This is a genomic window from Pantoea sp. RCC30.1 (genome assembly GCF_058148845.1).
The window spans coordinates 17,256-72,430 of sequence record NZ_JBXUHX010000013.1 but is presented as its reverse complement, the minus strand read 5'-3'; the positions used below and the strand labels follow the sequence as shown (position 1 = coordinate 72,430).

Annotated in this window: 58 protein-coding genes and 5 tRNA genes (1 of these 63 only partly in view); 19 read left to right on the top strand and 44 right to left on the bottom strand. The window is 56.5% G+C overall.

What is annotated here, in order from left to right; all coding sequences use genetic code 11:
- Both mdoH and AC2LB6_RS13295 read right to left on the bottom strand, forming a co-directional pair.
- Positions 1-1,624, bottom strand: partial view of a glucans biosynthesis glucosyltransferase MdoH gene (gene mdoH, locus AC2LB6_RS13300; RefSeq protein ID WP_490093874.1) — the 5' portion only. The gene continues 929 nt to the left of window position 1, outside the view; only the first 1,624 of its 2,553 coding nucleotides appear in the window; the start codon lies at positions 1,622-1,624; its stop codon lies off the left edge, out of view.
- Positions 1,617-3,152, bottom strand: coding sequence for a glucan biosynthesis protein G (locus AC2LB6_RS13295; RefSeq protein ID WP_175501468.1), 1,536 nt, complete (start codon positions 3,150-3,152; stop codon positions 1,617-1,619). Before AC2LB6_RS13295 ends, mdoH begins: the two co-directional genes overlap by 8 nt.
- Positions 3,153-3,420: 268 nt before the next feature.
- On the opposite strand from AC2LB6_RS13295, the gene mdoC reads away from it, so the two are divergent.
- Positions 3,421-4,551 (top strand): glucans biosynthesis protein MdoC, encoded by a 1,131-nt coding sequence (mdoC, locus tag AC2LB6_RS13290; protein WP_490093873.1) that lies wholly within the window; start codon positions 3,421-3,423, stop codon positions 4,549-4,551.
- A 236-nt stretch (positions 4,552-4,787) separates the two neighbouring features.
- On the opposite strand, the gene AC2LB6_RS13285 is transcribed toward mdoC, so the two are convergent.
- Positions 4,788-6,248 (bottom strand): phospholipase D family protein, encoded by a 1,461-nt coding sequence (locus AC2LB6_RS13285; protein ID WP_490093872.1) that lies wholly within the window; start codon positions 6,246-6,248, stop codon positions 4,788-4,790.
- Positions 6,249-6,403: 155 nt separating this feature from the next.
- Between AC2LB6_RS13285 and AC2LB6_RS13280 the strand changes: the two genes are divergently transcribed.
- Positions 6,404-7,561 (top strand): glycoside hydrolase family 1 protein, encoded by a 1,158-nt coding sequence (locus AC2LB6_RS13280; protein ID WP_490093871.1) that lies wholly within the window; start codon positions 6,404-6,406, stop codon positions 7,559-7,561.
- Here the strand turns inward: AC2LB6_RS13280 and AC2LB6_RS13275 are convergent, their stop codons facing one another.
- From AC2LB6_RS13275 to AC2LB6_RS13165, 23 genes are all read right to left on the bottom strand, one after another.
- Positions 7,562-7,735 carry a hypothetical protein gene (locus AC2LB6_RS13275; protein ID WP_490093870.1) on the bottom strand — a complete coding sequence of 58 codons (174 nt, stop codon included), beginning with the start codon at positions 7,733-7,735 and terminating at the stop codon, positions 7,562-7,564.
- A 38-nt stretch (positions 7,736-7,773) separates the two neighbouring features.
- The gene (locus AC2LB6_RS13270) at positions 7,774-7,917 is read right to left on the bottom strand and encodes a hypothetical protein (RefSeq protein ID WP_490093869.1); all 144 of its coding nucleotides are present in this window, start codon (positions 7,915-7,917) and stop codon (positions 7,774-7,776) included.
- 132 nt (positions 7,918-8,049) lie between these two features.
- The gene (locus AC2LB6_RS13265; protein WP_175501416.1) at positions 8,050-9,285 is read right to left on the bottom strand and encodes a beta-ketoacyl-ACP synthase; all 1,236 of its coding nucleotides are present in this window, start codon (positions 9,283-9,285) and stop codon (positions 8,050-8,052) included.
- Positions 9,282-10,013, bottom strand: coding sequence for a 3-ketoacyl-ACP reductase FabG2 (locus AC2LB6_RS13260; RefSeq protein WP_490093868.1), 732 nt, complete (start codon positions 10,011-10,013; stop codon positions 9,282-9,284). Before AC2LB6_RS13260 ends, AC2LB6_RS13265 begins: the two co-directional genes overlap by 4 nt.
- Positions 10,010-10,486: a hotdog family protein gene (locus tag AC2LB6_RS13255; protein WP_490093867.1), complete on the bottom strand. Its 477-nt coding sequence runs from the start codon at positions 10,484-10,486 to the stop codon at positions 10,010-10,012. The genes AC2LB6_RS13260 and AC2LB6_RS13255 overlap by 4 nt, the downstream gene beginning before the upstream one ends.
- Positions 10,476-11,636, bottom strand: coding sequence for a beta-ketoacyl-[acyl-carrier-protein] synthase family protein (locus AC2LB6_RS13250; protein ID WP_490093866.1), 1,161 nt, complete (start codon positions 11,634-11,636; stop codon positions 10,476-10,478). The genes AC2LB6_RS13255 and AC2LB6_RS13250 overlap by 11 nt, the downstream gene beginning before the upstream one ends.
- Positions 11,633-12,205 carry a DUF3261 domain-containing protein gene (locus AC2LB6_RS13245; RefSeq protein WP_490093865.1) on the bottom strand — a complete coding sequence of 191 codons (573 nt, stop codon included), beginning with the start codon at positions 12,203-12,205 and terminating at the stop codon, positions 11,633-11,635. The genes AC2LB6_RS13250 and AC2LB6_RS13245 overlap by 4 nt, the downstream gene beginning before the upstream one ends.
- The gene (locus AC2LB6_RS13240; protein ID WP_490093864.1) at positions 12,202-14,508 is read right to left on the bottom strand and encodes an MMPL family transporter; all 2,307 of its coding nucleotides are present in this window, start codon (positions 14,506-14,508) and stop codon (positions 12,202-12,204) included. The genes AC2LB6_RS13245 and AC2LB6_RS13240 overlap by 4 nt, the downstream gene beginning before the upstream one ends.
- Entirely contained in the window at positions 14,495-15,103 is a 609-nt protein-coding gene (locus AC2LB6_RS13235) for an outer membrane lipoprotein carrier protein LolA (protein WP_490093863.1), read from the bottom strand. The genes AC2LB6_RS13240 and AC2LB6_RS13235 overlap by 14 nt, the downstream gene beginning before the upstream one ends.
- Positions 15,097-15,510 carry an acyl-CoA thioesterase gene (locus AC2LB6_RS13230; RefSeq protein WP_031594668.1) on the bottom strand — a complete coding sequence of 138 codons (414 nt, stop codon included), beginning with the start codon at positions 15,508-15,510 and terminating at the stop codon, positions 15,097-15,099. The genes AC2LB6_RS13235 and AC2LB6_RS13230 overlap by 7 nt, the downstream gene beginning before the upstream one ends.
- The gene (locus tag AC2LB6_RS13225; protein WP_490093862.1) at positions 15,503-17,212 is read right to left on the bottom strand and encodes a glycosyltransferase family 2 protein; all 1,710 of its coding nucleotides are present in this window, start codon (positions 17,210-17,212) and stop codon (positions 15,503-15,505) included. Before AC2LB6_RS13225 ends, AC2LB6_RS13230 begins: the two co-directional genes overlap by 8 nt.
- Positions 17,206-17,553: an ApeI family dehydratase gene (locus tag AC2LB6_RS13220; RefSeq protein WP_490093861.1), complete on the bottom strand. Its 348-nt coding sequence runs from the start codon at positions 17,551-17,553 to the stop codon at positions 17,206-17,208. The genes AC2LB6_RS13225 and AC2LB6_RS13220 overlap by 7 nt, the downstream gene beginning before the upstream one ends.
- Positions 17,540-18,859, bottom strand: coding sequence for an AMP-binding protein (locus tag AC2LB6_RS13215; protein WP_490093916.1), 1,320 nt, complete (start codon positions 18,857-18,859; stop codon positions 17,540-17,542). Before AC2LB6_RS13215 ends, AC2LB6_RS13220 begins: the two co-directional genes overlap by 14 nt.
- Positions 18,856-19,419 (bottom strand): COG4648 family protein, encoded by a 564-nt coding sequence (locus AC2LB6_RS13210; protein ID WP_490093860.1) that lies wholly within the window; start codon positions 19,417-19,419, stop codon positions 18,856-18,858. Before AC2LB6_RS13210 ends, AC2LB6_RS13215 begins: the two co-directional genes overlap by 4 nt.
- Positions 19,420-19,425: 6 nt before the next feature.
- Positions 19,426-19,680, bottom strand: coding sequence for an acyl carrier protein (locus AC2LB6_RS13205; RefSeq protein WP_136198985.1), 255 nt, complete (start codon positions 19,678-19,680; stop codon positions 19,426-19,428).
- Positions 19,681-19,696: 16 nt separating this feature from the next.
- On the bottom strand, positions 19,697-19,954 hold the full coding sequence (locus tag AC2LB6_RS13200; RefSeq protein ID WP_179896116.1) for a phosphopantetheine-binding protein: 258 nt from the start codon (positions 19,952-19,954) through the stop codon (positions 19,697-19,699).
- Positions 19,955-19,967: 13 nt separating this feature from the next.
- Positions 19,968-20,768, bottom strand: a complete 801-nt coding sequence (locus tag AC2LB6_RS13195; RefSeq protein WP_490093859.1) for a lysophospholipid acyltransferase family protein — start codon at positions 20,766-20,768, stop codon at positions 19,968-19,970.
- Positions 20,761-21,492 (bottom strand): beta-ketoacyl synthase chain length factor, encoded by a 732-nt coding sequence (locus AC2LB6_RS13190; protein ID WP_490093858.1) that lies wholly within the window; start codon positions 21,490-21,492, stop codon positions 20,761-20,763. Before AC2LB6_RS13190 ends, AC2LB6_RS13195 begins: the two co-directional genes overlap by 8 nt.
- A 230-nt stretch (positions 21,493-21,722) precedes the next feature.
- The gene (locus tag AC2LB6_RS13185) at positions 21,723-22,109 is read right to left on the bottom strand and encodes a hypothetical protein (protein WP_490093857.1); all 387 of its coding nucleotides are present in this window, start codon (positions 22,107-22,109) and stop codon (positions 21,723-21,725) included.
- 269 nt (positions 22,110-22,378) lie between these two features.
- Complete coding sequence (locus AC2LB6_RS13180; RefSeq protein WP_490093915.1) at positions 22,379-23,761, bottom strand: efflux transporter outer membrane subunit; 1,383 nt, start codon at positions 23,759-23,761, stop codon at positions 22,379-22,381.
- Positions 23,761-24,855, bottom strand: a complete 1,095-nt coding sequence (locus tag AC2LB6_RS13175) for an HlyD family secretion protein (RefSeq protein WP_490093856.1) — start codon at positions 24,853-24,855, stop codon at positions 23,761-23,763. The genes AC2LB6_RS13180 and AC2LB6_RS13175 overlap by 1 nt, the downstream gene beginning before the upstream one ends.
- Positions 24,852-26,537: an MFS transporter gene (locus AC2LB6_RS13170; RefSeq protein ID WP_490093855.1), complete on the bottom strand. Its 1,686-nt coding sequence runs from the start codon at positions 26,535-26,537 to the stop codon at positions 24,852-24,854. The genes AC2LB6_RS13175 and AC2LB6_RS13170 overlap by 4 nt, the downstream gene beginning before the upstream one ends.
- Positions 26,538-26,539: 2 nt before the next feature.
- On the bottom strand, positions 26,540-26,971 hold the full coding sequence (locus AC2LB6_RS13165) for a MarR family winged helix-turn-helix transcriptional regulator (RefSeq protein ID WP_090962378.1): 432 nt from the start codon (positions 26,969-26,971) through the stop codon (positions 26,540-26,542).
- Positions 26,972-27,116: 145 nt separating this feature from the next.
- Between AC2LB6_RS13165 and AC2LB6_RS13160 the strand changes: the two genes are divergently transcribed.
- The 4 genes from AC2LB6_RS13160 to AC2LB6_RS13145 all read left to right on the top strand — a co-directional run bounded on the left by AC2LB6_RS13160 (position 27,117) and on the right by AC2LB6_RS13145 (position 30,711).
- Positions 27,117-27,965: an AraC family transcriptional regulator gene (locus AC2LB6_RS13160; protein WP_490093854.1), complete on the top strand. Its 849-nt coding sequence runs from the start codon at positions 27,117-27,119 to the stop codon at positions 27,963-27,965.
- A 41-nt stretch (positions 27,966-28,006) separates the two neighbouring features.
- The gene (locus tag AC2LB6_RS13155) at positions 28,007-28,414 is read left to right on the top strand and encodes a DUF2000 family protein (RefSeq protein ID WP_490093853.1); all 408 of its coding nucleotides are present in this window, start codon (positions 28,007-28,009) and stop codon (positions 28,412-28,414) included.
- 392 nt (positions 28,415-28,806) lie between these two features.
- Complete coding sequence (locus AC2LB6_RS13150) at positions 28,807-29,067, top strand: biofilm/acid-resistance regulator YmgB/AriR (protein WP_090962383.1); 261 nt, start codon at positions 28,807-28,809, stop codon at positions 29,065-29,067.
- Positions 29,068-29,205: 138 nt separating this feature from the next.
- The gene (locus AC2LB6_RS13145) at positions 29,206-30,711 is read left to right on the top strand and encodes a SulP family inorganic anion transporter (protein ID WP_490093852.1); all 1,506 of its coding nucleotides are present in this window, start codon (positions 29,206-29,208) and stop codon (positions 30,709-30,711) included.
- A gap of 35 nt (positions 30,712-30,746) precedes the next feature.
- Here the strand turns inward: AC2LB6_RS13145 and AC2LB6_RS13140 are convergent, their stop codons facing one another.
- Complete coding sequence (locus tag AC2LB6_RS13140; protein ID WP_003849972.1) at positions 30,747-30,947, bottom strand: DUF6404 family protein; 201 nt, start codon at positions 30,945-30,947, stop codon at positions 30,747-30,749.
- A gap of 193 nt (positions 30,948-31,140) precedes the next feature.
- Between AC2LB6_RS13140 and AC2LB6_RS13135 the strand changes: the two genes are divergently transcribed.
- Entirely contained in the window at positions 31,141-31,332 is a 192-nt protein-coding gene (locus AC2LB6_RS13135) for a hypothetical protein (protein ID WP_490093851.1), read from the top strand.
- A 31-nt stretch (positions 31,333-31,363) separates the two neighbouring features.
- Here the strand turns inward: AC2LB6_RS13135 and AC2LB6_RS13130 are convergent, their stop codons facing one another.
- Together AC2LB6_RS13130 and AC2LB6_RS13125 are read right to left on the bottom strand one after the other, a co-directional pair.
- Positions 31,364-32,209, bottom strand: coding sequence for a substrate-binding domain-containing protein (locus AC2LB6_RS13130; RefSeq protein ID WP_490093850.1), 846 nt, complete (start codon positions 32,207-32,209; stop codon positions 31,364-31,366).
- Positions 32,210-32,376: 167 nt separating this feature from the next.
- Positions 32,377-32,452: transfer RNA gene (locus AC2LB6_RS13125), tRNA-OTHER, on the bottom strand.
- A gap of 50 nt (positions 32,453-32,502) precedes the next feature.
- Here AC2LB6_RS13125 and AC2LB6_RS13120 point away from each other — a divergent pair.
- On the top strand, positions 32,503-32,943 hold the full coding sequence (locus AC2LB6_RS13120; protein WP_490093849.1) for a hypothetical protein: 441 nt from the start codon (positions 32,503-32,505) through the stop codon (positions 32,941-32,943).
- Positions 32,944-33,055: 112 nt separating this feature from the next.
- Here AC2LB6_RS13120 and AC2LB6_RS13115 read toward each other — a convergent pair.
- From AC2LB6_RS13115 to uvrY, 6 genes are all read right to left on the bottom strand, one after another.
- Positions 33,056-33,142: transfer RNA gene (locus AC2LB6_RS13115), tRNA-Leu, on the bottom strand.
- A 10-nt stretch (positions 33,143-33,152) separates the two neighbouring features.
- Positions 33,153-33,226, bottom strand: a tRNA-Cys gene (locus AC2LB6_RS13110).
- A gap of 40 nt (positions 33,227-33,266) precedes the next feature.
- Positions 33,267-33,342 (bottom strand) — tRNA-Gly (locus AC2LB6_RS13105).
- A 152-nt stretch (positions 33,343-33,494) separates the two neighbouring features.
- On the bottom strand, positions 33,495-34,043 hold the full coding sequence (pgsA, locus tag AC2LB6_RS13100; protein ID WP_490093848.1) for a CDP-diacylglycerol--glycerol-3-phosphate 3-phosphatidyltransferase: 549 nt from the start codon (positions 34,041-34,043) through the stop codon (positions 33,495-33,497).
- A 69-nt stretch (positions 34,044-34,112) separates the two neighbouring features.
- Positions 34,113-35,945 carry an excinuclease ABC subunit UvrC gene (uvrC, locus tag AC2LB6_RS13095; protein WP_490093847.1) on the bottom strand — a complete coding sequence of 611 codons (1,833 nt, stop codon included), beginning with the start codon at positions 35,943-35,945 and terminating at the stop codon, positions 34,113-34,115.
- A complete protein-coding gene (uvrY, locus tag AC2LB6_RS13090) occupies positions 35,938-36,597 on the bottom strand; it encodes a UvrY/SirA/GacA family response regulator transcription factor (RefSeq protein WP_010246608.1) in 660 nt (219 codons plus the stop codon). Before uvrY ends, uvrC begins: the two co-directional genes overlap by 8 nt.
- 432 nt (positions 36,598-37,029) lie before the next feature.
- On the opposite strand from uvrY, the gene AC2LB6_RS13085 reads away from it, so the two are divergent.
- Positions 37,030-37,254, top strand: coding sequence for a DUF2594 family protein (locus tag AC2LB6_RS13085; protein ID WP_003849983.1), 225 nt, complete (start codon positions 37,030-37,032; stop codon positions 37,252-37,254).
- A gap of 32 nt (positions 37,255-37,286) precedes the next feature.
- Here the strand turns inward: AC2LB6_RS13085 and AC2LB6_RS13080 are convergent, their stop codons facing one another.
- The 3 genes from AC2LB6_RS13080 to AC2LB6_RS13070 all read right to left on the bottom strand — a co-directional run bounded on the left by AC2LB6_RS13080 (position 37,287) and on the right by AC2LB6_RS13070 (position 40,612).
- Positions 37,287-37,898, bottom strand: a complete 612-nt coding sequence (locus AC2LB6_RS13080; RefSeq protein ID WP_490093914.1) for an autoinducer synthase — start codon at positions 37,896-37,898, stop codon at positions 37,287-37,289.
- Positions 37,899-38,019: 121 nt separating this feature from the next.
- Positions 38,020-38,742, bottom strand: coding sequence for an autoinducer binding domain-containing protein (locus AC2LB6_RS13075; protein ID WP_490093846.1), 723 nt, complete (start codon positions 38,740-38,742; stop codon positions 38,020-38,022).
- A 1,174-nt stretch (positions 38,743-39,916) separates the two neighbouring features.
- The gene (locus tag AC2LB6_RS13070) at positions 39,917-40,612 is read right to left on the bottom strand and encodes an extensin-like domain-containing protein (RefSeq protein ID WP_490093845.1); all 696 of its coding nucleotides are present in this window, start codon (positions 40,610-40,612) and stop codon (positions 39,917-39,919) included.
- Positions 40,613-40,897: 285 nt separating this feature from the next.
- Here AC2LB6_RS13070 and cycA point away from each other — a divergent pair, with 285 nt between their 5' ends.
- A complete protein-coding gene (cycA, locus tag AC2LB6_RS13065; RefSeq protein WP_490093844.1) occupies positions 40,898-42,292 on the top strand; it encodes a D-serine/D-alanine/glycine transporter in 1,395 nt (464 codons plus the stop codon).
- Positions 42,293-42,337: 45 nt separating this feature from the next.
- On the opposite strand, the gene AC2LB6_RS13060 is transcribed toward cycA, so the two are convergent.
- Positions 42,338-43,312 (bottom strand): metal-dependent hydrolase, encoded by a 975-nt coding sequence (locus tag AC2LB6_RS13060; protein ID WP_490093843.1) that lies wholly within the window; start codon positions 43,310-43,312, stop codon positions 42,338-42,340.
- Positions 43,313-43,350: 38 nt separating this feature from the next.
- The gene (gene rutR, locus AC2LB6_RS13055; RefSeq protein WP_003849991.1) at positions 43,351-43,986 is read right to left on the bottom strand and encodes an HTH-type transcriptional regulator RutR; all 636 of its coding nucleotides are present in this window, start codon (positions 43,984-43,986) and stop codon (positions 43,351-43,353) included.
- 306 nt (positions 43,987-44,292) lie between these two features.
- Here rutR and rutA point away from each other — a divergent pair, with 306 nt between their 5' ends.
- Genes rutA through rutG form a run of 6 tightly spaced genes read left to right on the top strand, consistent with a single transcriptional unit; the run spans position 44,293 to position 49,232 of the window.
- On the top strand, positions 44,293-45,384 hold the full coding sequence (gene rutA / locus AC2LB6_RS13050; protein ID WP_490093842.1) for a pyrimidine utilization protein A: 1,092 nt from the start codon (positions 44,293-44,295) through the stop codon (positions 45,382-45,384).
- Positions 45,384-46,097, top strand: coding sequence for a pyrimidine utilization protein B (rutB, locus tag AC2LB6_RS13045; protein WP_490093841.1), 714 nt, complete (start codon positions 45,384-45,386; stop codon positions 46,095-46,097). Before rutA ends, rutB begins: the two co-directional genes overlap by 1 nt.
- Before the next feature lie 20 nt (positions 46,098-46,117).
- Positions 46,118-46,513 carry a pyrimidine utilization protein C gene (gene rutC, locus AC2LB6_RS13040; protein WP_490093840.1) on the top strand — a complete coding sequence of 132 codons (396 nt, stop codon included), beginning with the start codon at positions 46,118-46,120 and terminating at the stop codon, positions 46,511-46,513.
- Complete coding sequence (gene rutD / locus AC2LB6_RS13035; protein WP_490093839.1) at positions 46,513-47,322, top strand: pyrimidine utilization protein D; 810 nt, start codon at positions 46,513-46,515, stop codon at positions 47,320-47,322. Before rutC ends, rutD begins: the two co-directional genes overlap by 1 nt.
- Positions 47,323-47,341: 19 nt before the next feature.
- Positions 47,342-47,857, top strand: coding sequence for an NADH-dependent FMN reductase RutF (gene rutF / locus AC2LB6_RS13030; protein WP_490093838.1), 516 nt, complete (start codon positions 47,342-47,344; stop codon positions 47,855-47,857).
- 46 nt (positions 47,858-47,903) lie between these two features.
- Entirely contained in the window at positions 47,904-49,232 is a 1,329-nt protein-coding gene (rutG, locus tag AC2LB6_RS13025; protein ID WP_090962416.1) for a pyrimidine utilization transport protein G, read from the top strand.
- Here rutG and AC2LB6_RS13020 read toward each other — a convergent pair whose 3' ends face one another.
- Together AC2LB6_RS13020 and AC2LB6_RS13015 are read right to left on the bottom strand one after the other, a co-directional pair.
- The gene (locus AC2LB6_RS13020) at positions 49,233-50,147 is read right to left on the bottom strand and encodes a DMT family transporter (RefSeq protein WP_490093837.1); all 915 of its coding nucleotides are present in this window, start codon (positions 50,145-50,147) and stop codon (positions 49,233-49,235) included.
- A 96-nt stretch (positions 50,148-50,243) separates the two neighbouring features.
- Positions 50,244-50,417 (bottom strand): con-10 family general stress protein, encoded by a 174-nt coding sequence (locus tag AC2LB6_RS13015; protein ID WP_013357370.1) that lies wholly within the window; start codon positions 50,415-50,417, stop codon positions 50,244-50,246.
- 301 nt (positions 50,418-50,718) lie between these two features.
- On the opposite strand from AC2LB6_RS13015, the gene wrbA reads away from it, so the two are divergent.
- The 3 genes from wrbA to AC2LB6_RS13000 are packed head-to-tail and all read left to right on the top strand — an operon-like array spanning position 50,719 to position 52,997.
- Positions 50,719-51,318, top strand: coding sequence for an NAD(P)H:quinone oxidoreductase (gene wrbA / locus AC2LB6_RS13010; RefSeq protein ID WP_022625914.1), 600 nt, complete (start codon positions 50,719-50,721; stop codon positions 51,316-51,318).
- A gap of 20 nt (positions 51,319-51,338) precedes the next feature.
- A complete protein-coding gene (locus AC2LB6_RS13005) occupies positions 51,339-51,569 on the top strand; it encodes a YccJ family protein (protein ID WP_010669794.1) in 231 nt (76 codons plus the stop codon).
- A 54-nt stretch (positions 51,570-51,623) separates the two neighbouring features.
- Complete coding sequence (locus AC2LB6_RS13000; RefSeq protein ID WP_490093836.1) at positions 51,624-52,997, top strand: NAD-dependent succinate-semialdehyde dehydrogenase; 1,374 nt, start codon at positions 51,624-51,626, stop codon at positions 52,995-52,997.
- A 64-nt stretch (positions 52,998-53,061) separates the two neighbouring features.
- On the opposite strand, the gene agp is transcribed toward AC2LB6_RS13000, so the two are convergent.
- Together agp and AC2LB6_RS12990 are read right to left on the bottom strand one after the other, a co-directional pair.
- A complete protein-coding gene (agp, locus tag AC2LB6_RS12995; RefSeq protein ID WP_490093835.1) occupies positions 53,062-54,672 on the bottom strand; it encodes a bifunctional glucose-1-phosphatase/inositol phosphatase in 1,611 nt (536 codons plus the stop codon).
- A gap of 271 nt (positions 54,673-54,943) precedes the next feature.
- Positions 54,944-55,031: transfer RNA gene (locus AC2LB6_RS12990), tRNA-Ser, on the bottom strand.
- Positions 55,032-55,175 lie beyond the last annotated feature (144 nt).

The window sequence follows — 55,175 nt, the reverse complement described above, 5'->3', positions numbered from 1 at the left end:
TAGAGAGCGCCAGGAACATAAACCACAGCGGAGCCGACAGGTAGGACATGACACCGGTCAGGAACACCGCACGGTGAACCGGGTGCATCCCTTTTACCAGGAACAGGCGGAAGTTCATCAGGTTACCGTGACACCAGCGACGGTCACGCTTCAGCTCATCCAGCAGGTTCGGTGGCAGCTCTTCATAGGAACCCGGCAGGTCATAGGCAATCCAGACCCCCCAGCCAGCACGACGCATCAGCGCAGCTTCTACAAAGTCATGCGACATGATCGAACCGGCAAAGGAGCCCTCGCCCGGTAACGGAGCCAGCGCACAGTGCTCAATAAAGGGTTTCACGCGGATAATGGCGTTGTGACCCCAGTAGTGAGACTCGCCCAGCTGCCAGAAGTGCAGACCTGCCGTAAACAGCGGACCGTAGACGCGGGTCGCGAACTGCTGACAGCGCGCATACAGCGTATCCATACCCGATGCTTTCGGCGACGACTGGATGATCCCGGCATTCGGGTTAGCATCCATCATGCGCACCAGACCGGTGAGACACTCACCGCTCATGACACTATCGGCATCCAGCACGACCATGTAGCTGTAGTTGCTACCCCAGCGACGGCAGAAGTCATCGATGTTGCCGCTTTTACGCTTCACACGACGACGACGACGACGATAGAAGATCTTGCCTGCCCCGCCGACATCCCGCACCAGTTCCATCCAGGCTTTCTGTTCGGCAATGGCGATATCCGCATCGTAGCTGTCGCTGAGGATGTAGACATCGAAGTGTTCAGCGTTACCGGTGCGAACCACAGATTCCCATGTTGCACGTAAACCGGCATAGACACGCTCAACGTCTTCATTACAGATCGGCATAATCAGTGCGGTACGATGTGCCGGATTGAGCGGTTCATCTCCAACCGTTGAATACGAGATACTGTATTTGTCACGTCCAATCAGCAGCTGCAGGAAGCCCATCAGGGCCGTCCAGAAGCCGGCAGAGACCCAGCAGAAGAGTATGGCGAACAGGAACAGGATCCCGGTCTGCAATAGATAAGGAAGAATCTGCATCACTGACTGCTGCCAGTTCTGATTGATCATCTCCATCGGGTCCAGAAGCGTCCAGCCCTGATAAGGCAGAATACTCTTCATGTACCAGGTGGCGACCACGGTCTGGAAAATGGTCAGGATCAAGAGAATGTAGCGGCGAATTGAACCGACATGACGCCACTTCTCCTCGGCACGCCGCTCTTCCGCATTGGTATAACGCGGAATCGTTTTGTGTCCACGCAGTGAGTCCCAGGCACGGGCGACCGGGTTGGTACGCCACGCTTCCGGGAACATCAGTGAGCGTTTGACCTTCGGCATCGCTTTCAGCGTGGTGCGGTCGAGGTAATCTTTACCCAACTGCTGACCGTCGGCCAGCGAATCGGGCCAGGCCATTTCAACCCGCGATGAGACCGATTTTAACGGCGCATCATCCGGACGATCACTAGCTGCGACATCCCTTCCCAGCGCATCATGGATGAAGTGGAACTCGCCGGCATTCTGCAATGAGACGCTCAGGCGAGCCTTCTCTGCCGCATCCAGCGGCAGAGATTCCACATAACGTTGAGGTGTAAAAGTCGATTTATTCATTGGCAGGTAACTGATAGCTCCAGGTTTCCGTCAATGTCTTGTCGCCGCTAACCAAGGCCGCACGCATTTCTGTGGACTGCTTGGCATCTTTCACACGCAGACGCAACACCAGACGCCAGCCTTTGGTGACCGGGTTATAACGTACGCTCTGCTCAACCACATCAGCATTTTTACCGACGCTGACCTGAGGTGCCACCTGACTGTTTTCCGCCATCTTGCTCATGTCTTTACCCACGAAATCGATGGTGAAAGCCACGGTGCCATCCGGCTGACGTACCAGATTAGACTGCTTCACGTCACCCGCTGAACGCAGGGTATTTTTGACCCAGGCGGTATCATCGGAATGCAGCTGGTTTTCGTCGCGCGAGAAGTGCAGACGATACTTGAAGTTCATCTCTTTGCCAGGCTCAGGCAGCGTCTCTGGCGTCCAGAAAGCAACGATGTTGTCGTTGGTTTCATCTGCCGTCGGGATTTCAACCAGTTCAACCCGGCCTTTACCCCAGTCGCCGATTGGCTCAACCCAGCCGCTTGGACGCAGGTCGTAGCGGTCATCGAGATCCTGATAGTTGTCAAAGTCACGCCCACGCTGCAGCAGACCAAAACCTTTCGGATTCTCGATGGTGAAAGTGCTCACCGCCAGATGACGCGGGTTATTCAGCGGACGCCAAATCCACTCTCCGTTGCCATTATGGATAGAGAGTCCATCTGAGTCATGCAGTGCCGGACGGAAGTTGTTCACCGTCGAAGGCTGATTCTGACCAAACAGGAACATACTGGTCAGCGGTGCGATACCCAGTTTGCCGACGTTATCACGCAGGTAAACTTTAGACTGCACATCAACCGTTGACGCTTCCCCCGGATGCAGCACAAAGCGATACGCACCCGCCGCACGCGGCGAATCGAGCAGTGCGTAGATCACCAGCTGCTTGTCCTGTGGTTTAGGACGCTGGATCCAGAACTCTTTGAAACGCGGGAACTCTTCACCGGACGGCAAGGCCGTATCGATGGCAAGGCCACGCGCCGACAGGCCATACACCTGACCGGCACCAATTACACGGAAATAGCTCGCGCCCAGGAAGCTGGCGATCTCATCGTTTTTACCCTTGTTGTTAAGTGGGTAAAGCACTTTGAAACCCGCAAATCCGAGGTTTTTCACCGCTTCCGCGTCATGTTTTACATTACCGAAATTAAAATAATCGGGGTTGTATTTAATCTCGCGCACCGCGCTGCCGGTCACTTCGTTGATCTGCACCGGGGTATCGAAATACATCCCCTGATGATAGAACTCCAGCTTGAATGGCGTGCGCAGTTTGCCCCAATACGCTTTATCGTGGTTAAACTGGATCTGCTGGTAATCAGCAAATTTCATTTCACGAAATTGAGAGGGTAAATTGCTTTTAGGCGCTTCGAAGCTTTTCCCTGCCAACGCTTTGGCTTGTTTGGCTACATCATCGATGTTAAACGCCCAACTGTTATTGGCGTACAACGCCAGCAGAACTGCAGTACCAATCCAGCGTACCTTCATCAGTCCGGCTTTATTTTTTTCTTTAGTCAGCACATCCCCCCCTTTCGTGTGCTTAAATCAAACCCGTTTATCTTAAAGGATTATTCGGTTTTCCGACAGCTTATGCGCAACATTGTTCCCGCATTTCGTCTGGCATTACGCTACTTTTAGGACAATTAGACACTACGGATTCCACTGATAGTATACCTGGTTTATCCCAGGTAGAATTTTCACAGAGCATAATCCGGTTTCAGGGTGAAACCGGCCAAACGTACTAACGAACTGGAACTTTATGAGTACTGTAAAACCTGAACGTGAATACTTCCTCGACTCCATCCGTGCGTATCTGATGTTACTGGGGGTGCCGTTTCACGTTTCCCTCATCTACTCCGCGCAGAAATGGGCAGTAAACAGTCACGAAGCGTCTTTATGGCTGACGCTGCTGAATGATTTTATTCATGCGTTTCGTATGCAGGTGTTTTTTGTCATCTCGGGATACTTCTCCTACATGCTGTATCTGCGCTATCAGCCACGCCGCTTCCTGAAGGTGCGTCTTGAACGCGTGGGGATCCCGCTACTCACCGCCGTTCCGCTGCTCACGCTGCCGCAATTTTTCATGCTGAAAGAGTGGACAGATAAGCTGGCTGACTGGCCGCGTTTCACGCCCTATCAGAAGTTTAATAACCTGATGTGGGAGTTGATTTCGCACCTGTGGTTCCTGGTGGTGCTGGTGATGCTGACCACGCTGGGCATGGTGACGTTCCGCTGGCTTCGCGATCAGCATCGCACCATTGATTACACGCGGGTTGGCTGGGGCGCACTAGCCGCTGGCGTGCTGGCGTGGGCGTTGGTGTGGTGTGTATTCCGCCGTCTGGTGTTTATTTTCCAGCCCGACTGGCTGATGGATGGCCTGTTTAACATTATTGTGATGCAGACGCTCTTCTATCTGCCGTTCTTTATGCTGGGCGCGCTGGCGTGGAAGCATCCGCCGCTGAAGCAGCTGTTTGTGCGGTTTAATCCGGTGATGTGGATCGGCGCGGTACTGATGTTTGTCGCCTACTGTGCTAATCAGCGTCTGAGCAGCGGTGAGGGCTGGTTGTATGAGCTGGATGCGATTATCACGACGCTGATGGGCCTCTGCATGCTGAACGTCTGCTTCTGCTTTGGTCATAAGCTGCTGAATTCGCATTCGCCGCGCATCATGTATCTGGTGAATGCTTCGCTGTTTATCTATCTGGTGCACCATCCGCTGACGCTGCTGTATGGCATTTACGTGACGCCGCGGATTGAAAACAACACGCTGGGCTTCTTCGTCGGCCTGCTGATGGTGTTTGGCATCGCGTTTCTGCTGTATGAAATTCACCTGCGAATCCCGCTGCTGCGGTTCCTGTTTTCGGGGAAGTTTGAGCGTAAAGAGGTCTGACAGGGTATGTAGAGGTGCGGCGCAGGGACTTTTAACGCCGGGCGCTTGCTGAGCAGGCTCAGGGAGGTTGTGCCTTACGCAAAGACGCAAAACCGCCATCCCTGGCAGGCTCAGCGCGGGCGGTTACGCTCCACATCCCTGAGGTGCGCCCGTAGCCGGGCCAACGCGTTGCGTTGTTCAAAAACGCTCCCGGCGTTTTTGTCCCTGGCCCGCGATGCTTTGCTACAGGCGCAGACTTACAGCAGCCACTCAATCGGCAGTCGCCACACCAGCCTTACCTGCAGGCGCTGCCACCAGGAACAACCCGGCTCGTGTTTATGCACAATCTGCTGCGGCTCATCCGGATACTCCAGCCAGTTAACCCTTCCCCACTTATCCAGCCTTAGCGTCCATGCCCGATCACGCATGGAGTGGCTGAAGCGCTGATGCGTCTCTGCGGCCAGCGCCGCACTCTCGATGACCAGACCCATCTCGGTATTCAGCACAGCAGAACGGGGATCGAAGTTAAATGAGCCGATAAACAGCGTCTGTTGATCCACCGAGAAGGTTTTAGCATGCAGGCTCGAGCCAGAATTACCGGTTAACCCCCGGTCGTGCGGTGCATCGGGCACGCCCGCCTGCGGTTTCAGCTCATAGAGCGCGATGCCATGTCGCAGCAGTTTCTTGCGCCACTTGGCGTAACCAGCATGCACAATCGACACATCGTTGGCCGCCAGCGAGTTAGTCAGAATGGCAATTTTTACCCCTTTTCGCCTCAGGGTCAGCAGCTGCGCGACGCCTGCGCGGGTCGGCACAAAGTAGGCAGAGATAATATCGAACTGCTCCTGCGGGGTACCAATAACCTCCAGCATCCGCTGCGGCAGCAGGCTTTTGGCGCGCGCTTTGCCCAGTCCTTTACGCGGATCATCGCTCAGCAGCCGCGCTTTTGCCCAGGTCAGGTCCAGCATGCCCTCTTCCAGCTCCTGCAGCAGCGACGAATTTTCCAGTCGCTGGAGGTAACGCTGCACCGGTTCACTGTGACGCCATTCTGGTGGCAGACTCACACTGTCCTCTTCCGGTTCATCTTCATCCAGCACCTGCTGCAGTGGCGACACCGGCTTGCTCCTCCAGTAGCGTTCGAAATCCTCTGCGACCTCTTTTACCACCGGACCAATCGCCATCACGTCGAGATCGGCAAACAGAGGTTCATTGCCGGTTCCGAAATATTCGTCGCCAATATTGCGTCCGCCCACCACGGTCGTGACACCATCCACCGTAAAGCTCTTGTTGTGCATGCGGCGGTTCAGACGGGCAAAATCAGTGAGATAACCCAGCGCACGCAGAGTGCGAAACGAGAACGGATTAAACAGTCGCACTTCGATGTTGGGATGGCGGTTGAGCTGAGCCAGCGTATCATCCAGGCCCGGCGTATTGTTGTCATCCAGCAGCAACCGCACCTTCACGCCGCGACGAGCCGCCTCCAGCACGGCGCTGAAGAGCAACCGGCCAGAGAGATCGTTTTGCCAGATGTAGTATTGAATATCGAGTGAACGCTCCGCTTTTTGTATCAGCAGATAGCGGGCAGCAAAGGCATCCAGCCCGTCGCTCAGCTGATGAACACCGCTCAGCCCTGGATGGCGCTGACATTCTGGCTCCAGCTGTGTTTCCAGCCAGCTGCTACGTTCCGATGGCTGGAAGAGCTCAAACGCTTCGGTCATGACAATTCCCTGTAAAATGCAGTTATTTTTATTATTCCCCGGCCCGACCTCTGGCGCTATACCTCTGTTCCGAACAAGTGAGCGGTCACGGGCGTTTTTTAGTCTAGACTTAACCGGACGATCTGTGACCGGCATTAGCCCGGCAGGAGAGGAATATGTCTCATCAACCCCTTACAGATACCCGCCAGCGCTACCATCCCAGCCTGTTTCGCAGCTTTTTCCAGGGAAGTTTTCCGTGCTCTACCGCCTGCCGTACGCCGGGCAAACGGCTGGATATGGTTTTCAGCAGCGGCCACGATATGCTGCTCGAAAAAGATTATGCCGCGCTGGCTGAGCAGCACCTGCTTACTGCCCGCGACGGTGCGCGCTGGCATCTGATTGAAAAGGTCCCCGGCCAGTATGACTGGCAGAGTTTTCTGCCGATGGTAGAAGCGGCGCGACGTCAGCAGATGGAGATTATCTGGGAGCTGGCGCACTTTGGCTATCCCGATCATCTTAATATCTGGAAAGCCGAATTTGTTGACCATTTTAGTCGTTTCGCCCGCGCGATGGCACAACTGATGCGCGACGAGGGCATCGAACGCCCCTTCTTTACACCGGTGAATCAAATCTCATTCTGGTCATGGGCCGGAGCGGATGTGGCCTGGTTCAATCCTCATGCTGCGAATCGCGGTAAAGAGCTGAAGCGTCAGCTAGTCCGCGCCTCGCTGGCGGCAATTCATGCCATTCGCGAAGTCTATCCGGAGGCACGTTTTGTCCTGACCGACCCGCTGGTACAGATTGCCCATCATCCCGATAATCCGGACAGCAAACCCTACGCCGATGCACAGCATCAGGCGCAGTTCGAAGCCTGGGATATGCTGGCCGGTCGCGTCGATAAAGAGTTAGGCGGCAGTGAAGATTGCCTGGATATTCTCGGGCTGAACTACTATCCCGACAACCACTGGTTTTTCCCCAATCAGCCGATGTCGCTGGATGAGCCGGCGCGTGTTCCGCTGCATATTTTGCTGGCGCAGTGCTGGCAGCGCTACCAGCGCCCTATGCTGATTGCCGAAACCGGCGCAGAGGGTGACGCACGCGCGCCCTGGCTGCAGGAGATCAGTGAAAACGTGGCGGTAGCGCTGGATCAGGGCATTGCGGTGGAGGGCATTTCGCTCTATCCGGTGGTGGAGTATCCCGCCTGGGCGGATGACCGGCGTTCTCCTGGTCCGCTGCTGGGATTAGCCGATCCGAATGGCAACCGTAACCTGCATGAGTCACTGGCGCTGGTGTTACGCAGTCAGCAGATTAAATTCGCCACGCGTAATGCGTAATCAGACATGCTGAGAGGGGAGCTTTTTGGGGTAGCAAGAGCGAACGTCGAGAGAGGGATCGGCAGGATGACGTACGTCGGTCAGCCACACCATGGTAAACAGGAAGGTGACCCCGATAAGGCAGGCTGCCAGCAAACCGATAATTGCGATTAATTTGTCATCTCCGGAGTCCATCGCCTTCTCCTTATTCAATCCGTTGAATCCTGTGCGTGTCAGCTCATCCAGAGCGTAATCATCAGGACAAAGATTATAAGCGTTACCGAGGTCACCGCAAGCACCACTATTGCAAAGTGCGCATCGTCAAGTGACTGGCGAATTGGCTCATCGTGCTCGTCGGGTGGCGAGGGCAAAGACATAACTATCCTGTGAAAAATAGGGGCCGCCGGGGGTGAAGCGGTAAATGACAGTGTAGATGAAAGGCTGTTTATCGTCCGGTTCTTTCGTTCGGGAAATAAACTGGCCCGTGCCAGCGCGGCACGGGCCTGAGATCAGACGCCGCGCCAGCGTTTGAAGATCAGTGAGGTGTTTATCCCACCAAAGGCAAAGTTGTTGCTCTGGATATAGTCGGTCTCCAGCTCTCGCGGCTCGCCCATGATGTAATCCATCTGACCGCCGTCGGCGGCCGGTTGCGTCAGGTTAAGGGTTGGGGCAAACCACCCTTCCCGCATCATCTCAATGCTCATCCAGGCTTCCAGCGCCCCGCAGGCACCCAGCGTATGGCCAAAATAGGACTTCAGTGAGGAGATCGGCGTTGATTCGCCAAACACCGCTGCCGTCGCCAGACTTTCGGCCATGTCACCCCGTTCAGTGGCGGTACCATGCGCATTGACATAACCGACCTCTGCAGCCGTAATACCGGCGCTTTGCAACGCCCGCTCGATGCAAATCTGCATGGTTTCCCGCTGCGGCTGCGTGATATGCGCGGCATCGCAGTTGGTGTGGAAACCGGTGAGCTCCGCGTAAATCGTGGCGCCGCGCGCCTGGGCATGTTCCAGCGACTCCAGGATCAGGGTGCCGGCGCCTTCGCCAATTACCAGACCATCACGCTGCTGATCAAAAGGTGCAGGCGTAGTGTGCGGTGCATCATTACGCTGGCTTGTGGCAAACAGGGTGTCGAACACCGCCGCTTCCGACGGACAGAGTTCTTCCGCACCACCGGCAACCATCACCGTCTGATAACCGTGACGAATCGCTTCCCAGGCATAGCCAATCGCCTGACTGCCAGAGGTACAGGCGCTGGAGGTCGGGATCACCCGGCCACGCAGGCCGAAAAACAGCCCGGCATTGACGGCCGTGGTGTGCGGCATCATCTGCACATAGGTGGTGCCGGTAATATTGTTGGTGTGCTTTTCCGTCAGCATGGTGGCGAACTCGCTGACCGGCCCGGTGCTGCCGGTCGAAGATCCGTAGGCGATACCTGTTTCTCCGCTTGTCAGCACCGGATGGTCAATCAGGCCCGCCTGGGTCAGCGCCAGCTCAGTCGCGCGCGTTGCCAGCAGCGAAACGCGACCCATAGCGCGGATACGCTTGCGGGTGTAATGCGCAGGCAGTTCAAAGTTATCCACGGGCGCGCCGAGCAGGGTATGCAGCCCGTCGTAGATCTGCCACTCCGGCATAAAGCGCACCGCATTGCGGCCAGCACGAATACGCGCCGACACTTCAGCCCAGGACTCACCAAAGGCGGTCACGCCACCCATACCGGTTACGACTACTCGCTGGATCACAGCATGCCTCCATTAATCGAAATTACCTGACGCGTCACGTAACCGGCGATATCGGACATCAGATAGCTCGCCAGTCCGGCGACCTCTTCAGCCGCGCCCATGCGCTTCATCGGCACGATCTTCATCGCTTCTTCAATCACCTGGGGTTCCAGCCCTTCCATGCCGGTGTCGATCAGACCCGGCGCGATGCAGTTAACCGTGATTTTGCGTTTAGCCAGCTCAATCGCCAGCGCTTTAGTCGCCCCGATAATGCCCGCTTTCGCTGCGCTGTAATTGACCTGACCGCGATTACCCATCATCCCGGAGACCGATGAGAGCGTAATAATGCGGCCACCGCGCCGCAGGCCGATCATCGGCATCACGCAGGGCTGGATCACGTTGTAAAAACTGTCGAGATTGGTGTGGATCACGCTGTCCCACTCCTCATCCGTCAGGGCAGGAAACGCCGCATCACGGGTGATACCGGCATTACTCACCACGCCATAATAGGCCCCGTGTTGCTCAATGTCCGCTTCCAGCGCGGCGCGGGTTGCAACCCGGTCAGCCACATCAAATCCCAGTACACGGCCGCTGCCGCCTGCGGCTTCGATCTGCTGCAGGCACTGCTCAGCACCTGCGCGATCGCGGTTGAAATGCACAATAACCTGATAGCCATCCTGGGCGAGACGCAGCGCAATCGCGCGGCCAATGCCTTTACTGGCACCCGTGACCAATACTGAATCTGTCATGGCTGATTTCCTTGTGACAATAATTGCTGTAACTCTGCTTCATTGGGTTGATAAGTGTTCAGACGACCACTGGCAAGCCGTTGCGTGCCATAACGAATGTCGCCCTCAAAGCTGCCCATGCGGTCATCGCGCATCAGCAGCGTCATTCGGATATCCAGCGTGACATTAGCGGGAAAGCGCGGCTGCTCAGCCCGCCAGCCGCGTCCGCCCAGCAGCATACCGGGCGGGATCAGGGTTGCGCCGCCCTGCTTTGCATGCCAGCCCGACCAGACGCCCACGGTCTGCGCCATCATCTCGACGCCAAACCAGGCGGGCAGTTCACCCTGAGACGTCAGAAACGGTGTCAGTACGCCTCCGGCGCAGGTCGAAACCTGACAGTGGACCTGCTCATCATCAACGGCGATCAGCTGATCAAGCAGCAGCATCGGCGCAGCGTGCGGCAGCCAGAGTGCCGCGTGCGAATTAATAACCATCAAGGCGTCCCAGAATCAGACAGGTGTTATTGCCGCCAAAGGCGAAAGAGTTAGAGGCGATGACAGGCCGTTGCAGCGCCTGCGGCTGTAATAACAATCCGCAATCCGGCAGCGTCTCATCCTGCGCCGCCCTGGTGAAATCCTGCGCGGGCAGCGGCAAATTCTGTAGCAGGATTAGCGCGCTGAGTGCGGCTTCACACACGCCGGCCGCACCGAGCGTATGGCCGGTCAGATGTTTGGTCGAGCTACATGGCACGGCATTGCCAAACAGACGCGTTATCACGGCCGCTTCCATCTGATCGTTCAGCGGCGTCGCTGTGCCGTGCAGATTGATATATCCGACCTGCTGCGGCAACAGATTCGCCTGCTGCAGCGCCATGCGCATCGCCCGTTCAGCGCCCTCACCTTGCGGATGGGGCGCGGACATGTGCCAGGCGTCAGAAGATTCGCCTGCGCCCAGTAACGCCAGCGGCTGTGGTTGCCGCGTCAGCAGCATCAGCGCGGCCCCTTCGCCAATCGAAATGCCGTCACGGTCGCGGCTGAACGGCGCGCAGCGACGCTCAGAGAGCGACTCCAGGCTGTCGAAGCCGTTAATCGGCATCCGGCTCAGCGAGTCCGCACCGCCCACCAGCGCGACATCCGCCAGCCCCGCCGCAATCAGCCGCTCGCCACTGATAATGGCGCGGGCGCTGGAGGAGCAGGCGGTGGAAATGGTATAGGCCGGGCCATCCAGTTGCAGATAGTGAGCCAGGAAACGTGACGGATCGCCCAGTTCCTGCATCTGATAGTGATAATCGGACTGGTTGCCGCGAATCTGCTGATCGCCCTCATCCACGCCTGAGGTGCTGGTGCCCAGCACAATCGCCACTCTGCTGGCACCATAGCGGGCGATCGCCGCATCGAGTGCCGGACGGATTTGCGCCAGCGCGGCCAGCAGCAGCTGGTTATTGCGGGTGTTGTGCGCGCTCAGGGCCGCAGGAATGGGTGGCAGCTCGCCTTCAACCCGGCCGAGCCAGCAGGCGCGGTCACCGCTCAGCCAGCCATGGCGCAGTTGCATGCCGGGTGCCTCACCCTTTTTCAGGCTGTCTGCAATCTGCTGACTGTCATTACCCAGGGCATTCAGCATGCCGATGGCAGAGATGTAAATCATGAGGCGTCCAGATGTTGAATGCGGATCTGATAGCCAAAGGCATGCTGCTGAATGCTGATCGGCTGGCGCTGATTACCACGTTGCAGATAATCAATTTCGGTCACCAGCTGGTTATCGGCATCAATCAGCCGTCGCTTTAACCCCTGATCCTGCAGCGTCCAGCCTGCCGGCAGCTGTTTTTGCCAAACATCCAGCGGCCAGTAACTCAGCATGATGTCCGCCAGCACCTGACTGGCAGGTGGCATCTGCGGCAGCGGCATCAGCTGCTGAGTGTGAATACCGCTGGCATCGTAGCGCAGGCTGAACAGGCGAATACCCACCGAGGAGAGCCCGGCCAGATCGATCTGCTGTTCATCGGCGCTGAGCAGTACCAGCAGTGACTGACTCTGACCTTTAACCTGCCCGGTCAGCAACTGCTGCTGCTGGAAGGCGGGACGGATGCCCGGTGGCGGCAGCGTCACTTTCACGCCCGGCTTAAGCCAGGCGGTGGGACGGCTGCTATCGGGTGCAGGTCCGGCACAGGCGCTGAGCAGCAGAGCCGTCAGTAGAATAAAGGCGGCGCGAATCATCGTTTACTCCTTGTTCGGGTAGGTCGCATCGCCAGCGGCGACAGCAGGAAAGCGCTGAAGATGCCGCTGCATAATACGGTGCCAAAACTGGCAATCGCGCTGGTGCTGCTGAATACCAGCATTCCCAGCGTCAGTAAGGTGGTGATCATCGCCAGCGATACCGCCAGCAACGAGGTCAGCGGCGTACCCTGCGGGTTGCTGAAAAATAGCGTGTAGTTAATGCCGATGCCCAGCACCAGAATCAGCGCCAGCAGCGCAAACAGGTTGAGCGATGCGCCGATCCAGCCCAGCGTTGCCAGCGCCATCGACAGCGACAGAACCGACGGCAGCACGCTGCGTAAGCCCGCCTTTAAGCCCAGCCGCAGCACAAAACTTAGGGTAATCAGCAGCAGCGCCAGCGCCAGTAATCCGCCGAGGAGGGTTCGCCAGAAGCTGAACAGCGAATCGTAACTGGATTTGCGGTCAATCCAGCTGACACCCGGATGCTGCTTCGCCAGCTCTGCGAGTGCGGCGCTGTTTTTGACGCCGCTGGTGGGGATCAGAACGCCGCTCTGCCCGTCCGGCAGCGTCAGCCACAGCAGACGCCAGCCTTCACTCAGCGGACTCGCCAGCCAGTCATCCGGCGTCACCGGCATCGGGGTCAGATCCGGCGCGGCAAGCGCAATCCCCGCCTGCTGCAGGCGGGCTGTAATTGTCGGCGCAGCCTGCTTCAGCAACTGCAGATCCTGCTGTTGCTGCGCCAGCGACTGCAGAGGCAGCAGACGATAGCGCTGCAACCAGCCCTGCTGCTGCGCCTGGTGCAGGTCCGGTGCCAGTTTTTCCAGTCTTTCCAGCGTCTGCTGAGCGTCATCGCCCCAGACCACAAACCAGGTCTGATCAGCACGCTGACCGGTCAGGGTAGCGAGCTGGCGATCCTGCTCCATCAGTTGGGCCGGCGCACTTTGCAGATGCGCGATGTCATCATCCACTTTCAGCTGGGCGATCCCGGCCAGGGCGAAGATCGCCATCGCCACGGGTAATCCGACACGCAGCCCGCGCTGACGACGCCAGGCAGCAAGCCAGCGTGCCAGGGGTACCATCAGCGGCACCGGGCGCACCGGTAATCCGCGTACCAGCCACGGATAGATCAGAATTACCGTCAGGCAGGAGGCGGTTAAGCCGCTGGCGGCAAAAACCGCCAGCTGACGCAGCCCCGGAAATGGTGCCAGCAGCATCAGCAGCCAGGCGATGGCGGTGGTTGCGAGCGCCAGCAGCAGCGTGCCACGGACTTTACGCAGGCTCTGCCACGGCGTCTGCTGATCGCCATGAACCATCCGCTCGGTAAGGTAATAAAGCGTGTAATCTGCCGAGATGCCGACAATACTCAGGCTCATCACCAGCGTCATCAGATGCAGCTCGCCAAAGCAAAACAGCGTCATCACCGTGCCCGCCATCGCGCCGATCGCCACAGAGGTGACGGTCAGCAACAGCGGACGCAGTGAGCGGAATACCAGCAGCACCAGCAAGACGACGCCACCCAGTGTCACACTGCCCAGTGTTTTGACATCATGCTGCGCACGCTGGCTGGCGTTGTCGCTGAACAGTACCGTGCCCCGCGTTAGCAGTTTCGCCTGCGGCCAGCGGTTTTTAAGCTGCTGTTCCAGTGCGCTGAGCCGGTTCACCAGCGCATGACTTTGCTGCATACTGAAAGCGTTGTTCGCCAGTTCGCCATGCAGAAAATACCACTGCTGGCCCTGTTCATCTTTTACGGTCAGCCAGCCATCATGCAGCGTCATGCGCCCGGCGTTCTGGGCCAGCGCCAGCTGTGAACCGCGCACCAGCATCAAAGGATCGCCCTGCAACTCTTTGCTGCTTACGCCCGAGAAGGCTGAAAAGAGCTGCGCCAGCAGCCAGTCCGCCTGCGCCTCGCCACCGTTCTGCAAGCGGCTGCGCGTTGCCTCATCAATCAGGCCGTTACGATGTTGCCAGGCAAAGCGGCCCCACTGCTGCTGCTGCTGCGCATCAAGATCGCCCTCCACCTGTTTCAGGTCTGGCAGCGCACGCAGCTGAGCCAGCCACCAGGCCGCGACCTGGGGATCGTCCTGCTCACCAGGTGAAACCAGCCACACCATCTGGCGATCCAGCCGCTGCATAAAGCCCTGCTGCAGCGCAGGTGGTGCCGCGCCCAGATTCTGCTGCGGCAGCATTGCCAGCACGCTGCTGTTAAGCTGGCTGCGCGGAAGCAGAAAGGCGAGCGCTGCCGCCAGCAACAGACAGAGGGCCAGCCACAGAATGGCCAGCAGCCGATCGTTACGGCCCGGCAAAACGCGCCTGCTCCTCATCGCTTAACTGCGGCGGTTCAATACGGGTGTTGCTGAGCTGAATCTGGGTTTTATCACCCTGCTTATCGTCCAGGTTAATGCTATCCAGAAAGGCGCTGCCTGCCAGCGAGATACGGTTGAAAATTTTGTTGAGCGGCGCGGCTTTGGGCGTCAGATCCAGCGTCCAGGATCCGTTGCCGCGATCGCTGAAGGCCACGCTGAAGTTTTCGTTCAGTACCTTCTGATCGGCCTGGAACAGCGCCCGCAACAAGTGATTGAACTGGAACATCTGCGGATTGCTGTCGGCGGTGATCACCTGTGGCTTCTGGCCGCTGAGGCTCTGTACCATGCGCTTGTCATCCAGCAATAGCGTCATCACAAACGGCGTCTGCTGATGCCACCATAACCCCTGCTCGCGGGCGATTAGCATCTGCCCATGCGACACCAGCGGCTGACGCATACCTGAAATGGTGCGCGTTTGGGTAAAGTCTGCCCGGATCACCGGCTGGCTGGCAAAACGCTGCTGCAGCTGATCCAGGGTGACCGCGCTGGCGGCACTGGCCCACAGCAGCAGGCCGGTAAGCACTATTTTTAGCATCCTTTCACTCCTAAACGTTCCAGTAAAATGTCGGGCGAAACAAAGCACAGTGCCTGACTTTCCTGCTCCACGGCCACCTGCAGCGTATGCGCTTTAGTAGTGATCTGACCGGCAGCGTTTCGCACTTCATAGTCGATGCGCAGGCGGTTCTCATATTCGGTAATCCTGGCGCTGACGCGGATCGTCTCTTCGCAGCGCAGTGGCTGGCGGTATTTGACCCGCGTATCGACCACTGGCCAGACGTAGCCGCTGGCGGCCATCTCGGCATAACTGTAGTTAATGCTGCGCAGCAGGGCTTCACGCGCCACTTCGAAAAAGCGGAAATAGTTACCGTGCCAGACCACGCCCATCGGGTCGCAGTCGTGGAATGAGACGGTCAGCACGACTTCAGCATGATGTTCAGTCATGGTCAGACTCCTTGTGGTGCGCCTGTTGATCAGGCAGCGTCCAGAAATCGAAAAAGTTGAACCAGTCGAGCGGAGCCAGCAGCGCGTAATGGGCCAGCCGTTCCGCGTAGCGATCGACCGCCTGTTGCAGCGCCTGCTGACGTTGCGCCCGTGGCAGCAACAGCGGATCGGCAAACGGCTCACAGTGGATATGCAGTTTACCCTGTTGCTGCAGCGCAAACATCAGCAGCACTGGACAGCGTAATGCAGCCGCCAGCACAAACGGCCCCTGCGGAAACGGTGCGGCCCGGCCCAGAAAATCGCTCCAGATTACCCGACGCTCACCGCCGCGCTGCGGATTCACCGCGGTGCGATCCCCGACAATCGCCACCCATTCGCCCGCATCCAGCTTCTGTTGCAGCAGGATCGCCGTCTCCGGCCCGATATCACTAACCGGCATCAGATTCACCCCCGCCTGCGGAGCGATGGTTTCCAGTACCGCCCGAAAACGTTGGGCGTTGTCGGTAAATACCAGCGCATTAATCACCAGTCCGCTGACCTGCTGCGCCATCGCGCGACAGGCTTCGATGTCGCCAAGATGGGAAGCAAGGATCAGCTTGCCCTGGGTTGCAGGTGCGCGGATCACCGCTTCCGCGCCTGGCGCAAAATCGATATCCCGCCCCCAGCGCAGATCGCCGCGCCAGCTGGCGACTTTATCCAGCATCGCCCCGGCGAAGCGCAGGAAATGGCGATAACTGTTAAGCCGGGGCGGTAACGCAACCTGCCGCTGCTGTGCGGCGGCGGTGACCTGCGCCAGCCATTGCCGGGAAGCGCTTCGCGCGCGCTGACCGCTCAGCCAGTAGACAGCCACCACAGGCCAGAGCAGCAGCGTAAAGGGCAGCCGTCCGCCGTAGCGATAGACCGCCAGCATAAAGCGTAATCCCCACTGTCCGCGCCGCTCTGTTTCCACCGACCAGTGCGCTGGCGCTTTGCGCATCGCCAGCAGACGAGGAATGCGCGGCAGCATGCCGAAAAACAGCCGGGTATGCATCCAGGAGATACGCAGGTTGTCGTAGAGCGCATCGAAGTGTGACAGCCCGCTGGCCGGATAGGTGACGCGGGTCGGGATAAAGCGACTGCGGGTTCCCTGCCAGTAGAGCCTCACCATGATCTCGGTGTCAAAATCCATGCGCTGACCGATGGCCCGGCGATCGCACAGCGCCAGCGTCGCAGCCAGCGGATAGACGCGGAAGCCGCACATGCTGTCGCGGATCGACAGCGACAGCGTTTCAATCCAGACCCAGAAGTGGGTGATGTAGCGACCGTAAAGGCGGGATTTGGGGATCGAGTCGTCATAAAGCGGCTGACCGGAGATCAGCGCGTCGGGATAACGCTCAGCTTCCGCCAGCATCAGCGGCAGATCTTCCGCCTGATGCTGGCCGTCCGCGTCGAGCTGCACCGCATGAGTGAAGCCACGTGCCGCAGCGGCCCGCAAACCGTGGATCACCGCAGCACCTTTGCCCTGATTGCTGTCGAGCCGCAGCAGGCTGAGCTGCGGCGCGTGCAGCGTCGCCAGCTGAAGCTGAGTGGCCGCATCGCTACCGTCATCCACTACGATCACCGGCAGGTTAAAGGGTGCCAGCCGCGCCAGCACCGACGCCATCATCGCGCCGTGGTTGTAGCAGGGGATCACCACGCAGGGTGAAAACGCGGCGCTTAACACAGCGCGATCTTCCCGCTGCTGGCACTCTGCTCACCATCATCATTCAGCAGGCTGTAACGGAAACTCAGGCGCGATTTTTCAGCGTCCCAGTCAAGACGCAATTGTAATAGCGAGTCGGGTAACACCGGCTGCTGAAATTTGATGTTTTCAATGGCGGCAAACTGTTTGCCGGGCGCAAGCAGTGATATCCCGTAGTGCATCACCCAGTCGAGCTGCGCCACACCGGGCAGAATCGGCAGCGCCGGGAAGTGGCCCTGGAACCAAAACAGGCCGGCCTCAACCTCCAGGGTCAGCGTCACGCTGTCAGCCTGCCGTACCCGGCTGCGTTCAATCGGCAACATGAAAAAGTTCCTCTATTTGCGGCCAGGCGCGTTTACTTTGGGGAGTGACCGGAATGGTGGCGACAATCCGCCAGTAGCGCGGCATCGCCAGCGGTTCGAGCCAGCACTGCAGCTGACGTTTCCACTGCTGCCTGCGCTGATGCAGAGCCGCCTCATCCAGCGTGCTGTTCAGCGACAGCACGACGCCAATCGCCTGACGCTCATGACGCGTAATCACCAGCGCCGCGGCATCCTCGATTTCCGGCAGATCGGTCAGACGGCGCTCGATCTCGCTTAATGAGATACGCTTATCACCGATCTTCACGATGCGGTCGTGACGTCCTGCCAGCTGAAATCCGCCGTCCGGCTGCATATTCAGCCGGTCATCAAGTGGCAGACCGTTGTCACCGGCAATCAGCGGCGACCAGACCTGCCAGCGTTCGGGCGTCACCTGCTCCAGCCTGACCTGCGGGAAGCTGCACCACGACGCCTCGGCCCGATCGCACTGACGCCAGGCCAGAATGCCGGTTTCGGTGCTGCCATAGATTTCACTGACCTGACAGCCAAAGCGCTGCAAGACCTGTTCCGCATCCGACCCGCGCAGCGCACCACCGGCAGAGACAATCAGTTCACAGGGGGGCGCGACAAGCGTGCTGTCCAGCCGCGATAAAAAGGCCGGGCTGCTGATAAAAGCATAGCGACAGTCGCGGGGAAGCTGGGCCAGCTGTTCGCCGTAAAACAGCGGCAGGGCGGAGAACGGCAGCCTGAGCATCATCGGCAGGAAAAGTCGGAATGATAAACCGTAGAGATGCTGATGGCTGACCGAGGCGATGACCCGGCAGCCCCGTAACTGTTCGCCCCATAGGGCGCTGAGCCAGCGGCTCTCCTGCTCCATCACCGCCAGCGACTTCATCACCTGACGCGGCGCACCGGTCGATCCCGAAGTGAAGAGCACCAGTTCTGCACTCTCCGGCAGCGGCGGCAGCTGCCCCGGCGCTTCTGCGTCGTCGCACATCAGCAGCGGCAGGCTGACCACCAGCTGGATGTCACACAGCACGCCATCCAGCTGCTCCTGCATCTCATCCAGCAGGGCAGCACGGCAGTGACCCGGCATCACCGGCGTTTTACCGGCATACCAGCATGCCAGCAGCGCCACACAGAAACGATAGCTGTCATCAAAACAGAGCGCCCAGCGAGTGCCCGGCTGTGCCGCTAAGCGCTGACTGAGCGCCAGTACCTGACGATGCATCGCGCTGAGCATCAGCGGTTGAGCGCCTCGCCAGGCGACCTCGCGGTCGTCTCCCTTAAGCCAGTCGGCCACCTTCATGCTTTTCGCCTCACGCGCTGCCGCACCAGCCATTCAGCGCCCATCAGCGCGCCGATTAACAGGTAGCTGATGCCGCCGTTCCACAGCGTCCAGAGCCGCAGATCGCCATGCAGACAGGTATAAAGCGCCATGCTGCCGTTGCCGATAAAAAACAGGCACCAGATTTGAGTAACTCGGCGGGTGTAAGGCACTGCTGCGGCAGGGAGTTCCGGCTCACGCAGCCGGGCAATACGCTCCACCAGCGGCATCGCGCTCCAGAGAGAAGCACCAAACACCAGCAGCATCGCCAGATTGACTGCCACCGGATACCACAGCAGCAGATGCTGAGCGCGTAACAGCTGGCTGCTGATACAGAGCAGCGCGCCAGCCAGCGCCAGCCAGCCCATGACTGCACCCATCGCGTTTTGCTGACGACGCAGTTGCAGCCAGCGCAGGCCAAACAGTAGCGCCAGCAACCAGAAGAGTCCCTGCCAGCGCGGCTGAGTCAGTGCCAGCCAGACCAGCAGGGGCCAGGCCAGCAGCGTAAGCAAATTGAGCAGGCGAAGAGTAGCAGCAGGCACGACGGCTCAGGCGTCTTCGCGCATCAGTTGTTCTACGGCATCCACCACATCCTGCACAGTACGCACCGCGCGGAAGGTTTCCGGCTTGATTTTACGGCCGGTACGCTTTTGCAGGTGAACCACCATGTCGACGGCATCAATGCTGTCGAGTTCGAGATCTTCGTACAGACGTGCCTCGGGATGGATATCCTCAGGTGCAATTTCAAACAGGCTGGTGAGCAGCGAAGCCACTTCCTGATAAATCTCTTCTTTGTTCATCATAAGATTGTCTCCGCTTTCAGCTGCGCTGTTGGTTGACGAACGCTGCCAGCGTCGCAACAGAGAAGAAATGGGCACGCAGGGTTTCACTCTCCGCAGAGAGTGCCACGCCGTAACGATTTTTCACTGCCAGACCCAGCTCCAGTGCATCAATTGAGTCCAGCCCCAGTCCATCGCCAAACAGCGCAGCGTCGGTCTCTATATCATCAGGGCTGAGATCTTCAAGGTTCAGCGTGTCGATAATCATCTGTTTGATATCGTTAATTAATGAATCCATACCGGTTTTCGTCTTACCTGTTCTGGGGGACCAGCGCCTGCTCTAGATGGCGGGTCAGGCGACGCGCGGCCAGCGGCTGCGCATCGGGATTGCTTTCACAAAACAACTGACTGTCGATTCGTGACTGTACTCGCACGGTAAACAGCGGCTTAACCGGCGGAATCTGATACCAGCGGCTCTGTTTATCGAGCATACGCTGGGTGCAGGTGATGTGAACCACGCGCAGATCGCATCCGGCACGCACCGCAATATTCGCAGCTCCGCGCTGCAGGGTCAGCGGCTGACCGTAGCGGGTGCGGGTGCCTTCCGGAAAGATCAGGATATTGTCGCCGCGCGCCAGTCGCTGCTGGCTGTCCGGCAACAGCGTCTCCGCTTCACTGTTAATCAGATAGTCAGCGGCGCGGATCACCCCGCGCATAAAAGGGTTCTTCTGCAGATCGGCTTTCACCAGGCAATCCATCTCCGGCAGTACCGAGGCGATCATCACATAGTCGATAAGAGACGGATGATTGGCGACAATCAGGCATCCGCGATCCTGTTGCAGCAGCTCGGCACCTTCAATGCGGTAGTCGTAGACGCCAAACGTCCGGCAGAAACGCAGGAAGCAGCGGAAACTAAAGGCGATAGCGCGTCGGGCCAGCAGGCGGCGGCGCAGCGAATCGCGCTGTACCAGTAGCAGCAGATTGAAACCAACCAGCGACAGCAGCAGGCCACCCAGGCCAAACAGCGTAAAACTCACCGCCGTCATCACCAGCCGCCAGTAATAGTTAACGCGGCTGCCCGCGAACTGCGCCGGTTGTGAACAATCAGCCATGATTTTTCTCCCAGTGCCATATCAGGCGTTCGCCTGCCAGGCTGAAGGTGGGTGACTCCGCCAGCCACTGCTGCAGAAAACGCAGGCTCTGAGGCAACCGTGTTTCTGCCCTCTCCTCTCCGACGGCGCGGCCCGTGCAGTGCAGCTGTTCGCCCGCACGCAGCAGCAGCGCTACCGCATAGGGAAAGTTCACGCTCTGTTCCGCCAGCCACGGCAGATAATAGTCAGGCACGACGCCGTCAAAATCGACCAGCAGCACCTGCTGATAGCCCGCCTGATGCAGGGCGCTGACTTCAATCAATCCCTGCTGAAAAGAGTCGATACCGGCTGCAATAGAGGTGGAGACCAGCGGCGCTTTGGCCGCAATGGTCAGGCTACCAACCGCCGAGTTATGAACAGACATGGCAAAATCTGTGGGTGACATCGACTGCTGATCTGCCAGCGTATGGAGAATTCGCAGATTACGCTCCAGCTCACCGTGACGACTGGTAAAGACGATAGCATCTACCTGTTGCCGCGCCAGCAGGGCCAGCCCGCACTCTACCGCCGCACGACTGCCGCCGCTCAGACGACGTGCCGTCATCATCGGTAAAAGTTGCGGTTTCGCCATCGCCTCTGAGGGGTCAATAACGTTGCCCTGTTGCGCCCAGTCATGCCAGGCATCGCGCCCGTGTAATCCCGGAGCCAGAGCCTGCCAGTCGACCAGTGAGTAAGCGAGTTTCATCTAAACACTCTTTTCGTCATACGTGTGGAGTCGGCGTTCATCGGATCGTCACCCCTGCCCTGTGCAAAAAAAGTGCGTACCGCTAAACCTCTGCCGATCCCGTATCGGACCTTCACGGTAGAGGGTTATTCAGTGATTCAGCAATAGCAGCTCATCTGATTTGTCGGCCGGCTACCGCAGAACTTTATGCTTAGATCGTCTGTCGACAAATCATTGCGACAGCACAGACATTACTGAGCGGCCAGGGCCGACAGTCGTAACTGAATATCCTGGTCGAGATTGGTGATCCAGCGGTTGTAGTTATTGTGGATCTCACCCTCTCCCGCTTTCAGGTTTTCACTGCTGACATAATCGATGCGGTAGTTCTGGCTGGTGTAAGTGATACGGATGTTCGCCACGAAATCACGCTGCGCCAGACGGCCAGTGATCACGCCAGGAGAAACAGGAGTCATTACCCATTTCCGGTTAATACCTGCCTCAATGATCGCCAGTTTCATCTGGTTGTCGGTATAGCGCTGAGTGAGGGTCTGATTCACATTGTGAATCGGTGCAGTGCGCGCGCAGCCGGTTAATAACGCAGCAACAAAGGCCAGCGTGAAAATGGTTTTTTTATTCATGATGAATCCCTTCTTTTATGATTTATATCAGTTAATTAAACGGATAACTCGCCTGGCACTGTTTTAACTTTACGTGCGTTTTTCCGTCTGGCTGGTTTAAAACCCGCGCATGATACCATCGAATGTAAAGACAGGTAAGCAGAAGTATGCGCAGGTTTTTAGTGGATATTTGAAGGATTAAGACGGGGCAAAGTGCGCAGTCGCCGCGACAGCGCAGAAGCCGATCCCGGCCGCAGAAACTCTGGCTGCGGCTGGATCGGCCGCGGCAATTAGGGTGTGGAAGCCGGTGTCCAGCCACCGCCGAGTGCACGGTAGAGATCAATCTGCGCCAGCAACAGGTTATTTTTGACGGTCACCCGATTCAGCTGGGTTGAAAACAGGGTTCGCTGCGCATCCAGTTCATCCAGATAAGAGGCGTAGCCGTTCTGATAACGATTGCGGGCAATGCGCAGCGCCTCTGTCACATAGGCTTCCTGCTTTTGCAGCTCCTGAAGCTGTAACTCACGCTGCCGGATGGCGTCGATTGCATCGTTAACTTCCGAGAAGGCGTTGCGCACGACTTTTTCATAGCCATACAGCGCCTGATTGCGCGTCGCCATTGAGACATCAACCTGCGCTGTCAGCGCTTCACGGTTCAGCAGCGGCGCCAGGATGCTACCACCCACGCTCCAGAGCCGGAACGGATCGTCCGCTAACTGGTGCAGCACCGAACTCTGAAGGGTACCGGTGGCGGTGAGGTTCAGCCCCGGCAGCAGCTTAGCCCGCGACGAGGCCAGGCTGGCATCTGCGGCCAGCAACTGACGCTGTGCCTGCACAATATCCGGGCGGCGATTAAGCAGCTCGGAGGGCAACAGCGATGGCATCTGCTGCGGTAAGATCTGGTCGAACTGCTGACGACGAGCAATGTTACGCGGGTTCATGCCCACCAGGATGCTCAGCGCATTCTCCTGCTGAGTAATCTGATGCTGCAACTGTGGCATCTGCGCTTTGGCCGACTGATATTCCGAGGCGGCCTGCATCCACTCCAGTCTTGAGGTGTAGCCGGTTTCAAACTGGCGCTGTGCCAGCTTCAGCGAATTGTTGCGGGTCGCCAGCGTCGCCTCCGTGACCCGCAGTTGCTCATCCAGCGCGCACAGGTTGAGATAACCCGACGCCACCGAACTGGCGATCGTCAGCTCGGCGGCAGATGCGGCGGCCTGCTGCGCCGCAAGGCTCGCCTGCGATGCTGTGATGCTGCTGCTGCGCGCCCCCCAGAGATCGACCTCGTAGTTCGCCTGTAGTAAGCCCTGGAAAACATCGGTTTCATACGGCTGGCCAGTGACTGACGAGAGCGTGCGCTCACGGGTCGCGGCCACCCCCGCGCTCAGGGTCGGAAAGTTATCGCCCTGCGTGGCGCGCAGCTGGGCGCGATACTGATCAACGCGGGAACGCGCCGTGAGGATATCGGGATTATTGCGCAGCGCCTGCGTTACCAGCCGGTTGAGATACTCATCATGAAACGCGCGCCACCACTCCGCTTCCGGCGCAGCCGTTGGCCCGACACTATTGCGCCAGGCCTCAGGGATCGGCAGAGAGGCCGGGGCCTTTTCAACCTGCGTGGCGCAGCCGGATAGGAGAAGTGCCAGCGCGCTTACCAGTAAGCCGCGCCGCATCATCGCGCAGCCTCACCGGCGGGCTGGGCGGCGGTGTCAATATTGACTTCAACCGACATACCAGGGCGCAGCTGATGCATATCCTGATCGTTGATGCGGATGCGAACCGGAATGCGCTGCGCAATTTTAACGAAGTTACCGGTGGCGTTGTCGGGAGAGATGGCGCTGAACTCCGAGCCTGCGGCCGGAGAGATAAATTCCACCTGACCGTTAAAGCGTTTGCCATCCAGCGCATCAACCCGAATCGTCACCGGCAGGCCAGGACGAATGTTAGCCAGCTGGGTCTCTTTCAGGTTCGCGATGATCCATTTGTTATTCGGCACCACCGAGGTCAGGCGCGTACCCGCCGTGACATAGGCGCCGGTACGCACCGACAGCTGACCGAGCTGACCATCGTCGGGCGCGGTAATTCGGGTATTCGCCAGATCGATCTCCGCCAGCTCCAGCGCGGCGCGGGCGCTCTCGACATCGCCCTCCAGCGCGTCGCGGTTGACGATGACGGTCTGCAGATTCTGCTCGGCGACAGCGATCTGGGCGGCAGCCTGACGCACCTGCGCCTGCGCCTGCGCGTTGGCGGCACGAGCGGCATCACGCTCACGCACCGACAGCGATCCATCCGCCGTGAGATTTTCAACGCGCTTCAGATCGAAGCCACCTTTCAGCGCCTGGGCTTTGGCATTCTCCAGCGCGGCTTTATTGCTCTCAATAGTTGCCTGCGCGCTGCGCCGCTGCTGCAGGTTATTGTTCAGGGCCGCCTGCTTCATCGCCAGCTGCGCCTGCGCCTGATGGACCCGCTGGCGATAGATACGATCGTCAATGGTCATCAGCAGCTGCCCTTTTTTCACCGGCTGCAGATCGATCACCTCAACCGAGGTGAGATAGCCGTTAACCTGCGGACTGATGAAGGTCACCTGGCCGCGCACGTAGGCATTCTCGGTGCTTTGTATTGCGCTGGTGAAGGGCCAGAGTTGCCAGGCATAAAGAATAACCAGTACGCCAATCACCACAATGCCGCTGCCCGCGGCGATTGAAAGAATACGGCGGCGATTCGCGCGTTCGCGTTCCGCCGCCTGTAGCTCATCCTGCTGACTCATTGTTTCTCCGTTGATTCCTGTAATGCGGCCAGCTGTTGCTGCTCACGCAGGTTAAATTGTGCCTGACGCCAGTCAAGGTACCGACGCCGCGTTAAACGCCACATCACCCACATCAGGGTGACCAGTGCCAGCGCGGCAGTTAACAGGTAGGTATCGTTATAGGCGAGCACGTTGGCCTGCAGCGTGGCGACCGTCTGTAACTGGCTGGTGCTCTGCGCGCCGCGCAGAACGTCGTCACCCACCAGCGAATTAAACAGCGCATTGTACTGGCTGAGCCGTTCGGTGACGTTGGGATCGAGCAGGGAGAGTTGATCGCCCAGCAAGCTGGAGTGATATTTTTCACGCCAGACCTGAAACGTGCCCAGAATAGCCGAGCCGATCAGCCCGCCAAGATTCTGGCTCATGCCAAACAGCACCACAAAACTCACCAGGTTTTTCGGCTGGGTCACCACGCTGCCAATGCCCATCAGCATCGCAGGCGCCATGAAAAAGGCGCTGCTGAAGCCGAGCAAAAACTGACTGAAATACATCTCGGAGCCACGGGTCAACGGACTGGATTGGGCATCCATCAGCGAGGCGATAATCATCACCACCAGCGAGGCGACAATGGGCCAGTTTAGATGATTGGGCTTGATGGTCAGCGCACTGGCGGCGATGCCCGCGATTACCCCGGCCATAATCGCCAGCGCCAGACCGCGCATCTGATCGTTCTGCAGGCCAATCTGCTGTAGAAAGCCGATTGCGCCGGTGTTCTGTTCCGCCAGTACGATACGGATCATGATCATCACAATGCCAAGCCGCAACATCATGCCGCTGCTGAGCCAGCGAGTATTGATCAGCGGATTACGCCGGTTATGTTCTATGACAATCGCCGCGACAATCAGTGTCAGGGCGATCGCAGTGCAGATACCGAGCCACGGCGTGGTGAACCACCACTCAATACGGCCCAGCGTCAGTACGCCGCACAGCAGCGCCATGCCGGGTGCCAGCAGGATGAAGGTAAGGAAATCCATCTTTTCAAAGGTTTTGATGCGATCGCCCGGAGGCAGTTTGACCAGCAACACCCCGCCGAGCGCAATCAGCGCCAGACCGAGTTCAAACAGATAGAGACCGCGCCATTCGTTGAGCTGCAGCAATTCAGACGAGAATAAGCGCGCCAGCGGAATAGCCAGTTGCGATACCGTCAGGCCAATCACCAGTGCTTTAAGTCGATGTTTCGCGGGCCAGGCCTGAACCTGATAGAAGATCCCCAGTGAGCTGAGTGCCGCTGCCACCATGCCATGAGCGGTGCGCACAATGATCGCCGAACTGAGGTCGTTGGCGAATAAGTGGAAAAACGCTACCAGCACATAGAGCACCAGAAACGCCTCGGTGAAGACACGCAGACCAAACTGCTGCCGGAACTTGACCAGCAGCAGATTAATAGAGATGTTGCCCATTACGTAGACCGCAGGCAGCCACGCAATTTCATTCGACCAGGCGCCAAAGGTACCCTGCAGGTTAACCAGGTTCGCCGTGACCAGCGCGTTACTTAGTGCACCCGTGAGTGAGATCAATAAACCGATCAGACCAAACGCGACGCGCTTTGGCATCGAATGCAGTGGCGTCGAAGGCGAGCCCGGCATCATCGGTTTTTCGTGCGGCAACCACTCGCGTGCAGCGTAGGGATTTCGTTTTGCCACTGCTACATACTTCCCATACGGCTCAGCAGTTGTTGCAGTACGCGTTCGGTCACGGCCAGATCATCGGGATCGATATCGGCCAGCATTTCAGTACGGAGTGCATCAGCCTCGGTTTTCACTTTGGCGAACGCTTCGTTGCCCTTGTCAGTGAGCACCAGGTGGCGTTTACGTCGATCTTCTGGCGGCTGTACCCGCGTCAGCAGCGACTGTTTAACCAGCCGATCCACCAGCGGCACCATGCTGGCATCTTCCAGCCCCAGCATCTGTGCCAGTTCGGTCTGCGTCATGCGCTGTGGTTCACTGGCAATCAGGCCGATCGCCATCCAGCTGCTCATGCTTAAGCCGCTATCTTTAAGGTGACGATCCACCGCCAGGCGCCAGGCATGTGCGGTCAGATGCAGTAAGTGGGTAAAGGTACGCGTGTTCTGTGACAAATGTTAGCAGCCTAATAGTAAGAGATCTAATTGAGAGTTAACGTTATTATACGCAAAGCTAATCGCGAATGAAAAGCGCACGGTCTGTTAAAAATTAGTGGATCGCGGCAGAATGTCCAGAGGCCGCAATCAGGAGCCGGAGAACATGAAACAGGCATCAGGAAACTGGGTTGATCTGCGCCGTGACGCCGTCAGCGGTATCGAGGCTCTGCGCGCCCATTTTACCGGTCACGCCTATGATCCTCACTGGCACGACAGTTATCTGATTGGCGTGACCGAGCAAGGTGTACAGCAGTTTCATTCGCGGCGCAAACAGCATCAGAGCCGTCCCGGCACTGTTTTTATGCTGGAGCCAGAGGAGCTGCATGATGGTGATGCCATCAACGACAGCGGTTTCACCTACCGGATGCTCTATCTTTCACCGCAGCAGATTGCGCAGCACCTCACACCCGAGCAGAGCGATGGCCCCTCGCCGCGCGAGCTACGGTTTGCCACCACGCTGCGCGACGATCGCCCGCTAGCCTATGCCGTCTGGCACGCGTTTGATGCACTGTGGCACAACCATCCCGCCATCATCAAAGAGGCGGCGATGGATCGGATGTTCGGTCAGCTTACTCCGCATCGGCAGTGGTCACTCCCCGCGCAGTCCGTGGATAAAGATGTCCGGCAGGCGCTGCAGGCGCGTGACTGGCTGATTGCCCATCATGCAGACAATCCCGGCCTTTTGCAGATGGCGCAGCAGCTGCAGATCGATCGCTTTCGGTTGTCGCGCCTGTTCCAGACGCACTGGGGTTTGCCGCCCCACGCCTGGCTGGTGCAATGGCGGCTGAGCCAGGCGCGTCGTCAGCTGGCACAGGGCCAGCCCGTCGCCGATGTCGCTGCCGCGCTGGGCTTCGCCGATCAGAGTCACCTTGGCCGCTGGTTTAAACGCGCCTGCCAGCTCTCCCCTGCGCGTTATCAGCACGCCTGCACAAATCTTCCAGACCCAGGTTAAGCCTCTTGCCACAATGCGTTTTTTTAGTCAGGAGAAGCGCAATGCAAGACCCACGATGTGTGATGATACTCAATGCCACGCTGCCGCCAGGCAAAGCCACCAATGCCGCCGCCGTGATGGCCTTAACCCTGGGTCAGCGGCATCCCGCGCTGGTTGGCGTCAGCCTGCAGGATGCGGAGAGCCGCCCTTCTCCCGGTTTGATCACTACCGGGATTCCGGTGCTGTCCGCCAGTGACGAACAGCTCAGTGTATTGCGGGAACAGTGTGAACAGGCTGAGTTGGATCTGGTGCTGTTTCCCGAAGAGGGACAATCCACCACCGATTATCAGGCGCTGTGCGCGGTGCTGCGACAACAACCGCGTCAGCAATGGCGTCTGCTGGGAATCGCCATCGTTGGCGATAAAAAAGCCCTGCGTAAGCTGACGGCAAAACTGGCGTTATTCAGCTGATTTTTTTGCGGGAAGCGGGCCACCGTTTCCCGTTTTACCCCACTCTGCTCGTCCACCCGCGACTTGTACAGGTTACTTGTACAATTTTTGCTTCGGAATAATCATTATAACTTACTGATAAATATCAAATAGCACAATTTGCCAATGTTCCGATTGTACAGATCGGCCTTCATTGTATAAGTTTACTGCCACGAGTTGCCATGCGACTCTGTAACGAATGATGCACTTGCGTCACCTCTGAAGGTGTCAGTGGATTTCCACCTTCAGAGGTTATTTTTTTGTTTGCTCAATTTGTGACACTGGTACCATCGCATCTGTCCATGCGGTGGTTTTTTTGATCGCTTTTGTCCTGACATCCGAACCGGAATCGGGCTGTTCTGAAGGGCTTACATATGCAATATATTCTTCCCCGGACCAATCAGGAAATCGCTGATTATTTTAACCCTGCGGCCAACAAGCCAGCCAGTGAGATGGAAATGCTGGGTATCCTTGTTGCAGAAATTTTGCAGTCAGGTATGCCTGTCAACAATAAAGCCATTATTTCCAAACTCATTCATCGGCTGGAACTGGAAAGTGACAGGGAGATGCTGGATATCTACCGACAGCTGCTCGAACTGGTAGTCCATAAAACCCCGGACGATTTTTCACTGTAAGACTGACTCCACGGAAGGAGTCGCCCCCCTTTTTCTGGCATCTTCGCCAGTCGCCCGGTACTATCTGCCCCTCACCATTATCAAAATCTTCCCGCCCTTCGCGCGGGAGCAAAACAACTTAAGAGCCTGCAAACCTTTATGACTCATTCCAATGATGTTGCCGCAACCGACGTTGTGGCGGGTGATATCAGCGTGGGCCGCGTTCTGCGTTCGCCTGCACTGCTGACCCGCGAATGCCTGGCCGGGGTGATTACCGCGCTGGCATTAATCCCTGAAGTGATCTCCTTTTCCGTTATTGCCGGTGTAGACCCTAAAGTCAGCCTGGTTGCCTCCGTCGTGCTCTGCCTCACCCTGTCGATACTGGGCGGACGCCCGGCGATGGTTACGGCAGCTGCCGGCTCTGTAGCGCTGGTCATCGGGCCGATGGTCCATCTGCATGGCGTGGAATATATTCTGCCTGCGGTGGTGATGGGTGGCGTGATCCAGATTCTGTTTGGCCTGGCCGGTCTGGCGCGAATGATGCGCTATATCCCCCGCTCAGTGATGCTGGGATTTGTGAATGCGCTGGGCGTGCTGATTTTCTTTGCTCAGGTACCGCACGTCTGGGGCCAGTCATCGCTGGTGTGGATCTTCTTTGCGGTGACCCTGGCTATCGTACTGCTGCTGCCACGCCTGTTAAAGAGTGTTCCTTCGCCGCTGATTGCCATTGTGGTGGTGACGGGTGTTGCACTGCTGATGGGCTATCGCATGCCGAACGTGGGCGATGAGGGGCCGATGAGTCCAGGCCTGCCCGGTTTTAATAGCCTGCTGGTGCCGCTTAACCTGCAGACCCTGCAGATTATCTGGCCTACCGCACTGAGCATCGCCTTTGTCGGACTGATGGAGTCACTGCTCACCGCCAAACTGGTCGATGATCTGACCGATACCCCCTCCAGTAAACGTCGTGAATCCTGGGGTCTGGGTGTGGCGAATATTCTGGCGGGATTTTATGGCGGTATCGCCGGATGTGCGATGATCGGTCAGACCATCGTCAATGTTGAACTGGGCCGGGCGCGCAGTCGCGTTTCTACCGTGGCCGCCGGTCTGGTGCTGCTGTTACTGGTGACCGGACTAAGCCGGATTATGGCGCAAATTCCGATGGTGGTGCTGGCCGGGATCATGATGGTGGTAGCGGTGAAAACCGTTAACTGGCATAGCCTGCAGCCCGCAACCCTGAAACGTATGCCGTGGTCAGAGACGCTGATTATGGTGCTGACGGTGGCGGTGACAGTCTGGACAGGTAATCTGGCACTGGGCGTACTGGCTGGGGTGATCCTGGCGATGCTGCTGTTTGCCCGCCGTATTGCGCACGTGATTCATGCGGAACGCCAGCTGAGCGAAGATGGCGAGTCGGTATGCTATGAGGTACGCGGTCCGCTGTTCTTTGCCAGCAGCAACGATCTGTTTGAGCATTTTGATTATGCACATGACCCGAAAAAGGTCATCATCGACTTAACGCACGCGCAGATCTGGGATGCATCCAGCGTCGCGGCGCTGGATGGTATTGAATATCGCTATCAGCGTTATGGTAAAGAAGTGATGATTGAGGGGCTGGATCCACGCAGCACTGACTTCCATCAACGCCTGACCGGTAATTTCGGCTAAAAGACTTCGTTCTGCTGCCTTTCCGGCAGCAGAATTTACTCGGCCTGTTGTCGCCGCGCCCGGTAGCGGCCAACCATGGTGATCAGCGCCTGATAGATTAAACCGGCGTAAAGACTTGTCAGAATCGCCAGACCTGGCTCTTTGCCCTGCTGATGCCATGACATAAACCACATGAACACGCCCCACAGTACAGAAAACACCAGCCATCCGCGGACGAATTTCATAATGCCATTCATAACGACTCCTCTTAAATGAAGCGCTACCTTAGCGTGCTCCTGCCCGAAACGCATTGCCATCATGCGCGAGTTGCGAGGCGTCTCATATAATCGCCACTCATTCTCCCTGCGGTTAGGATGTTTAGCCCTGTCCGGGCGATTTTGTGGTGATTCTCTATACTCAACGTTCCGCTTAACTGATCAGGGAATTACGATGAAACGTACTGCTTACCTGCTATCGACACTGGCTATCTTTGCCACTCTCACCGCCTGTGCACCACCACCACCAGGAAGAGACGCCCCACCACCACCAATGCCAGGCAAAGCAGCACCGCCTCCACCGAGCGGTCAGCAGCCGGTTGGCGCACCGGGCGGTGTCGGCCCGGCAGGACAACCGCAGGCGTAACATTATTCAGCCAGTCTGCGTTACAGGCTGGCTAATGCCGAAATGCGCAGCCACAGGCTGACATCTCACCAGGCACGATTTTGCCGAAATGGGAGTGACGCTGCTTTAATTGTCCCTGTCCAATGCTGTTTTCTGCCTGCTGGCCAAGCCAGCGATCTATTGCGTTGCCCGTGATTTGCCTGATATCAGGTGACCAGCTGGTAAGATGCCAGGTAGAGCTACGGGCTTCCTCACTATCTCCAAATCCTGCCACCGCAAGATGGGTACCCTGACCAAAATCACGAATCGCCTGCATCGCACCAAAGGCCAGTAAATCGCTTTCACAGAAGAGTGCCTGAATACGCTCAGAGGCACGGGTCTTTTTCAGATAGTGCATCATCGCCTGATAACCGCCGTCACGATCAGCATCCTCCGTAGTAAGTTCTACGTTCAATGCCCTGCCCGCCGCCTGCAACGTGGTGCTGTAGCCCTGCTTTTGGGCGCTTTCACCGGGCTGACTCTGCATAAAGCCAAACCTCTGATGCTCCTGTGCGAGCAGTAACTCTGCTGTCATTTTCCCCGCCCGCAGCGCATCCGACTGCAATGCAGGCTCAGCGTCAATCTCAAGTACCGGCAGATTGCAGGCATCCGTCACCCTGCTGCCGGGTAATACCAGCAACCCCCGCAGCGCAAGGAGTGCGGCCTGCCGGATGAGTGCGGTCAGCGCCACTTCCGTTTCCGCACTCAGCAGCACGGAGATAACACCGCGCGCATTCAGCTGGCGTGTTACTTCATTCAGCATTTTCTGTTGATATGGGTTGAGCAACTGGCTTGTAACAATACCGATAACCGGGGGTAAAGCCGATCCCGTTAAGTCAGGCGTAGAAGATGTGATCATGGGTTTCTCTGCGACGGCAAACGATACCCACCACTTTACGGTAAACCAACCTGTTTCAACAGGTTATGGCATTCGATGCAGGCCGCAAAAATGAGTGAAATCAGATGTAATTGAGTTTGCAGTGGCAGAGCAGCAGGAATGAAACAGACGTCACGAGATGCAGAAGATGGACCGGGCAGCAGGAGTTGAACCCGCATCGTCAACCCATGAAGAGTTGCAGTAATACCTTTATACCATGCCCGAATGGCGTGCCTGGAAAAGCCGCGCTGTGTGAACAAGGGTAGTGCCACTCTGTGATCAGGCAAGCGCAAGCGGCAGCTATTTTTAGCAACCGTCGTCTGAAACTAAAAAAGTGGTGCCTTCGCCTGTCGGCATTGATTATTCAGCTAACCTTAAGTTTCAGGCAGCCTGTTCCGGTCGGGACGTATGGCCATCATCAAGCAGAGGTCAAGACTATGCCTTCAGGACAATTTTACGTGGTTGATCAACCCGAACTGAATTTTACGGCCAATTATCATATTGATACGGTCAGTGACAAACCTTACTCATCTAGGATGGTACTGGAGATCCGGAAGCAGTCACAGCCCACCGACGCCTTTGAGGCTATCAGCATCGGACATGAAGTGACCTTTGTTTCATCCAGTGGTGAGGCGCAGAAAATGGTGCTGGTGAGTGACACTGATGATGAGCTGGTGTTCAGCTCCCGGGGCTCTGATGCCAGCTTATACCGCTAAACGAAGGTTGCAGTGGCCGTATCCGCCAGATTACAGACACAAAAAAACCGCCCCTGGGCGGTTACGACATTACTGCATATTACTTTTTATTCTTTTGTCTGCGGCAGAAATATGGTGCCCGGGGCGGGACTTGAACCCGCACAGCCTTACAGCCGAGGGATTTTAAATCCCTTGTGTCTACCGATTTCACCACCCGGGCAGGGTGTAACTGGAGGCGCGTCCCGGAGTCGAACCGAGGTACACGGATTTGCAATCCGCTGCATAGCCACTCTGCCAACGCGCCTTAAACTGATGTGCCGTCAGGATAACCTGACCTGCGAATCTGGAGCGGGAAACGAGACTCGAACTCGCGACCCCGACCTTGGCAAGGTCGTGCTCTACCAACTGAGCTATTCCCGCAATTTTCAGTAATATCATCGAACCTGCTGATTTTACTTATCTTCTGGCAGACTGGCTGCCGTTCGATGCGATGCATTCTACTTAGATGGCGCAATGAGTCAATAAAATTATCCTCACAGCGCGTCCGTTTGCTGCTTTTTAAATCGTATCGATCACGGTTCGAGCAGATCGCCGCGTGCGGCGCTTAAATACTGAAACATCGACCAGAAAGTCAGCACGGCCGCAATGTATAACGCCACCACGCCAATCGCCACAACGGTAGCATCCGGACGCCATAACAGTGCAAAAAGAGACAACATTTGTGCCGTCGTTTTCACTTTACCAATCCAGGAAACCGACACGCTGCTGCGCTTGCCAATTTCCGCCATCCATTCACGTAGCGCAGAAATAATGATCTCACGGGCAATCATGGTCGCTGCAGGCAGGGTAATCCACCAGGCGTGGAAATTTTCTGCCACCAGTACCAGCGCGATTGCGACCAGCACTTTATCGGCAACCGGATCGAGAAATGCCCCAAAGCGCGTCGTCTGCTTCCAGCGGCGCGCCAGAAAACCATCAAACCAGTCAGTAACAGCAGCAAAGATGAAAATCAGTGCGGTAGCCAGCGGCGCCCAGGTGAACGGCAGATAGAAAGCCAGCACAAAGAACGGGATGAGCACGACTCGAAACAGGGTGAGACACGTCGGAATGTTTAATTGCATATGCCGGTAACTGTCTGGATATAGGTAGAATTTAGCCTATGTTCCTACATTGCCCCCCCCGTTTCAATGCTAGTGTTTCAACGAGTAGTATATTTTTTCTGCCAGAGCGTGTGAGATACCGGGTACATTGGCGATCTCCTCCACTGATGCATTCATCAGCGGTTGCAGGCCCCCCATGTACTTAAGCAGTTGCTGACGCCGTTTCGGCCCCACGCCTTCGATGCTTTCCAGGGCACTGGTGTTCTTCACTTTGGCCCGTTTTTTACGGTGACCCGAAATAGCATGATTGTGAGCGTCATCACGAATGTGCTGGATCACATGCAGCGCTGGTGCATCTGGTGGCAGTGAAACGCCCTCGCCTTCCGCCTCGAAGAACAGCGTTTCCAGTCCAGCTTTACGGTCGCTGCCTTTAGCGACGCCGAGTAAGATGGGTTTATTTTTATCCCATGGTACATCCAGCTCCGCGAAGACCTGTATCGCCTGAGACAGCTGGCCTTTGCCGCCATCGATTAGAATCACATCCGGAATCTTATCTTCTTCAATCGCTTTACCATACCGGCGACGCAACACCTGGTTCATGGCGGCGTAGTCATCACCCGGTGTAATACCAGTGATGTTGTAGCGACGATAGTCGGCACGTAGCGGACCATTCTGGTCAAACACCACGCAGGAGGCGATGGTCTGCTCTCCCATAGTGTGGCTGATATCGAAACACTCCATGCGTTTGATCTTGTCGAGATCAAGAAACTCCGCCAGCGCCATCAGTCGCTGATGAATCGTGGAGTGTTGTGCCAGACGCGTGGTTAACGCCGTGGCGGCGTTAGTGCGCGCCAGCTTGAGATAACGGGCACGATCGCCACGCGGCTTACTCTGAATGTTAACCCGACGTCCCGCCAGCTCGCTGAGCGACTCCGCCAGCAGTTCGCGCTCCGGCAGGGTAAAGTCCAGCAGGATGTCACCAGGCAGCGTACGTGCCTCACTGCCCTGCAGGTAGAACTGCCCGACGAAGGTCTGTACCACCTCGGCCAGATCGGTATCCACTGGCACTTTAGGGAAGTAACTGCGGCTGCCCAGCACTTTGCCCTGACGGATAAACAGCACGTGGAGACAGGCCATACCCGATTCATAAGCCACACCCATCACATCCAGGTCATCGCCCTGATTCGAGACAAACTGTTTTTCGGTGATGCGTCGCACGGCCTGAATCTGATCGCGCAGGCGTGCCGCCTCTTCGAAGCGCAGGCCAATGCTCGCCTCTTCCATGCGTTTGACCAGCTGATTGAGGACCTGATCGTCTTTACCGGCCAGGAACAGGCGCACGTAGTCGGTCTGCTCGGCATACTCCTCCTCACTGACCAGTCCCGCGACACAGGGACCAAGACAGCGGCCAATCTGATATTGCAGACAGGGACGTGAGCGATTGCGGTAAACGCTGTTTTCGCACTGGCGGATAGGAAAGACTTTTTGCAGCAGACCCAGCGTTTCCCGCACCGCATAGCCGTTCGGGAACGGGCCAAAGTATTCGCCTTTGGCATGCTTTGCACCCCGGTGCATCGCCAGTCGCGGATGGGTATCGCTGCTGAGAAAGATGTAGGGGTAAGATTTATCGTCACGCAGCAGTACATTGTAGCGCGGCTGATAGAGCTTGATGTAGTTATGCTCAAGCAGCAGCGCTTCGGTTTCGGTGTGGGTAACGGTGACATCGATGTGCTGGATATTGCTGACCAGCGCTTCGGTTTTGCGGCTGCCGACCTGAGCGCGGAAGTAGCTGGTCAGACGCTTCTTCAGGTCTTTGGCTTTGCCCACATAGATGACGGTGCCTGAGGCGTCATACATGCGGTAAACACCGGGTTTGCTGGTTACCGTACTCAGAAAGGCTTTGGAATCAAAAACGTCATTCACTACTGATTAACGGCTCCGCATTATAGAGGCCATGTCGTATGGCCAGATGCGTTAACTCTACGTCACCACTGATATTCAGCTTGCTGAACATCCGGTAGCGGTAGCTGTTAACGGTTTTAGGACTGAGATTTAACTGCTCGGAAATTTCCGTCACCTTTTGTCCTCGGGTGATCATCAGCATAATCTGCAATTCCCTTTCCGACAAACAGCTAAAGGGGGATTCCGCCTTTTGCGGCTCAATCTGACTCAATGCCATCTGTTGGGCGATGTCTGATGCGATGTAGCGCTGACCGGCATTCACCGAGCGAATCGCATTGATCACTTCCTGCGGCGCTGCCCCTTTACTGAGGTAGCCGGCTGCACCCGCCTGCATCACTTTAGCAGGCAACGGATTTTCCGTGTGAATGGTCAGCATGATGATTTTGATATCAGGGTTGTAACGCACGATTTTGCGCGTCGCCTCCAGTCCGCCGATTCCAGGCATGTTCATATCCATAAGGATCACATCAACCTGGTTGGCACGGCACCACTTAGCCGCATCTTCGCCACAGTTGACTTCTCCGACCACGGCCAGACCTTTGACATCCTCCAGGATGCGACGGATACCGGCACGGACAAGTTCATGGTCATCAACAAGAAGCACACTGATCAACGGGGAAACTCCAGAGGCTAAAAAAACAGGAAGCAATTAACGATTGCAAGCGGTAATCATACCCGTTTTTACCTCAAAAGCACATCAACAAAGCAAAACTGTCCCGCCTTAACATCATTACTTTTACCCTGGTCCAGCCAGCGATAACAGACATTTCTTACAACAGACAGCGCCGCTGCATAATCCTTAAACTCTCACCATTTCATGATATTAACAGCTTGTACTGCAGGTGCTCGCCGCCGCAGACGCGAGTTATCTCAGGCCCGGTAACGGCTATGATTACTTTCAGCGATTGATTAGTTGTACTGGACAAACCAGCTAATCCTGGCGAAGCGAACCGGCTGCCTCAGCAACTTACTGACCCTGTGATATACTCACGCACTGCTGTTCGGACAGATTGCCGACACGTTGTCATTCACCAAGGAGAAACGCATGAGCGATGAAGATTTTGCCACTTCGCAGGAAGCCCGGAAATTAGCGGATGAAATCGCGGGTCTGAAGATGATGATCACCCTGATCCTGAAAGGTATGGGCCAGGCGGATGCCGGCAAAGTGATTATTAACATGGAACGCTATGTACAGACGCTGGGCGATAAACCTCAGGCGGAAGTGTTTAGCAATACCATTAAGCAGATTAAAACAGCCTACCGTCAGTAAGCTTTTTGCCCCCAGCGGCGGGGGCAAATATTCTAACTGTGCGCCTGCCAGTTAACCGAAACGCCCAGCGTTGGCAGTACCTCTTCCGGACTAAAGCGCCGTGTTCCCCGATACTTCTCAGCCAGCGCTGGCTGAACCACCGGAATACGGATCGCAAACAGATTATCTTCTGACAGAATGAGTCCCGGCGTCAGCGGCTCGTACACCACTCCATGCTCTTCAAACATCTTCTCCAGCATCGGCGTTGCCGAACTGATGATGTACGCCATGCCGTTCAGTTCTGCCAGCTGCACCGCGTGCCAGAGAATGTTCAGCGGCAGTTCAGCATCGACGTCCAGCCGGGCCGAGAAGCGCGACATCTCCCACACTTTCTCATGGCTGAACGGCAGCACGATGCCTTCGCTCTGCTCAGGTTCGAACCAGGGCATCAGACGCGCACAGCCACTGATGCCCTCGCGCGCATTCCATGCGATAAGCCAGGTAACATCTGAACGATCGTAGCGATCATATTCCTGTCCTGGCGTGCTCAGGCGTGGCGGTATTGACCACCCTTCGCCGCGCGCAAAGACGCTGTAACGGTAGCTGCCGAGTTCGGCAAGCAAAGAGGATGGCATATCCTTTAATTGCGTTTGCACTATTTTCATCATGCGCCTCTGACATCCCCATGTTTGCAATGATTTCTTTGCGCCAGCCTGGCAAAGTCCCGGCGCAGGGTAGACAACAGACCTGTACAAAGGAACTGCCATATGTAGCAGTTGCTTATGTTCAAATCAGTCCGATTGCGGCTGCGTAGCAGGCAATCTGCGTTTTATTGGAAACATTGAAACGCTTTTGCATATTTTTTTGGTGAAAGTTAACGGTATGTTCAGAGATAGATAAAATAAGTGAAATTTCGACGGCCGTTTTTCCCTCGGCTGTCCATTTCAGAATTTCCAGCTCACGCTGACTAAACTCTTTTTTTAGTACCATCATTGCATCATCGCTAAAGCGTTCCAGCGTATCCAGGCTTAGTTCCGCTAAAAGATGTAGTTTCACCTCCAGCTCAGCATGACAGAGCGGGACAGAAATGGGCTGTTGCGACGATATAGATAATATACCAAGGACGCGATTTGGTGCCATTGCAGAGCAAGAAAATCCGCTCTGCAGCCCATATTCTCTCGCCTCACGCCAAAAATTGCCGGCGTCACCGAACAGCTCCTGCGTCCACGCCAGCCCCTTGCCCGGTCGCTGGCACAACCTGAGTACCGGATCGACAGCGTGATAATTCTGCTTTTCATAACGTTTAACCCATAATTTAGGATAAGTGCTATGTAAATGAATACGCGGTCGGCTAAAAGGCACCGGATGCTGAATCAAAAAGGCAAAATAATCGAAGCCAAATGATTCAGTAAATTGTTGCAATAACGGCTTCAATTCAGAAGAAGCCGTTAATGCCTGAAATTGTTCTTTCACCTCACTTCGCCAGGCGAAATAGTTTTCAGTACTCATATTGCCTCAGCGTTAATTTCACTCGCTCTTCCGGTATTATTCATTCGGATTCATCGGATAAAATAAACTAGCAAACGAAACTTAATTTATCTCAGCGGATGAATTTTTCATAAATGTACAGCCTATTTAACCTGTTGCCGTTGGAGCGAAGTGAAAAAGTGTCTCCGCCCTTACAATGTGAGGCCGATCACAGCAATTTCAATCACCCCAGGAGAATAAGATTTTTCTGATAGGATTTCAATCCCTGAGCTTCAATGCAATTTTATCTTATGCCCGAAAGTTCTGCTGAAAATATTGAATAGCGCTACTTATTGTTGAGTAAATAATGCGTAAACAAGGCGTTAATTAGCGCTCTAAAGCGAAGCGGCAGGTGCGATCTGTTGACATATTTTTTGTCAGGAAATAAGCGGGCTTCTGTCATTTTTACCTTAAGTCCAGGCGACGCCCTCCAGCACTGCGGCTGAAGAGAAATTCTGACTACAGGTAACCGACTCGCAGCCCATGCCCTGCGCTTTCGGGCAACAGCCCTGCCTTAATTTTTAACCTCAGTATTTTAAGCGAACCGATAGGCTGATAAACAAGGATATTCTGCACCCCCCGCTTTGGCGATACTCTCTGCTAAATCACTTGCCTCCTGCCAGGCTTTATCCACTTATCAGACTGCGGCAAACCAGCCCTCAGTAAAGCCTATTCGGGAAAGTCAGATTTACTTATCTCCTCTGTCTGAACATAAGCCCTGGCAAAGGTCACTATTTGTAGCAACAGCACGCAAACAGTGATTCTATTTTAATCACTTAATGACCTTACCGATAGTCACGCAACTGAATTATCCGAAAATAAATGACGCGATAAGTTCCGTTCATTTTCTTAAGGATACCTTCGTTATTTATACGATTAATCTGGCTTATTTTTTCCAGAGAGATCGTGAAGAGATTTCATTATGCGATCTGGCGTAATGGCGCCAGCAATGCTGATACTTTGCACAAGTGGTTTATTCTGCAGGCATCGTTTTATTACAACAAATGGTACTAAAAAAAGGCCTTTTATCAGCGTGCTGCTCTGCTGACAGACTATTTCAGCAGTGGATCAGGTTCAGCGATGATCGCTGGAATGAATTTGCTGTCACCATCAGAACATTTCTTAACCAAACACGGCCTTAATCCTGCCTGATGATTTATCGGCAATAGCCTGCACCTCGCATACCCAGATGAAAATGTGAGGCGTGCGCGGCGTTGTAGTCCGGGCCCAGCGCATTGCCAAATACGTCACAGCCGCCACGCCACAGTGCATGGAGCATCGCCGCTTTTTCTTCCGGCTGTTGCCAGTGACGACTGACCTCAAGCCGCTGTCCATCTGCCAGCTGAAAGCCTGTGACATCCCAGGCATCGGCGGTGGCATGTTCACTAAGACGCCCCTGTGTGCGGTGATAAATGTTACGACAGGCATAGCTGCCAACATGGGTAATTCGTACCAGTGGGCTGTGCATATCCCTGGAGGTCTGTTCACGACTGCGCAGCGCATACATGGTGCTGGCCACGGCCATCGGACAGCTGGCGAGGAAGCTGCTGCTGAGGCTGACCGGCCCAAATTTCTGAATTCGCAGCGGATGGCTGAGCGGGCAATTCCCTGTTACGGCCGGACGCTCGCTGAAGCTGACCCAGCCCGCCTGTTGAGCACCGCGCATCACCGTCAGACACGCCTCGGGATCGCTGGCCAGTCTTTTCATTTTAATCTGCGTCATCCAGCCCGGCGGATCAGTCACAGAGAGCGGCGTAAAAGGATTGAACTGCGGCGGCAGATGCTGCTTCAGCCAGGGCAAGCTGACCCATCCCAGCGCGATTAACAGCAAAAACAGGATAAGCGTGCGCATAGTCCCCTTTGCAGCATGATGATTAGCAAACGAAAAGTGTAGAAGCACATTGCCCTTCACGCCGTCGGCCTGACACAACGTGATGAATCATTACTCAGACTGACGCAGGATTAACCAGAATCGCCTGTAGCGATCGCATCTGAGTATGGCCGGTGTCACATCAGGTAAAAAACTGTTACCGGCTTTGGGGTGACTTCCTCTATCTTATCCGACTTGCCCTTGGGCAGACGCCTTAACTAACAGCCAGCAGAGCTGAAACAACATCAAGACAGGAAAGACAATTATATGGTTGATCAATATAAAGAAACCGCAGGCGCCCACGACGCGCCCGATAAGCTTCAGCGCAATCTGCACAACCGCCACATTCAGCTCATCGCCATTGGTGGCGCTATCGGCACCGGCCTGTTTATGGGTTCCGGTAAAACCATCAGTCTGGCCGGCCCCTCGATCATTTTCGTCTACATGATCATCGGCTTTATGCTGTTCTTTGTGATGCGCGCCATGGGGGAGTTGCTACTCTCCAATCTTGAGTACAAATCCTTCAGCGATTTTGCCGCCGATTTGCTTGGTCCGTGGGCAGGCTATTTTACCGGCTGGACTTACTGGTTCTGCTGGGTGGTGACCGGCATTGCCGACGTGGTAGCCATCAGCGCCTATTTCCAGCTCTGGTTCCCGGGCTTCTCGATCTGGATGAGCGCCCTGCTCTGCGTGGTAGTTTTTCTGGCGCTTAACATTGCCACCGTTAAGCTGTTTGGCGAGATGGAATTCTGGTTCGCGATTATTAAAATCGTCGCCATTGTGGCGCTGATCGTGACCGGCATCGTACTGGTGTCTATTCACTATCCTTCACCGGGTGGCGGCACGGCAGCACTGAGCAACATCTGGGATCACGGCGGGATGTTCCCGAAAGGACTCAGCGGCTTCTTTGCCGGGTTCCAGATTGCGGTGTTTGCCTTTGTCGGCATTGAACTGGTGGGCACGGCAGCCGCTGAAACCCACGATCCGCATAAAGTCTTACCGCGCGCGATCAATGCGATTCCTCTACGGGTGATTATGTTCTACGTGCTGGCGCTGATGGTGATTATGGCGGTAACGCCGTGGACCCAGGTAATGGCCGATCGCAGTCCGTTTGTTGAGATGTTCGTACTGATTGGTCTGCCTGCTGCCGCAAGTATCGTCAACTTTGTGGTGCTGACCTCCGCCGCCTCCTCCGCCAATAGCGGCATCTTCTCCACCAGCCGTATGTTGTATGGCCTGTCACAGCAGGGTGTGGCCAGTCGCGCTTTTGGCCGACTCTCTGCCCGCGCAGTACCAACCACCGGCCTGTTTTTCTCCTGCTTCTGCCTGCTGATTGGCGTGGCGTTGATCTACCTGATCCCGGATGTGATGAAGGTCTTTACGCTGGTGACCACCGTTTCGGCCATTCTGTTTATGTTCGTCTGGACCATCATACTGTGCAGCTATCTGGCTTACCGTAAAAAGCATCCGCAGCGCCACGCGGAATCGGCATTTAAAATGCCGCTGGGCAAGTTCATGTGCTGGGTTTGCATGGCCTTCTTTGCCTTTGTGCTGGTACTGCTGACGCTGCAGGAAGATACGCGCCAGGCATTGATGGTCACGCCACTCTGGTTTGCTCTGCTGGGTGTGGGCTGGATGCTGCGTACTCGCCGCCGCAGCTAATCGGTAACAGCATGAATAAAGCCCGGTCATCTGACCGGGCTTTTTTTACAGACGTTCACCCAGCGCAGAGAAAATGGCGGACAACGAGGGGCGTTCATAAGGTAAGCGCTGCGGCCGCGCATCGGGCTGCTGAGGCGTGCCCAGACCAAAAGTGAAGGTATAGTTATCGCCTTCACCCATGCGCAGATCGGCAATCGTCGTCTGCCCATCCTGCTCACGCAGGGAGAAGAAGCCGTGGCTGAACCAGGCGACACGTTCGGCATACCAGCTGCCCCGGAAGGCGTAGAACAGCTCAGGGTGACGCGGATACCACGTGACCTGCAGCGGCCGCGAGGGCGACAACAGCGACCAGTAAGCTTCGCCGTAGCGATCCGGCGTCATAATCACGCTGCGCCAGACCAGCGTGTTAAACGCAGTCGGCGTCACCAGCACTTTACTGGCCGCAATGCCCTGCTCCGTCAGCGAATCACGAATCTGCCAGCCTGCTACGCTCTGAATCATCACGCTCCAGACCAGATACAGTGTACTCAGCGTCAGTCCGACGCGGTTTCCCCGCAGACCTTTGTCACCGCGCCGCCAGAGCGCGATGCACAACCCTATAAGCAGCGGCAGCGTATAGAGGGGATCGACGATATAAATGCTGCCGATGGCAAACGGATAATCGGTGACTGGCAGACCAAGCTGGGTGCCATAAACCGTCATTAAATCGAGCAACGGGTGGGTAATCAGCGCCAGCCAGATCGCGGGCCACCAGAGCAGCCATTTCCCCCGCTGACGAAACAATCCTGCGACAAGCCAGGCAATTAGTGGCGATGCAAGCGTAAGCCAGAGCAGCGCATGCGTTTCCGTGCGATGCAAAGTCATGTTGCGTATCGCATCGCCGTGGTCAATAAACACATCGAGATCGGGTAAGGTGCCGCAGACACCGCCCACCAGCGCGGCCTGCCAGACCGGCACGCGACGTCCCATCACGGCGACGCTGACCGAGGCACCCAGAACGAACTGCGAAACAGAATCCATTGATTAACTCCGTTACTGAGCAGTGAATGTTTCCTGAATTAGCGAACGCGAATCCCTTCAATGATCATGCGCTGAACGTTATCAACGGCCTGGTCGAAAAACGCCGGATCGCTGAGCGTCTGACCGGTAACGGCTTCAACCTGGGTAGCAAAATCGGCGTAGTGCTGCGTGGTGGCCCACAGCATAAAGATCAGATGCTGTGGCTGTACGCCCGCCAGCCGTCCTTCATCAATCCAGCGTTCAATAATGGCCGCCTTGTCATCCACCAGTTGCTTGAGATCGCCCGCCAGCTCCCCTTTCAGCAGGGGTGCGCCCTGAAGCATCTCCAGACAGAACAGCCGGGAAGCCTGAGGATGATCGCGCGACACCTCCAGCTTGAGCCGGATGTAGCGCCGGATGGCGACCAGCGGATCCTGATCGTGCGCCAGCGCGCGCAACGGTGCCAGCCAGACATCCAGAATCTGTTTGAGCACAGCGACATAGAGCACTTCTTTAGAAGGAAAATAGTAGAGCAGATTAGTTTTAGAGACATCGGCCAGCTCGGCCACCTTATCGAGGCTGGTGCCGTGAATGCCAAACTGTGAGAAGAAGGTTAATGCCGCTTCCAGTATGGCGGCCCGCTTCGCTGCGACCGCACGCGAACGACGCGTTGGCTTTTTTTCATCGGTATTCACACGTTTACCTCATCCATCTGGTGTCAGCGCATCATAGCAAAGGGATTCATCGCTGCCCAATCCGGGCCCTGCACCTTTTTTGCTCAGCCTGCATGCAAAACGTGCAGCGAATTTTGACCATATGGTCTGAAATGGACCCGTCACTCCACATAACTCTTTTGGGTTATTTTTAACTCTTTGTTATTTAAGACAATAAAAAATGTGGCACGCAGTTTGCAGAATTGTGACTGAGCGCAGCCCACAGGGACGTAGCAGGATGCAGTGCCGCGCGTGAAACACCTTTCCCCCATCGCAACGAGGTTTCACATGAAGATAGGCGTCTTTATTCCGATTGGTAACAATGGCTGGCTGATTTCGTCCAATGCGCCGCAATACATGCCGACCTTTGAACTGAACAAAGCCATCGTGCTGAAAGCAGAGCATTACCACTTCGACTTTGCGCTCTCGATGATCAAACTGCGCGGCTTCGGCGGAAAAACAGAGTTCTGGGATCATAACCTGGAGTCATTCACCCTGATGGCAGGCCTGGCTGCGGTCACATCACGTATTGAGATCTACGCCACCGCGGCCACCCTGACGCTGCCACCGGCGATTGTGGCGCGCATGGCATCCACTATTGATTCCATATCAGGCGGTCGTTTCGGCGTTAACCTGGTGACCGGTTGGCAGAAACCAGAATATGAGCAGATGGGAATGTGGCCGGGCGATGAGTACTTCGGCAGCCGTTACGCTTATCTGACCGAGTACGTTACTGTGCTGCGCGACCTGTGGGGCACCGGAAAATCGGACTTTAAAGGTGAGTTCTTCACCATGAACGACTGCCGCGTCAGTCCGCAGCCGCAGCGCCCGATGAAGGTGATCTGCGCCGGACAGAGCGATGCGGGTATGGCCTTCTCCGCCCAGCACGCCGATTACAACTTCTGCTTCGGCAAAGGCGTGAATACGCCTTCTGCGTTCAGCCCGACCTCGATTCGCATGAAGCAGGCCGCCGAAAAAGCGGGCCGCGATGTCGGCTCCTATGTGCTGTTTATGATCATTGCAGCTGAAACAGATGAAGAAGCGCGGACTAAGTGGGAACACTACAAAGCCGGTGCGGATGAAGAAGCACTCTCGTGGCTCACCACCCAGAGTCAGCAGGACACCAAATCAGGCAGCGACACCAATGTGCGCCAGATGGCGGATCCGACCTCGGCCGTCAATATCAATATGGGCACCCTGGTAGGCTCTTATGCCAACGTGGCGCGGATGCTGGATGAAGTGGCGCAGGTTGAGGGCACTCACGGCGTGCTGCTGACCTTTGATGATTTCCTGGAAGGTATTGAGAACTTCGGTCAGCACATTCAGCCGCTGATGGCCTGTCGCAGCGCCCTGCTCGATGCACAGCAGGAGGTAGCATAATGAGTACCGTTTATTGTGCCCACACGCCGGATGTCCCGCAGGTTGAACTGCCGGCGCGGCCAGAGCCGATAGCCTTTCCGCCTGGCCAGACGGCGCTGATTGTCGTGGATATGCAGAACGCCTACGCCACCGAAGGTGGCTACCTCGACCTGGCCGGCTTCGATGTTTCCGCTACCAAACCGGTAATAGCGAAGATCCATCAGGCAGTGACGGCGGCCCGTGCGGCCGGCGTTCAGATCATCTGGTTCCAGAATGGCTGGGACAGTGACTATGTTGAAGCCGGTGGCGCCGGTTCTCCCAACTTCCACAAATCGAATGCGCTGAAAACCATGCGTAAACGGCCTGAACTGCAGGGTTCACTGCTGTCGAAAGGCGGCTGGGATTACGCGCTGGTCGATGAGCTTAAGCCACAACCCGGTGACATCGTGCTGCCAAAATCACGCTACAGCGGCTTCTATAACACCCCGCTCGACAGCATGCTGCGCAGTCGCGGGATCCGTCATCTGATTTTCACCGGCATCGCCACCAACGTCTGTGTGGAATCAACGCTGCGCGACGGCTTCTTCCTGGAGTACTTCGGCGTGGTGCTGGAAGACGCCACTTATCAGGCTGGCCCGCCTTTTGCTCAGCAGGCAGCGCTGTTCAATATCGAAACCTTTTTTGGCTGGGTATCGGATGTCGATACCTTCTGCGAAAGCCTGAATACCCGCTAATCCACTAAGAGGACGTCGCAATGCCGAAAAGTATTATTGTTCCGCCGGGCACCACCACACCTATCGCCCCGTTTGTCCCCGGCACGCTGGCGGATGGCGTGGTCTATGTCTCGGGTACGCTGCCGTTTGATGGTGACAATAATGTGGTGCATGTGGGTGATGCCGCCGCGCAGACCCGCCACGTGCTGGAAACGATTAAAAAGGTGATTGAGACCGCCGGTGGCAGCATGGCCGATGTGACATTTAACTCGATCTTCATCACCGACTGGTCGAACTACACCGCGGTGAATCAGGTTTATGCCGAATACTTCCCCGGTGAAAAGCCTGCCCGTTTCTGCATTCAGTGCGGGCTGGTCAAGCCTGACGCGCTGATTGAGATCGCCAGCGTGGCACACATCGGCAAGCCGGAGGTCTGATGCAGCTGGATATTCTGGGCCTGCAAAATCCCGAGGCACCGACACTGGTGCTCTCTTCCGGTCTGGGCGGCGTGGCGGGTTTCTGGCAGCCGCAGCTGGCGGCCCTGACGGCACGCTATCGGGTCGTGCTCTATGACCAGCGAGGCACTGGTCGCAGCGCGGACAGCTTACCGGAAGGCTACAACATGGCGATGATGGCGGCTGAGCTGGCCGACGCGCTGGCGCAAAACGGCATCCTGCGCTTCAGCCTGATCGGCCACGCGCTGGGTGGTCTGGTGGGAATGCAGCTGGCGCTGGATTATCCGGATCGGATCGAACGGATCGTAGTGATCAACGGCTGGCTGACGCTGCATCCGCATACCCGCCGCTGCTTTCAGGTGCGGCAGGATCTGCTGCTCAATGTCGGCGTCGAGGCTTTCGTCCGCGCTCAGCCGCTGTTTCTCTATCCTGCTGAGTGGATGGCCGAGCATCAGACGCGTCTGGAGCAGGAAGATAGCCATCACGTCACGCATTTTCAGGGGATGGAAAACCTGATGCGACGGCTGCATGCCCTGATGAGCGCCGACTTCAGCGTACGGCCCGCCGCAATTCCGCAACCGGTGCTGGTGATTGCCAGCCAGGACGATTTGCTGGTGCCGTGGAGCTGCTCAACCGAGCTGGCCACGGCGCTGCCTAACGCCACTGAACAGATGATGGCCTGGGGCGGCCACGCCATGAGCGTCACCGACCCTGAAAACTTTAATGCCCTGCTGCTGCAGTGGCTGGATCAGACTGATGACGTGCAGCCGCTGCAGCGCGTCGCCGGCTAACCCTTTCGCGGAGAACACTATGAGCCTGGAAACCCTTACCCCAGCCGTTGAGAAAACTGAGTTTCGTAATGCGATGTCGCGGCTGGGTGCTGCGGTCAACATCATCACGACAGAAGGCCCGGCCGGACGCGCAGGCTTTACCGCCTCTGCAGTTTGCAGCGTCACCGATTCGCCGCCGACGCTGCTGGTCTGCCTGAACCGCTCTGCCTCGGTGTACCCGATGTTCCGCGAAAACATGCAACTCTGCGTCAATACGCTGGCGGCGGGACACGAAGCGCTCTCCAATCTGTTCGGCGGAAAAACGCCCATGGCTGACCGTTTTATTGCCGCTGAGTGGTCGACGGCCGTGACCGGCTCGCCGGTGCTGAGCGGCGCAGTCGCCTCTTTTGACTGTCGTATTACGCAGATTGTCAGTGTCGGCACACATGACACGCTGTTCTGTGAGGTCGTGGGCTTAGTGCGCAATGACGACACCCACGGCCTGGCCTGGTTTGACCGGGGATACCATCCCCTGATGCGGCAGGATGCCTGTTAACGCTTCCCTGTAACTCACCGGCATTCATAACGCTCTGGAGTAGACGATGGCACGATCCTGGTTTCCGCAATGGCAGAAGAAGTCGGCACTAACAGAAAACGGTATTATCGCCCCGGATGAGACACTCCCTCTGGGACAAACGCTGGTGCTGGGTTTACAGCATGCGGTGGCGATGTTTGGCGCAACGGTGCTGATGCCGCTGCTGATGGGGCTGGATCCCAATCTGGCGATTCTGGTCTCGGGTATTGGCACGCTGCTGTTCTTCTTTATTACCGGCGGTCGGGTGCCCAGCTATCTCGGGTCGAGCGCCGCCTTTGTTGGCGTGGTGATTGCGGTAACCGGCTTCAGTGGTCAGGGACTGAATCCAAATCTCAGCGTGGCACTGGGCGGCGTCATCGCCTGTGGTGTTCTTTACACGCTGATAGGGCTGGTGGTGATGAAGTCAGGCACGCGCTGGATCGAAAACCTGATGCCGCCGGTGGTGACCGGCGCGGTGGTGATGGCGATCGGGCTGAATCTGGCTCCAATCGCGGTTCACAGCGTCTCCGCCTCTTCATTCGACAGCTGGGTCGCGGTGATGACCGTGCTCTGTATCGGTCTGGTGGCGGTGTTTACCCACGGGATGATTCAGCGTCTGTTGATTCTGGTCGGCCTGATTCTGGCGTGGGCGATCTATGCGATTCTGACCAACGGTCTCGGACTGGGCAAGCCGGTCGATTTTACGATGCTGTCACAGGCTGCCTGGTTTGGTCTGCCGCACACCACCGCACCGACTTTTGATCTGCAGGCGATGGTGCTGATCGCGCCGGTGGCGATCATTCTGGTGGCTGAAAACCTCGGACACCTGAAAGCGGTGGCGGGCATGACTGGCCGGAACCTCGATCCTTACATGGGACGGGCTTTTGTCGGCGATGGCCTGGCAACCATCCTCTCTGGCTCTATCGGCGGCAGTGGCGTGACGACCTATGCCGAGAATATTGGCGTGATGGCTGTGACCAAAGTCTACTCCACGCTGGCATTTGTTGCCGCAGCCATCATCGCTATCCTTGCCGGTTTCTCGCCGAAGTTTGGTGCGCTGATCCACACCATTCCGGCCCCGGTAATCGGCGGCGCATCCATTGTGGTGTTCGGACTGATTGCGGTGGCAGGCGCACGCATCTGGGTGCAGAACCATGTCGATTTAGGTCAGAACAGCAATCTGATTATGGTCGCTACCACGCTGGTTCTTGGTGCAGGGGATTTCGCGCTGAAAATCGGCTCTTTCACGCTGGGCGGGATCGGTACGGCCACCTTTGGCGCGATTATCCTAAATGCGATTCTGCGCCGACGCAGCGCGGCGCAGCAGGATAAGCCGCTGGCGCGACAGCAGGGCTGACTACTTCAGCGGTGTGGCAGCAGGCTGCACCGCTTTTTTTCGTTTCAGCCGCAGCTCACTGACGATTACCCCGCAGACGATCAGCGCCCCACCCAGCAACGCCAGCGCAGGCAGGCGCTCACCCGCAACACGTCCTACCACGCCAGCCCATACCGGCTCTCCGGCATAAATCACTGTGGCACGGGTCGGCGAAACGCTGCGTTGTGCCCAGTTCATGGTGACCTGAATCAGCGCACTGGCCGCACCCAACCCCAGCGCGCTGAGCAGCAGCGGTGTTGAGATCGCGGGCACCGTCTCTCCGTTAGGGATCATCAGCACAAAGGCACACAGTGACGCCACCGCCAGCTGGATCAGCGTCACGCGGCGTACATCGACCTGACCGGCATAGCGGCTGATTAAGATGATCTCGGCGGCAATCGCCAGCGTGCTGAGCAGCGTCGCTATTTCACCGGCATTCAGGCTAATGCGGCCATCCTGCGGCCCGGCCACCAGCAGCAAGCCGGTAAAGGCCAGCACAATCCCCAGCCACGACATCAAGCCCGGCGGACGGCGTAAAAACAGCCACTGCAACAACGGTACCACCGGAACATAGAGGGCGGTGAGAAAAGCGGACTGGCTGCTGGAGATGGTCTGCATTCCCCAGGTCTGAAGGCCATAACCTCCGGCGATCGACAGGCCAATCAGCGCGCCTGCTTTCACCTCCAGCCAGGTCATTCCAGCCAGATAACGGCGGAAAAACAGTGCCAGCAGCAACGCGGCGGTGGCAAAACGCAGGCCGACAAAGAAGAACGGGCCGGAGTGCTGCATCGCACGATGCACTACCAGGAAGGTGCCGCCCCAGATCATGGTGATAAAAAGTAATACCAGTTCCTGCCGCGTCAGGCGCAGGGTTAAACCGCGGAGTGTGTCCGACATAATTCACCTGATGATGGGTCTGGACGATATTGTGGGGAGAGCGAGGTAGAAAAGCAATGACGTTCACCGCCGGTCTGAACCGGCGGCAGTGTGAGGCTATGCGTCCGCTTTTTTAGGACTGCTGCGTCCGCCCTTTTCACCAGCACGCGCGGCACGCTGCGGATCATTTTTGAAATTACCACCGCTGTTTTTCCCCCCTTTACGTCCCGCTTCTGCGGCACGTTCACGGTTTTCAGCAAAATTTCCTGAACCTCCACGATGTGTCGTCATGATTTGCTCCTGTCGCGTAGTGCGATAAATAAGAATGAAATACAGAGGGCCGAAGCCGAATTCAGCCCATGCTTAAATAATAGCCAGATTCTGCTTTAAGTCGTCCCGCAGTCACATTTCGCAACAGAGTAATCACCAGCAATTTGATTAAAGAACGAACACTCTGTCGACATACAATCGATTAGCTGCAGATTTATTGCCCGACTCCTCCGCTGCGGCTTCAGCCTCACCTGCGTAAAACGAAAGCTCTTCTATACTTTTCCTGGATGTCAAAAACCGTCAAAAACACCTGGAGAGATTTATGGCCAAGATTCTGGTGCTCTACTACTCGATGTACGGACATATTGAAACAATGGCGAACGCGGTTGCAGAAGGCGCTCGTCGGGTTCCCGGCGCGGAAGTGGATATCCTGCGGGTACCAGAAACGATGGAGGCGGATCGCTTTGCACAGGTGGGCGGCAAAACCGATCAGCAGGCAGCTGAAGCTACGCCTGAGGTGCTGCCGCACTATGACGCGATTATCGTTGGCACCCCGACCCGCTTTGGCAACATGGCCGGGCAGATGCGAACGTTCTGGGATCGCACTGGCGGTCTCTGGGCGTCTGGCGCGCTGTTTGGCAAGGTTGCCAGCGTCTTTACCTCAACCGGCACCGGCGGCGGTCAGGAACAGACTATTACGTCAGTCTGGACCACCCTGGCGCATCACGGCATGGTGATTGTGCCTATCGGCTACGGAACCAAAGAGTTGTTCGATATTTCACAGGTTCGCGGTGGCACGCCTTATGGGGCCACCACACTGGCGGGCGGCGACGGTTCGCGTCAGCCTACTGAAGCAGAACTCAACATCGCCCGTTTTCAGGGTGAACATGTTGCCGGACTGACAGTCAAACTGCAGGACTGATTTAATCAAAGGAGAAAAGTATGTCTACTGAACAATCGAAAGCACATCACGTTGGCGAATGGGCCAGTCTGCGTCATACCTCCCCTGAAATTGCTGAGGCCATTTTCGAAGTGGCCAATTACGATGAAAAACTGGCAGAAGAGATCTGGCGTCAGCAAGGCAGTGATGACGTGCTGATTCGTGCCTTTGAAAAAACCGATAAAGATCTACTGACCTGGGATGACAAGCCCGTAGAACGCAAGAACGTCTGATTCAGGGGCGGGGCTTTCCCGCCCCCATTTTTTTAGATCACCAAGGAGTACGCTATGTCTTCCTATCAAAGCATTAATCCCGCAAACAACCAGTTGCTGAAAAGCTGGCCATCACACGATGAAGCCGCCGTCAGCCATGCCCTCGAAGTGGCCGATCGTCTTTTCCATTCTTCATGGAGCAAAGGTGATATTCAGCCACGTCTGCAGGTACTGACAAAACTGGCTGACCTGATTGATAGCCGCGCGGAAGAACTGGCCACCATCGCCAGTAAAGAGATGGGTAAACTGATTGGTCAGAGCCGTGGCGAAGTGAAAATCTGTTCACAGATTGCCCGCTACTACGCAGAGAATGCGGAACGTATTCTGCAACCGCAGTCCTATCCCAGTGAGCTGGGCGAAGCCTGGGTTGAGTATCACCCGATTGGCGTGTTAGTCGCCGTCGAGCCGTGGAACTTTCCTTACTATCAGTTGATGCGCGTGCTGGCTCCTAACCTGGCGCTGGGTAACCCGGTGCTGGCGAAACACGCCAACATTGTGCCGCATTGTGCCGATGTCTTTGAAAAGCTGGTTCGTGAAGCGGGTGCGCCGGAAGGGGCATGGACTAACCTGTTCATCTCCACCGATCAGGTCGCCGATCTGATCGCTGATGATCGTGTTCAGGGTGTCGCCCTGACCGGTTCTGAGCGTGCAGGCAGCGCCGTGGCTGAGCAGGCCGGTAAGCATCTGAAGAAATCGACGCTGGAACTGGGCGGCAATGACGTGTTTGTGGTGCTGGATGACGCCGATCTCGACGAAGCCGTCCGTCAGGGCGTGCAGGCGCGCCTCAGCAACTGCGGTCAGGTCTGTACCGCCGCAAAACGTTTTATCCTGCATGAGAAGATTGCCGATCGCTTTATCAGCCAGTTCAGCGCCGCGCTGAGTTCTGCCACGCTGGGCGATCCACTGGATGAGAAGACCACCCTTGGCCCGCTCTCTTCCGCTGACGCGCGTGACCGTCTGGTGAAACAGGTAGACGAAGCGGTCACTAATGGCGCAAAACTGGTGACGGGCGGTAAAGCGGTTGAAGGTGCAGGTTGTTTCTATCAGCCAACCATTCTCACTGGCATTACCCCGGACAACCCTGCCTATTATCAGGAGTTCTTCGGCCCTGTGGCGCAGATTTATGTCGTGGGTGACGATAATGCGGCTGTGGCGCTGGCAAACGACTCGCACTACGGTCTGGGTGGCTCAGTCTGGACGCGGGATACTGCTCGCGGTCGTAAACTGGCTTCCGCCATTGAAACCGGTATGGTGTTTATCAACTCGCAGAGCGATACCTCAGCGGAACTGCCTTTTGGTGGTGTGAAACGTTCAGGCTATGGTCGTGAGCTTTCTGATCTGGGTATCAAAGAGTTTGCTAACCAGAAACTGGTTGTTGTAGCGGGTTAATCGCCCTTCAGCCATAAAAAACCCCGTCTCGACGGGGTTTTTTATTATCGGCCGGATAGCGCGATTACTGTGTTGCCACAGCCGGTGACTTAGATTCGCCGGTGTGCGCAGCTGCAGGCGTATTCGCAGCGTTAGCCTGGTCAGTTGAGGCTTTCGCGCCACTGGCTGAGGCTGCTTTGTCTTCCTTCGCTTTATCCGCTGCCACTTTGTCCGCTTTTGCCTTTTCAGCGGCGGCTTTATCCGCTGCCGCTTTGTCCGCTTTTGCTTTATCAGCGGCGGCTTTGTCGGCTTCAGCTTTCGCTTTGGCTGCGGTCGCTTTATCCGCTTCAGCTTTATCCGCAGCAGCATCATGCGTTGCTGCAGCTTTCGCACTGTCGTCGTCAGACTGCGCTGCTGCTGGTTGTGGTGCCGCCGCTGGCTGCATTGGCGTACCCTGCAGCGCAGCGTTCAGCGCCTGAGAGAACTGATCCCAGCTGCAATAGCCGTTGGCATCGGTCTCGCAACCCGCCAGCTGCAGCGTTACGCGCTTCGGTGGGTTCTTCAGGCTCAGCACGTCCGCGTTGCGCAGCTGATCGGCGGTCTGATAGACGTACTCGACTTTGAGCAGGTCTTTATCATTTTTCGCATCATGCCAGCGTTCGAAAACAACCTGACCGCCAATCGGCGTTTTTTCGTAAGTATCAGGCAGTTCATAAGGCTTAACCTGCAGTGCGCTCAGCAGTGAGGCAATGTTCGAGTCATGGCCGACCATCAGCGTGATTTTCGGCGCGTTGGCTTTGTCCTGATCCACTAACTGACTGCGGATGTAATCCACCAGCGGTGCAGCCACTTCACGGGAAACGTCCGGGCTGGTGAACAATGAGTCCTGATAACCATTTTTGATCGCAGACAGCTCTTTCCACTGTTCAGGCGTTTTGATCTGGCCCCATGCAACCTGATCCAGCGGGAAGCCTTCGTAATATTGCAACGTGAAGGCATCCATCAGGGAATTACCCACTTTCAGCGGGCCACTGACAGTCGGCTCTTTACCGTTTTCAGCGCTGAAGGTGTTCTGGCCGCTGCTAAGATCACACTGCTTTTTATTGTTGCAGGCAGGCGATGCTTTGTAGTCGACAATCTTTTCCAGCCGCTGGAAGGCAGGCTTCAGCGACAGTTTTTCATTCGCAGCAGCCATCGCGGCCAGTGCTTTCTTATTGAATGCATCGCTGCCGTCTGTGATGACCGGATTGAAGATAGGATCCATGGAACCCATTTCATCCTGATGAGTGACCGCGACGTCACAGCCAGGGAAGGCGCCATTGACAAAGAACTGGGCGGTGGCAACGGTACGCTGCAGGCTGTTCGCGTAAACAAAGACGTTATTGCTGTCAGGACAGCTGCCGTTCTTCACCAGGCCCTGCTGTGCCAGCCACTGACGGGTGTAGTTACCCATGTAGACTTCCAGCACGCCACCTTTGGTGGTCAGCTGTCCGCCGGGAACATCCCACTGCGGCCAGCTTTTTTTGGTGGACTGCTCCAGCACGCTGCCATTATCGGCCAGTGGCGCACGCAGATTGTGACGACTCAACATCAGCACCTGTTGCAGCTGCATATCACCCTCAGCAGCAAATGCTACCGTTCCGACCGGCAATGCAGCGAGCACTGACAATGCGCAAAGACTCAGTTTCTTGATCATTGTGCCTATTCCATTTATTCAGTAAAGAAACACTCTGGCTATCAACCGATTAGCTCGCCTCAGAGCGATGTATTTAACAGTGTAACTCAGCTCGCCTCAGAAAAGCGCCAGATGTTTGCAAAAACAGTGAGTGGACTATAGCAGAGATGCATCGGACAGATGAATGCACAGCCGCGCGTCATCAGCAGAGGCGCGCTTTTTTCGGACAGGAGGAAGAAACAGGAACGGCAGAAACGAAACAGGCCAGCACTGAGTGCTGGCCTGTAAAATGTGGCGGAGGAGGAGAGATTCGAACTCTCGGATGGTTTCCCATCGGCGGTTTTCAAGACCGCTGCCTTAAGCCGCTCGGCCACCCCTCCGTTTTGAAACTGTACTGCATCGGCAAAATTATTGATTTTTACCGCTTTATTGCTCGTGGCAGATAAAGTGGCGGAGGAGGAGAGATTCGAACTCTCGGATGGTTTCCCATCGGCGGTTTTCAAGACCGCTGCCTTAAGCCGCTC

What these genes read in the sequence shown, in the direction of transcription:
- mdoC (WP_490093873.1), top strand. Translation starts at nt 3,421, where the DNA reads ATGAGTACTGTAAAACCTGAACGTGAATACTTCCTCGACTCCATCCGT.
- AC2LB6_RS13285 (WP_490093872.1), bottom strand. Translation starts at nt 6,248, where the DNA reads ATGACCGAAGCGTTTGAGCTCTTCCAGCCATCGGAACGTAGCAGCTGG.
- AC2LB6_RS13280 (WP_490093871.1), top strand. Translation starts at nt 6,404, where the DNA reads ATGTCTCATCAACCCCTTACAGATACCCGCCAGCGCTACCATCCCAGC.
- AC2LB6_RS13275 (WP_490093870.1), bottom strand. Translation starts at nt 7,735, where the DNA reads ATGGACTCCGGAGATGACAAATTAATCGCAATTATCGGTTTGCTGGCA.
- AC2LB6_RS13270 (WP_490093869.1), bottom strand. Translation starts at nt 7,917, where the DNA reads ATGTCTTTGCCCTCGCCACCCGACGAGCACGATGAGCCAATTCGCCAG.
- AC2LB6_RS13260 (WP_490093868.1), bottom strand. Translation starts at nt 10,013, where the DNA reads ATGACAGATTCAGTATTGGTCACGGGTGCCAGTAAAGGCATTGGCCGC.
- AC2LB6_RS13255 (WP_490093867.1), bottom strand. Translation starts at nt 10,486, where the DNA reads ATGGTTATTAATTCGCACGCGGCACTCTGGCTGCCGCACGCTGCGCCG.
- AC2LB6_RS13250 (WP_490093866.1), bottom strand. Translation starts at nt 11,636, where the DNA reads ATGATTTACATCTCTGCCATCGGCATGCTGAATGCCCTGGGTAATGAC.
- AC2LB6_RS13245 (WP_490093865.1), bottom strand. Translation starts at nt 12,205, where the DNA reads ATGATTCGCGCCGCCTTTATTCTACTGACGGCTCTGCTGCTCAGCGCC.
- AC2LB6_RS13235 (WP_490093863.1), bottom strand. Translation starts at nt 15,103, where the DNA reads ATGCTAAAAATAGTGCTTACCGGCCTGCTGCTGTGGGCCAGTGCCGCC.
- AC2LB6_RS13230 (WP_031594668.1), bottom strand. Translation starts at nt 15,510, where the DNA reads ATGACTGAACATCATGCTGAAGTCGTGCTGACCGTCTCATTCCACGAC.
- AC2LB6_RS13220 (WP_490093861.1), bottom strand. Translation starts at nt 17,553, where the DNA reads ATGTTGCCGATTGAACGCAGCCGGGTACGGCAGGCTGACAGCGTGACG.
- AC2LB6_RS13215 (WP_490093916.1), bottom strand. Translation starts at nt 18,859, where the DNA reads ATGAAGGTGGCCGACTGGCTTAAGGGAGACGACCGCGAGGTCGCCTGG.
- AC2LB6_RS13205 (WP_136198985.1), bottom strand. Translation starts at nt 19,680, where the DNA reads ATGATGAACAAAGAAGAGATTTATCAGGAAGTGGCTTCGCTGCTCACC.
- AC2LB6_RS13200 (WP_179896116.1), bottom strand. Translation starts at nt 19,954, where the DNA reads ATGGATTCATTAATTAACGATATCAAACAGATGATTATCGACACGCTG.
- AC2LB6_RS13195 (WP_490093859.1), bottom strand. Translation starts at nt 20,768, where the DNA reads ATGGCTGATTGTTCACAACCGGCGCAGTTCGCGGGCAGCCGCGTTAAC.
- AC2LB6_RS13190 (WP_490093858.1), bottom strand. Translation starts at nt 21,492, where the DNA reads ATGAAACTCGCTTACTCACTGGTCGACTGGCAGGCTCTGGCTCCGGGA.
- AC2LB6_RS13185 (WP_490093857.1), bottom strand. Translation starts at nt 22,109, where the DNA reads ATGAATAAAAAAACCATTTTCACGCTGGCCTTTGTTGCTGCGTTATTA.
- AC2LB6_RS13180 (WP_490093915.1), bottom strand. Translation starts at nt 23,761, where the DNA reads ATGCGGCGCGGCTTACTGGTAAGCGCGCTGGCACTTCTCCTATCCGGC.
- AC2LB6_RS13175 (WP_490093856.1), bottom strand. Translation starts at nt 24,855, where the DNA reads ATGAGTCAGCAGGATGAGCTACAGGCGGCGGAACGCGAACGCGCGAAT.
- AC2LB6_RS13160 (WP_490093854.1), top strand. Translation starts at nt 27,117, where the DNA reads ATGAAACAGGCATCAGGAAACTGGGTTGATCTGCGCCGTGACGCCGTC.
- AC2LB6_RS13155 (WP_490093853.1), top strand. Translation starts at nt 28,007, where the DNA reads ATGCAAGACCCACGATGTGTGATGATACTCAATGCCACGCTGCCGCCA.
- AC2LB6_RS13150 (WP_090962383.1), top strand. Translation starts at nt 28,807, where the DNA reads ATGCAATATATTCTTCCCCGGACCAATCAGGAAATCGCTGATTATTTT.
- AC2LB6_RS13145 (WP_490093852.1), top strand. Translation starts at nt 29,206, where the DNA reads ATGACTCATTCCAATGATGTTGCCGCAACCGACGTTGTGGCGGGTGAT.
- AC2LB6_RS13140 (WP_003849972.1), bottom strand. Translation starts at nt 30,947, where the DNA reads ATGAATGGCATTATGAAATTCGTCCGCGGATGGCTGGTGTTTTCTGTA.
- AC2LB6_RS13135 (WP_490093851.1), top strand. Translation starts at nt 31,141, where the DNA reads ATGAAACGTACTGCTTACCTGCTATCGACACTGGCTATCTTTGCCACT.
- AC2LB6_RS13130 (WP_490093850.1), bottom strand. Translation starts at nt 32,209, where the DNA reads ATGATCACATCTTCTACGCCTGACTTAACGGGATCGGCTTTACCCCCG.
- pgsA (WP_490093848.1), bottom strand. Translation starts at nt 34,043, where the DNA reads ATGCAATTAAACATTCCGACGTGTCTCACCCTGTTTCGAGTCGTGCTC.
- AC2LB6_RS13085 (WP_003849983.1), top strand. Translation starts at nt 37,030, where the DNA reads ATGAGCGATGAAGATTTTGCCACTTCGCAGGAAGCCCGGAAATTAGCG.
- AC2LB6_RS13080 (WP_490093914.1), bottom strand. Translation starts at nt 37,898, where the DNA reads ATGAAAATAGTGCAAACGCAATTAAAGGATATGCCATCCTCTTTGCTT.
- AC2LB6_RS13075 (WP_490093846.1), bottom strand. Translation starts at nt 38,742, where the DNA reads ATGAGTACTGAAAACTATTTCGCCTGGCGAAGTGAGGTGAAAGAACAA.
- AC2LB6_RS13070 (WP_490093845.1), bottom strand. Translation starts at nt 40,612, where the DNA reads ATGCGCACGCTTATCCTGTTTTTGCTGTTAATCGCGCTGGGATGGGTC.
- cycA (WP_490093844.1), top strand. Translation starts at nt 40,898, where the DNA reads ATGGTTGATCAATATAAAGAAACCGCAGGCGCCCACGACGCGCCCGAT.
- AC2LB6_RS13060 (WP_490093843.1), bottom strand. Translation starts at nt 43,312, where the DNA reads ATGGATTCTGTTTCGCAGTTCGTTCTGGGTGCCTCGGTCAGCGTCGCC.
- rutA (WP_490093842.1), top strand. Translation starts at nt 44,293, where the DNA reads ATGAAGATAGGCGTCTTTATTCCGATTGGTAACAATGGCTGGCTGATT.
- rutB (WP_490093841.1), top strand. Translation starts at nt 45,384, where the DNA reads ATGAGTACCGTTTATTGTGCCCACACGCCGGATGTCCCGCAGGTTGAA.
- rutC (WP_490093840.1), top strand. Translation starts at nt 46,118, where the DNA reads ATGCCGAAAAGTATTATTGTTCCGCCGGGCACCACCACACCTATCGCC.
- rutD (WP_490093839.1), top strand. Translation starts at nt 46,513, where the DNA reads ATGCAGCTGGATATTCTGGGCCTGCAAAATCCCGAGGCACCGACACTG.
- rutF (WP_490093838.1), top strand. Translation starts at nt 47,342, where the DNA reads ATGAGCCTGGAAACCCTTACCCCAGCCGTTGAGAAAACTGAGTTTCGT.
- rutG (WP_090962416.1), top strand. Translation starts at nt 47,904, where the DNA reads ATGGCACGATCCTGGTTTCCGCAATGGCAGAAGAAGTCGGCACTAACA.
- AC2LB6_RS13020 (WP_490093837.1), bottom strand. Translation starts at nt 50,147, where the DNA reads ATGTCGGACACACTCCGCGGTTTAACCCTGCGCCTGACGCGGCAGGAA.
- AC2LB6_RS13015 (WP_013357370.1), bottom strand. Translation starts at nt 50,417, where the DNA reads ATGACGACACATCGTGGAGGTTCAGGAAATTTTGCTGAAAACCGTGAA.
- wrbA (WP_022625914.1), top strand. Translation starts at nt 50,719, where the DNA reads ATGGCCAAGATTCTGGTGCTCTACTACTCGATGTACGGACATATTGAA.
- AC2LB6_RS13005 (WP_010669794.1), top strand. Translation starts at nt 51,339, where the DNA reads ATGTCTACTGAACAATCGAAAGCACATCACGTTGGCGAATGGGCCAGT.
- AC2LB6_RS13000 (WP_490093836.1), top strand. Translation starts at nt 51,624, where the DNA reads ATGTCTTCCTATCAAAGCATTAATCCCGCAAACAACCAGTTGCTGAAA.
- agp (WP_490093835.1), bottom strand. Translation starts at nt 54,672, where the DNA reads ATGATCAAGAAACTGAGTCTTTGCGCATTGTCAGTGCTCGCTGCATTG.